At 46.1% G+C, this 57,671-nt stretch carries 51 protein-coding genes (1 of these 51 running past the window's edge); 25 read left to right on the plus strand and 26 right to left on the minus strand.

All coding sequences use genetic code 11. From position 1 onward, the window contains the following. Positions 1–175 precede the first annotated feature (175 nt). Positions 176–406 carry a hypothetical protein gene (locus QUB68_RS28785; protein ID WP_332998327.1) on the plus strand — a complete coding sequence of 77 codons (231 nt, stop codon included), beginning with the start codon at positions 176–178 and terminating at the stop codon, positions 404–406. Positions 407–433: 27 nt separating this feature from the next. After that, a complete protein-coding gene (locus tag QUB68_RS28790) occupies positions 434–958 on the plus strand; it encodes a hypothetical protein (protein WP_332998328.1) in 525 nt (174 codons plus the stop codon). A 13-nt stretch (positions 959–971) separates the two neighbouring features. Here QUB68_RS28790 and QUB68_RS28795 read toward each other — a convergent pair whose 3' ends face one another. Next, complete coding sequence (locus tag QUB68_RS28795; protein WP_332998329.1) at positions 972–1,577, minus strand: DUF3318 domain-containing protein; 606 nt, start codon at positions 1,575–1,577, stop codon at positions 972–974. 173 nt (positions 1,578–1,750) lie between these two features. Then, positions 1,751–3,325: a NupC/NupG family nucleoside CNT transporter gene (locus QUB68_RS28800; protein WP_332998330.1), complete on the minus strand. Its 1,575-nt coding sequence runs from the start codon at positions 3,323–3,325 to the stop codon at positions 1,751–1,753. A 209-nt stretch (positions 3,326–3,534) separates the two neighbouring features. On the opposite strand from QUB68_RS28800, the gene QUB68_RS28805 reads away from it, so the two are divergent. Further along, complete coding sequence (locus QUB68_RS28805; protein ID WP_332998331.1) at positions 3,535–3,813, plus strand: hypothetical protein; 279 nt, start codon at positions 3,535–3,537, stop codon at positions 3,811–3,813. Between the two features lie 229 nt (positions 3,814–4,042). On the opposite strand, the gene QUB68_RS28810 is transcribed toward QUB68_RS28805, so the two are convergent. After that, a complete protein-coding gene (locus tag QUB68_RS28810) occupies positions 4,043–4,237 on the minus strand; it encodes a hypothetical protein (RefSeq protein ID WP_332998332.1) in 195 nt (64 codons plus the stop codon). A gap of 600 nt (positions 4,238–4,837) precedes the next feature. On the opposite strand from QUB68_RS28810, the gene QUB68_RS28815 reads away from it, so the two are divergent. Further along, the gene (locus tag QUB68_RS28815; protein ID WP_332998333.1) at positions 4,838–9,709 is read left to right on the plus strand and encodes a CHAT domain-containing protein; all 4,872 of its coding nucleotides are present in this window, start codon (positions 4,838–4,840) and stop codon (positions 9,707–9,709) included. A 390-nt stretch (positions 9,710–10,099) separates the two neighbouring features. On the opposite strand, the gene QUB68_RS28820 is transcribed toward QUB68_RS28815, so the two are convergent. The 3 genes from QUB68_RS28820 to QUB68_RS28830 all read right to left on the minus strand — a co-directional run bounded on the left by QUB68_RS28820 (position 10,100) and on the right by QUB68_RS28830 (position 12,530). Next, positions 10,100–10,873 carry a hypothetical protein gene (locus tag QUB68_RS28820; protein WP_332998334.1) on the minus strand — a complete coding sequence of 258 codons (774 nt, stop codon included), beginning with the start codon at positions 10,871–10,873 and terminating at the stop codon, positions 10,100–10,102. A gap of 45 nt (positions 10,874–10,918) precedes the next feature. Beyond that, positions 10,919–12,298 carry a sensor histidine kinase gene (locus QUB68_RS28825; RefSeq protein ID WP_332998335.1) on the minus strand — a complete coding sequence of 460 codons (1,380 nt, stop codon included), beginning with the start codon at positions 12,296–12,298 and terminating at the stop codon, positions 10,919–10,921. Positions 12,299–12,371: 73 nt separating this feature from the next. After that, positions 12,372–12,530: a hypothetical protein gene (locus QUB68_RS28830; protein WP_332998336.1), complete on the minus strand. Its 159-nt coding sequence runs from the start codon at positions 12,528–12,530 to the stop codon at positions 12,372–12,374. 156 nt (positions 12,531–12,686) lie between these two features. Between QUB68_RS28830 and QUB68_RS28835 the strand changes: the two genes are divergently transcribed. After that, on the plus strand, positions 12,687–13,010 hold the full coding sequence (locus QUB68_RS28835; RefSeq protein WP_332998337.1) for a DUF3155 domain-containing protein: 324 nt from the start codon (positions 12,687–12,689) through the stop codon (positions 13,008–13,010). Between the two features lie 116 nt (positions 13,011–13,126). Here the strand turns inward: QUB68_RS28835 and QUB68_RS28840 are convergent, their stop codons facing one another. From QUB68_RS28840 to QUB68_RS28855, 4 genes are all read right to left on the minus strand, one after another. Next, positions 13,127–13,258, minus strand: a complete 132-nt coding sequence (locus tag QUB68_RS28840; RefSeq protein ID WP_332998338.1) for a hypothetical protein — start codon at positions 13,256–13,258, stop codon at positions 13,127–13,129. A 217-nt stretch (positions 13,259–13,475) separates the two neighbouring features. After that, a complete protein-coding gene (locus tag QUB68_RS28845) occupies positions 13,476–14,012 on the minus strand; it encodes a cofactor assembly of complex C subunit B (RefSeq protein ID WP_332998339.1) in 537 nt (178 codons plus the stop codon). 311 nt (positions 14,013–14,323) lie between these two features. Next, positions 14,324–14,716 (minus strand): PadR family transcriptional regulator, encoded by a 393-nt coding sequence (locus tag QUB68_RS28850; RefSeq protein ID WP_293254500.1) that lies wholly within the window; start codon positions 14,714–14,716, stop codon positions 14,324–14,326. 406 nt (positions 14,717–15,122) lie between these two features. Further along, on the minus strand, positions 15,123–15,326 hold the full coding sequence (locus QUB68_RS28855; RefSeq protein ID WP_332998340.1) for a DUF751 family protein: 204 nt from the start codon (positions 15,324–15,326) through the stop codon (positions 15,123–15,125). A gap of 70 nt (positions 15,327–15,396) precedes the next feature. On the opposite strand from QUB68_RS28855, the gene QUB68_RS28860 reads away from it, so the two are divergent. Continuing rightward, positions 15,397–15,537: a hypothetical protein gene (locus QUB68_RS28860; RefSeq protein ID WP_332998341.1), complete on the plus strand. Its 141-nt coding sequence runs from the start codon at positions 15,397–15,399 to the stop codon at positions 15,535–15,537. A gap of 176 nt (positions 15,538–15,713) precedes the next feature. Here the strand turns inward: QUB68_RS28860 and QUB68_RS28865 are convergent, their stop codons facing one another. The 3 genes from QUB68_RS28865 to QUB68_RS28875 form a co-directional block, all read right to left on the minus strand. Then, a complete protein-coding gene (locus tag QUB68_RS28865; RefSeq protein ID WP_332998342.1) occupies positions 15,714–17,009 on the minus strand; it encodes a type II restriction enzyme in 1,296 nt (431 codons plus the stop codon). A 2-nt stretch (positions 17,010–17,011) separates the two neighbouring features. Further along, positions 17,012–17,899: a DNA adenine methylase gene (locus QUB68_RS28870; protein WP_332998343.1), complete on the minus strand. Its 888-nt coding sequence runs from the start codon at positions 17,897–17,899 to the stop codon at positions 17,012–17,014. Between the two features lie 171 nt (positions 17,900–18,070). Further along, complete coding sequence (locus QUB68_RS28875; RefSeq protein WP_332998344.1) at positions 18,071–19,006, minus strand: metallophosphoesterase family protein; 936 nt, start codon at positions 19,004–19,006, stop codon at positions 18,071–18,073. A 102-nt stretch (positions 19,007–19,108) separates the two neighbouring features. Here QUB68_RS28875 and QUB68_RS28880 point away from each other — a divergent pair, with 102 nt between their 5' ends. Together QUB68_RS28880 and QUB68_RS28885 are read left to right on the plus strand one after the other, a co-directional pair. After that, the gene (locus QUB68_RS28880; protein WP_332998345.1) at positions 19,109–20,149 is read left to right on the plus strand and encodes a hypothetical protein; all 1,041 of its coding nucleotides are present in this window, start codon (positions 19,109–19,111) and stop codon (positions 20,147–20,149) included. 182 nt (positions 20,150–20,331) lie between these two features. After that, positions 20,332–21,114 carry a Uma2 family endonuclease gene (locus tag QUB68_RS28885; protein WP_332998346.1) on the plus strand — a complete coding sequence of 261 codons (783 nt, stop codon included), beginning with the start codon at positions 20,332–20,334 and terminating at the stop codon, positions 21,112–21,114. An 82-nt stretch (positions 21,115–21,196) separates the two neighbouring features. On the opposite strand, the gene mrdA is transcribed toward QUB68_RS28885, so the two are convergent. From mrdA to QUB68_RS28905, 4 genes are all read right to left on the minus strand, one after another. Continuing rightward, positions 21,197–23,011 (minus strand): penicillin-binding protein 2, encoded by a 1,815-nt coding sequence (gene mrdA / locus QUB68_RS28890; RefSeq protein ID WP_332998347.1) that lies wholly within the window; start codon positions 23,009–23,011, stop codon positions 21,197–21,199. A gap of 250 nt (positions 23,012–23,261) precedes the next feature. Next, positions 23,262–23,936: an N-acetylmannosamine-6-phosphate 2-epimerase gene (locus QUB68_RS28895; RefSeq protein WP_332998348.1), complete on the minus strand. Its 675-nt coding sequence runs from the start codon at positions 23,934–23,936 to the stop codon at positions 23,262–23,264. A gap of 122 nt (positions 23,937–24,058) precedes the next feature. Then, positions 24,059–24,424 (minus strand): four helix bundle protein, encoded by a 366-nt coding sequence (locus tag QUB68_RS28900; RefSeq protein ID WP_332998349.1) that lies wholly within the window; start codon positions 24,422–24,424, stop codon positions 24,059–24,061. A 136-nt stretch (positions 24,425–24,560) separates the two neighbouring features. Continuing rightward, positions 24,561–27,113 (minus strand): hybrid sensor histidine kinase/response regulator, encoded by a 2,553-nt coding sequence (locus QUB68_RS28905; protein ID WP_332998350.1) that lies wholly within the window; start codon positions 27,111–27,113, stop codon positions 24,561–24,563. 250 nt (positions 27,114–27,363) lie between these two features. Between QUB68_RS28905 and QUB68_RS28910 the strand changes: the two genes are divergently transcribed. From QUB68_RS28910 to QUB68_RS28930, 5 genes are all read left to right on the plus strand, one after another. Next, the gene (locus QUB68_RS28910; protein WP_332998351.1) at positions 27,364–28,650 is read left to right on the plus strand and encodes a chemotaxis protein; all 1,287 of its coding nucleotides are present in this window, start codon (positions 27,364–27,366) and stop codon (positions 28,648–28,650) included. Positions 28,651–28,973: 323 nt separating this feature from the next. Next, a complete protein-coding gene (locus QUB68_RS28915) occupies positions 28,974–30,887 on the plus strand; it encodes a response regulator (protein WP_332998352.1) in 1,914 nt (637 codons plus the stop codon). Positions 30,888–31,291: 404 nt separating this feature from the next. Then, complete coding sequence (locus QUB68_RS28920; RefSeq protein WP_332998353.1) at positions 31,292–34,720, plus strand: PAS domain S-box protein; 3,429 nt, start codon at positions 31,292–31,294, stop codon at positions 34,718–34,720. 570 nt (positions 34,721–35,290) lie between these two features. Continuing rightward, positions 35,291–35,680 carry a response regulator gene (locus QUB68_RS28925; protein ID WP_332998354.1) on the plus strand — a complete coding sequence of 130 codons (390 nt, stop codon included), beginning with the start codon at positions 35,291–35,293 and terminating at the stop codon, positions 35,678–35,680. Positions 35,681–35,758: 78 nt separating this feature from the next. Beyond that, positions 35,759–35,977, plus strand: coding sequence for a hypothetical protein (locus QUB68_RS28930; RefSeq protein ID WP_332998355.1), 219 nt, complete (start codon positions 35,759–35,761; stop codon positions 35,975–35,977). A gap of 140 nt (positions 35,978–36,117) precedes the next feature. Here QUB68_RS28930 and QUB68_RS28935 read toward each other — a convergent pair whose 3' ends face one another. Then, positions 36,118–36,345: a hypothetical protein gene (locus QUB68_RS28935; protein WP_332998356.1), complete on the minus strand. Its 228-nt coding sequence runs from the start codon at positions 36,343–36,345 to the stop codon at positions 36,118–36,120. Positions 36,346–36,761: 416 nt separating this feature from the next. On the opposite strand from QUB68_RS28935, the gene QUB68_RS28940 reads away from it, so the two are divergent. Continuing rightward, complete coding sequence (locus QUB68_RS28940; RefSeq protein WP_332998357.1) at positions 36,762–37,070, plus strand: DUF1830 domain-containing protein; 309 nt, start codon at positions 36,762–36,764, stop codon at positions 37,068–37,070. Positions 37,071–37,144: 74 nt separating this feature from the next. Then, the gene (locus tag QUB68_RS28945; protein ID WP_332998358.1) at positions 37,145–37,498 is read left to right on the plus strand and encodes a late competence development ComFB family protein; all 354 of its coding nucleotides are present in this window, start codon (positions 37,145–37,147) and stop codon (positions 37,496–37,498) included. Positions 37,499–37,654: 156 nt separating this feature from the next. On the opposite strand, the gene QUB68_RS28950 is transcribed toward QUB68_RS28945, so the two are convergent. The 3 genes from QUB68_RS28950 to QUB68_RS28960 all read right to left on the minus strand — a co-directional run bounded on the left by QUB68_RS28950 (position 37,655) and on the right by QUB68_RS28960 (position 42,546). Further along, on the minus strand, positions 37,655–38,386 hold the full coding sequence (locus QUB68_RS28950) for a sucrose-phosphate phosphatase (RefSeq protein WP_332998359.1): 732 nt from the start codon (positions 38,384–38,386) through the stop codon (positions 37,655–37,657). A gap of 539 nt (positions 38,387–38,925) precedes the next feature. Beyond that, complete coding sequence (locus QUB68_RS28955) at positions 38,926–41,493, minus strand: PAS domain-containing sensor histidine kinase (RefSeq protein ID WP_332998360.1); 2,568 nt, start codon at positions 41,491–41,493, stop codon at positions 38,926–38,928. A 393-nt stretch (positions 41,494–41,886) separates the two neighbouring features. Then, the gene (locus tag QUB68_RS28960) at positions 41,887–42,546 is read right to left on the minus strand and encodes an HAD family hydrolase (protein WP_332998361.1); all 660 of its coding nucleotides are present in this window, start codon (positions 42,544–42,546) and stop codon (positions 41,887–41,889) included. Between the two features lie 111 nt (positions 42,547–42,657). On the opposite strand from QUB68_RS28960, the gene QUB68_RS28965 reads away from it, so the two are divergent. The 3 genes from QUB68_RS28965 (at position 42,658) to QUB68_RS28975 (ending at position 46,178) form a co-directional block, all read left to right on the plus strand. Beyond that, positions 42,658–43,443: a Uma2 family endonuclease gene (locus tag QUB68_RS28965; RefSeq protein WP_332998362.1), complete on the plus strand. Its 786-nt coding sequence runs from the start codon at positions 42,658–42,660 to the stop codon at positions 43,441–43,443. Between the two features lie 316 nt (positions 43,444–43,759). Next, a complete protein-coding gene (locus QUB68_RS28970; RefSeq protein WP_332998363.1) occupies positions 43,760–45,568 on the plus strand; it encodes an aspartate kinase in 1,809 nt (602 codons plus the stop codon). A 199-nt stretch (positions 45,569–45,767) separates the two neighbouring features. Continuing rightward, positions 45,768–46,178 (plus strand): hypothetical protein, encoded by a 411-nt coding sequence (locus QUB68_RS28975; protein ID WP_332998364.1) that lies wholly within the window; start codon positions 45,768–45,770, stop codon positions 46,176–46,178. A gap of 63 nt (positions 46,179–46,241) precedes the next feature. Here QUB68_RS28975 and QUB68_RS28980 read toward each other — a convergent pair whose 3' ends face one another. Then, complete coding sequence (locus tag QUB68_RS28980; RefSeq protein WP_332998365.1) at positions 46,242–47,345, minus strand: hypothetical protein; 1,104 nt, start codon at positions 47,343–47,345, stop codon at positions 46,242–46,244. Beyond that, positions 47,290–48,327, minus strand: a complete 1,038-nt coding sequence (dcm, locus tag QUB68_RS28985; RefSeq protein ID WP_332998366.1) for a DNA (cytosine-5-)-methyltransferase — start codon at positions 48,325–48,327, stop codon at positions 47,290–47,292. Before dcm ends, QUB68_RS28980 begins: the two co-directional genes overlap by 56 nt. A gap of 261 nt (positions 48,328–48,588) precedes the next feature. Here dcm and QUB68_RS28990 point away from each other — a divergent pair, with 261 nt between their 5' ends. Further along, entirely contained in the window at positions 48,589–48,972 is a 384-nt protein-coding gene (locus QUB68_RS28990; RefSeq protein WP_332998367.1) for a DUF4346 domain-containing protein, read from the plus strand. 59 nt (positions 48,973–49,031) lie between these two features. Here QUB68_RS28990 and psb32 read toward each other — a convergent pair whose 3' ends face one another. After that, on the minus strand, positions 49,032–49,751 hold the full coding sequence (gene psb32, locus QUB68_RS28995) for a photosystem II repair protein Psb32 (protein ID WP_332998368.1): 720 nt from the start codon (positions 49,749–49,751) through the stop codon (positions 49,032–49,034). A 133-nt stretch (positions 49,752–49,884) separates the two neighbouring features. On the opposite strand from psb32, the gene QUB68_RS29000 reads away from it, so the two are divergent. The 5 genes from QUB68_RS29000 to QUB68_RS29020 all read left to right on the plus strand — a co-directional run bounded on the left by QUB68_RS29000 (position 49,885) and on the right by QUB68_RS29020 (position 53,767). Then, positions 49,885–50,115 carry a hypothetical protein gene (locus tag QUB68_RS29000; protein WP_332998369.1) on the plus strand — a complete coding sequence of 77 codons (231 nt, stop codon included), beginning with the start codon at positions 49,885–49,887 and terminating at the stop codon, positions 50,113–50,115. A gap of 629 nt (positions 50,116–50,744) precedes the next feature. Beyond that, positions 50,745–51,326: a hypothetical protein gene (locus tag QUB68_RS29005; RefSeq protein ID WP_332998370.1), complete on the plus strand. Its 582-nt coding sequence runs from the start codon at positions 50,745–50,747 to the stop codon at positions 51,324–51,326. 65 nt (positions 51,327–51,391) lie between these two features. Next, a complete protein-coding gene (locus tag QUB68_RS29010; RefSeq protein ID WP_332998372.1) occupies positions 51,392–51,943 on the plus strand; it encodes a mechanosensitive ion channel family protein in 552 nt (183 codons plus the stop codon). Positions 51,944–51,982: 39 nt separating this feature from the next. After that, on the plus strand, positions 51,983–52,633 hold the full coding sequence (locus QUB68_RS29015; RefSeq protein WP_332998373.1) for a Crp/Fnr family transcriptional regulator: 651 nt from the start codon (positions 51,983–51,985) through the stop codon (positions 52,631–52,633). 3 nt (positions 52,634–52,636) lie between these two features. Further along, positions 52,637–53,767, plus strand: a complete 1,131-nt coding sequence (locus QUB68_RS29020) for a substrate-binding domain-containing protein (protein ID WP_332998374.1) — start codon at positions 52,637–52,639, stop codon at positions 53,765–53,767. A gap of 215 nt (positions 53,768–53,982) precedes the next feature. On the opposite strand, the gene QUB68_RS29025 is transcribed toward QUB68_RS29020, so the two are convergent. Beyond that, positions 53,983–54,528 (minus strand): NADPH-dependent FMN reductase, encoded by a 546-nt coding sequence (locus QUB68_RS29025; RefSeq protein ID WP_332998375.1) that lies wholly within the window; start codon positions 54,526–54,528, stop codon positions 53,983–53,985. A 576-nt stretch (positions 54,529–55,104) separates the two neighbouring features. On the opposite strand from QUB68_RS29025, the gene ftsH reads away from it, so the two are divergent. After that, on the plus strand, positions 55,105–57,042 hold the full coding sequence (ftsH, locus tag QUB68_RS29030; RefSeq protein WP_332998376.1) for an ATP-dependent zinc metalloprotease FtsH: 1,938 nt from the start codon (positions 55,105–55,107) through the stop codon (positions 57,040–57,042). Between the two features lie 165 nt (positions 57,043–57,207). Here ftsH and QUB68_RS29035 read toward each other — a convergent pair whose 3' ends face one another. Beyond that, positions 57,208–57,671, minus strand: the 3' portion of a protein-coding gene (locus tag QUB68_RS29035) for a M23 family metallopeptidase (RefSeq protein WP_442923139.1). It continues 91 nt past the right edge of the window; 464 of the gene's 555 nt are visible here — the last part of the coding sequence; its start codon lies off the right edge, out of view; the stop codon is at positions 57,208–57,210.

The raw sequence follows: 57,671 nt of genomic DNA on the forward strand, positions 1-57,671 counted from the left end.
ATTAATTATTAAATGGGGGCGAAAAATAAAAAACAAAGGAAATGCAGTTAATGCAATTTAAATGTTAAACAGCTTACCAGAGCGATGGTTTGGGATACTGAAAGGCTGTTGCAAAAAATCTCACTGATTTTTAATGATGGTAACGTTCAAGTTTTAACTAGGGAGGAATTGGACAATGGAGAATCTTTTCAATAGTTTTAAGGAAAGAATCGAGCTGGGAATCAAAAATAATATTCCTGTTGAAGCTAGGTTGATTGTGCTTGGGGAACTTATTTATGCAGCGGAACGGAAAGATTTAACTCCGAAGCAAGCACGAGAATTAGAATCTTTGCTGAGGTTGTCGGAGATTTTGAAAAATTATCAGGCTATTCGAGAACAAGCAATTTTTGGTGAGTTACTGGTTTAAATTGCGACAAGTATCAAGAGTAAGTCATTGTCGATCGCACTTTCGATTAAAATAAGTACGTTACCGAAGCTGATTAAGACGATGAAAGTGCAAGTTTTGTCTGTTCAACCTTCTATCGCCCTTAACTCCCACGAGGTTGTGCTGTCAGTCGGTGGAGATAGACACAAATTTATGTTTACCACGGAAGTCGATCGCCTGGGAGAGCATTTACTGCAAACTACTCACGGATCTCGCACTTTTGCAGATTTTTTTCGATTTAATCAGCGGGTGGCGATGAATGTGACCAATCTGGTGGTAAAATGTCACAATCATCAAGCTGTTGAATTTCCAGCAGATGTCGGCATTTTTGTTACTCCAGAAGCAGCTTTATCGAAGCAAAAAGCATTTGAAAGTGGCACTTTTGTAGAAACCGACTCGCAGCAACCAGAAGCAATTAATCTAGAAACTCGTCAAAGGGCGATCGCGATTGTTGAGAAATTACCAGAAGCTATGCTGGATGAAGCAGTTAAGTTTCTGGAATCTTCGTCTGTTAAGGCTAATTTGGTTGAGTAGCGATGTTTTTATTTCAATCTTGCCTAACACTATCGGGCACGCCCACGGCCGAAATACCCGATATCGCTCTTAAATTCTGACACCGAATCAACCCATTAAAATCCAAACTGCGCCCTTCAATTTGCGCCACAGACTCGATCGCCCCCAGGAGATGTCCCGCAGCCTCAGCTTCACTGTAACCACGCCTTAGAGCGACTCTAATCGCCGTTTCATCGGCATCTAGCTCTACTTGCGAACTGCGGTTGTCGCGCCAAATTCGAGTCATCGCCAGTCCAGTCAACCCACCGGCGATCGCAATTCCGATCGCATCTCCCTGCAACAACTCTACAACAGTCCCGACAATTCCCGCCACAGCCGCACCTTGATAAATATCCGGCTTAAACCACTTAAAATTACCCAGAAAACTAACAGTCCGCAATAGCAGTAAATCCCGCTGTGGCTTAGATAGCAGCCGCCACAAGTCAAAATTAATGTAAATCGGGCGAGATTGATGCCAAGGCAAAGGAAAATCGCAGTCAATTACCGTTGATTGTTGGGGCTTATTAATAATTTTACACGTCATGCGGCCCGAGGCGGGCATCACATCTAACAGGCGGCGAATTTCAGGTTCGGGATTCATAGTTGAAGGAAGTTCGGCAACGGATTTTGTAACGGATGTAACGGATAGAAGGATATGTTTATTGCGTAAATTTTTGATTGATAGGGAAACCGCAGATTAACGCAAATTAACGCAGATAATTTCAAGATTGGTGTAGGGACACGGCAATGCCGTGTCCTTTGCTCGTACCTTGTTTAAGGCGTTTTCTTGGATTCAGATTTAGGAGATTCTTGAGCTTTTGGAGTTGCTTTTTCACCCTTCGGCGAAGGCTTCGGGCTAGCAATTGCTGGAGCAACTGACGGCTTGGGACTTGCGGCTGGGGATGCTTCCGGTTTCGGGGAAGCAGGCGCTGTTAGTGGGGCAGCAGGGGCTGTCTTAGCTCCTAAAATGCTGGCGTCTCCGGTGTCAAATAACCCGGCGATGCAGGCAATCATCATTGTGGCTAAGGTTCCGACAAATAAGGCTTTCCAACCGAGTTCGGAAATGTCTTTGCGGCGGGATGGAATTAGGGCGATTGTACCGCCGACAAATATGCCGACGGAGGCTAAGTGGGCGAAACCGGAAAGCGCGTAGCTGACAATTAATACTGTGCGATCGCTAATCAGTCCTTTTGCCGCCGCTTCTGCTAAACTTTGATAGGGCGGAATCGCCGTTTCTAACAGCCGCCGGCCGATGATGACTGATGCTATCCAAGAATCTTCCAAGGGAACTCCGGTTAACAAGGTTAGCGGGTAAAATAAGGCTCCTTGAATGTTTTGTAGGGTGATAAAACTAAAGATTGTGCCAATTGGAGCCGGCAACACAGCCAGCCAGCCAAAGAATTGATTGATTAAGGAAACTAAGCCTAAGATTAAAATCAAAACAGCGGCGATGGCGACTGCCATTTTTACACCGTCCAATGCGCCAATAATCGCAGCATCCAAAGGGCTGACTCGTTCGATTGGTTCTCCGCCAACTGTCTCTTGTTTGCGAATCTCACCATCATTGTCTCCAATTTCATCGCCGATGAACTCGTGGCTTTGGGGCTTCGGATTTTCCTTGGGAATGCCGCCCATTGTTACCGGCACTCCCGTCTCCGGTACTAAGATTTTGGAGAGGACAAAGCAAGCGGGAATGGCGATAATTGAGGCTGAAACTAAATGTCCTAAAATATTAGGAAAAACAGGCTTGAGAAAACTGACGTAAATTGCTAAAGTTGAAGAAGCGGCAGTCCCAAAACAGCAAGACAGGATTGCACAAAGTTCGGAACGAGTCATTTGTGGCAAATAAGGCTTGACGACAATTGCTGCTTCTATTCCTACGAAAATATTAGCCGCGCCGCTGAGTGCTTCCGCGCCGCTCAACCGCATTGTCATGTAAAATATTTTGGCAAAAACTTCGGTGATAATTTGAATTACGCCGATGTTATAAAGCAAGGCCATGAGGCCGGAAAAAAAGACTACTGTCGGTAAAGCCCGAAAGGCGAAAATATATCCTAAATTAACTGGCGGGTCTTGACCGGGTATTGGTACAATGTTTCTGCCGAATACAAATCTCGCTCCGGCGTCAGCAGCGGTGAATACTCCATCGAGCAAGCCTGTAAACCACTCTAGGGCGATGCGAGTTGGGGGGAACAGGAATACTAAAAATCCTAAGACTAATTGCAGCCCAATGCCCCAGATGATGACGCGCCAAGGTATATACCTAACTTGGCGGTTTTCTGAGAAAATCCAGGCGATCGCACATAACCCAAAAATGCCCAGAAATGAGATAAAGTTGTAGATAGACATGAGCCTAGTCCTTGAAATAGCTGAGAATGCCGATCGACGGCTGACACCACATCAGTTATACTATTCATCGGACGGCAAATGCCAAAAAAAATAACTGGCAGATGAATTACGTACTCAACAGTGTACTTATGTCATTGCGAGCGGGAGCGGATCTTTAGCAACTCTTGATTTGCCGTAATTACCAGCAGTTTAAATAGAAACTCTAACACATGGAAGCTTTTGCTCCACATCCTCCCGAATGGACTGCGGCGGCGGTTCACGCTACTGAGTTTTGCTGTCCCAAGTGCGGTGCTAGCTGCACGGATGCTGATGAGGTCTGGATAAATCGCCGATCGCCAGTATACACCGAGTCCAACCGCCGCAAGTGGCAAGAATTTTACCGCTGCTCGTGTAGCGCGGTGTGGTGGGCCTGGAGTAGCGACAGACCCCCTTCTGAGCTTGTACGTCAGGATGAGAACTCGGATGAGGGTTCTGATGATGATTTTTAGAACGGTGAGTCGATTTTCGATTTTATCGGAAATTAGGTTGACAGTTGACAGTTGACTGTTGACAGTTGACTGTTTAGGGCGACCTCTACCTGGAAGTCCGAGGATTCGAGTAATGAATAGTCTTGTTTTAATTTCTCGCCTTTAAGGAAGAGGCTTTAAACCAATTCTTTCTGGTAAGATGCGCGATCAGGTGCACCCTATATTTAGATCAAGGAGCGCCAGTTTTAAACTAATTCAGCACGTCAAGTATGCCCTTGACTACGCCTTCCATGACTCTTTCAACTAAGCTCAATTCATGTTCGCCGATCGACTCATTTAAGAGCATTGACTGAATTCGCTGTCTGTCATCGCGAGTCAGTTCGCCTGAGGCAAAGATCCGCTCAACTATTTGTTCGGTTAGAAATGGGAAAGTTTGAGTTTGCATGGGTCGTCTCTCAAAGCATCAATATTTTGTTTTTAACTTGATTAGAGGAGCTAGTTATTTTGTGGGTTGACCAAGAATTTCTTGATGGTACAAGCCCCCGGATTTATCCGTGGAATCAATCCAAAATCTCAAATCTCAAATCCTCAAGCCCCCGCATTGATCCGTGGGGTAAATCTAAAATCTAAAATCTAAAATCTAAAATCGATTGACTGCTGTTTTATTCAATCACTGCTGCAATCATAGGACGAAAGCGGGCATTTTGTCAAGATACCCGCTACAGATAAATATCACCTCTGCACGGTAGTTTCGAGATGGTGGGAAGGCGTGCTTTTCAAGTGCGATCGACCAAAAGAGACAGATGCGCACCCGGGGAGCAAATCCCCGGCCCCGAAAGCTCGATCGACCTTTTTAAGTTTAGTGGCACTTTCGCGGAACATTACAGCTCAAAAAAAATCTCAAGTACCAGAGACTAGAATTGGCAATAGGGAATCAGCTTTTCTGACTTCCCTCAGACTAATGACCAATGACCAATGACCAATGACTAATGACTAATGACCAATGACCAATGACCAATGACAAATGACCAATGACAAATGACTAATGACTTATTTTTTTCGCTCTGCTCTAATTTTGACATTAGGTTTTTGGCTGCTACCGCTAGCAGTGCGATCGCAAACTGTAGTTCCGGCGAAGGACGGCACGAATACTACTGTCAATTCCGACAAAAATCGCACAGAGATTAGCGGCGGACAACTGTCGGGAAACGGCGCAAATCTGTTTCACAGTTTCAGCCAATTTAATCTCAGCGAAGGTCAAATTGCGAATTTTATAACTAATCCAAATATTCAAAATATTTTCGGGCGGATTTCTGGCGGCAATGTTTCCGTCATTAACGGTATAATTTCCGTGAGCGGTGGCAACTCTAATTTATTCTTAATGAATCCGGCAGGAATTGTCTTCGGTCAAAATGCTAGATTAAACGTGCCTGGTTCTTTTTTCGCGACCACTGCGACAAATATTGGTTTCGGCGATCGCTGGTTCAGTTCTGCCGGAATTAATGATTACAAAGCTTTAGTGGGAAATCCCAATCAATTTAATTTTAATAACTCACAAGTCGGTGCAATTGTCAATGCGGGAAACTTAGCAGTTGGCAGCGGTCAAAATTTAACTTTGCTGGGTGGCACAGTGATTAATACCGGGCAATTGTCAGCCCCGGCAGGTCAAATTACAGTGGCTGCGGTTGCCGGAAAAAATGCAGTTCGCATCAGTCAAACGGGTAACTTATTGAGTTTAGAAATTACTCCGTCTTTGTCAGGGGGAAAATCTGCGATCGCCCCAGTTGCTTTGCCTCAGTTGCTGACGGGGCCAGGCGTAGCCTCAGCCACAGGTTTAACTACCAACGAACAAGGTCAATTGGTACTAATTGGCGGCCAAACAGTGTCGGTAAATGCCGGCAGCGCGATCGTCTCCGGTACTGTAAATGTCTTTGCCCCTTCTGGCACAACAGGCGGCACAGTCAATATTTTAGGGTCAAAAGTCGGACTGTTCGGCGCAAATATTAATGCTTCGGGGACAGACGGCGGAGGAGTTGTGCGCGTCGGTGGCGGTTGGCGGGGGATGGAACCAGTGCCAAATGCTCAGGTAACTTATGTTAGTCCTGATTCTACGATCGCAGTAAACGCGATCGACCGCGGCAACGGCGGCACAGCGGTAATTTGGGCAGACAATACCACTCGCTTCTTCGGCAATATTACTGCTCGCGGCGGCACAGCAGGCGGTAACGGCGGCAGAGTCGAAGTTTCGGGCAAAAATGCTCTAACTTTCCAAGGAGAGGTCGATACCCGCGCGACTAACGGGGCGATCGGCACTTTGTGGCTCGATCCGGCAAATATTACGATCGTCAGCGGTAGCGGCGACACCAGCGCGCGATCGACCGCCGAGACACTCGCACCGGCAGAAGCCACTGAAACATTTCTCTCAGAGGTGCAGTTGGAACAGATGGCCGCCGGCAGCAACCTGATTCTAGAGACTCCGGGCGACATCACCCTCCAAGACTTGCCCGATCACAAACTCGGGCTGCAAGCGAGAACCGGAGACAGCGTAACATTTACCGCAGGCGGAGTGTTTGTTGTCAATGACGCCAACGATGTCATCGAGACTCAAGGCGGCAACATCAACATTTTTGCCAGCAGCATCTCTCTGGGCGGAGTCAATGCTAACGGCGGCAATATCGCTCTCACCGCTAACGGCATTGACTTCAGGGGCGGCAGCAATTCCGTCAGCAGCGCGGGGGGAGCAATTCGCTTGCAACCCAACGACAGCCGAGGAATTCGGGTCGGCGGTAGCGGTGATATTTTAGGGATTTTGGACTTGACAGCAGAGGATTTAAGCTCCCTCGCCGGGGGTTTTGGCTCGATCGCGATCGGGCGTCCAAACAGCAGCTCGATCGCGATCGTCGCACCGATTACCTTCAACAGCCCGCTGACACTTCAAGGCCGCTCGATCGCGATCGACAATCCCCTGAGAACCAGCGGCAGCGCTTCCTTGACTCTCGACGCGCCCCAAAGTGCGATCGGCGCCAACATTGCCACATCCGGCGCAGATCTCACTTTCACCGGCAACCTGTCCCTGACTGCTGATGCAGCTTTGAGCACTCAAGCTAGTGGCAACATTCTGTTTTCCGGCAGCCTAAACGGAGCTCGCGCCCTGAAACTTGACGCTCAGCGAGTGCGGTTCGGCGGTACAGTCGGTCAAACTGCACCGCTGGCGAGTTTGAGTGTCAACGGCCGCAGTACCGAGGTTTCGGGCAATATTGCCACATCTGGCGACATCCTTTTCAACAGTGGTGTCATAGTTGATCGCAGCAGCACGATTTCGGCCAGTACCGGCAACATCGCTTTTGCCAGTACCCTCGACAGCAACCCTGGCCGGGCTAATAGTTTGACCCTGCGCGCTGGTAGCAACATTACTTTTGGGGGCGCCGTCGGTCAAACTCAGAGCTTGGGCCAGCTCTCGGCTGACGCTGCTAGCGTGACGGCGAATTCGAGAATTACCGCGCGCAGTTTGACCGTGAACGCGCGAGATTCTGTTACCCTTCGGGGGGATACCACGGCAGCTTTGGCAGCCAATATCAAGGCAGGAAATGTCCTCTTAGAGGGTAATTTAAGGACGGATGGCGGCAGCGTGAACCTGCAAGCAACTCGCGAGGTTCGGACTGGCAATATTACCTCCAACGGCGGGAGCATTCGGGTTGAGGGGAATACTGTTGCTGCGGGTGCGATCGACTCCTCATCAGCAGCGGGAACCGGCGGCGCGATCGCACTCAAAAGCAATGCTGGCAATTTAACTACCGGATCTTTGAACGCTTCGGGGGCAGTTGGCGGCAATATTGCTCTGACTTCGCCAGCGGGAATTTCCGCTCTCGATCTCAACTCCAGCGGCACTCAGGGAAACGGCGGCGCAGTTTCCCTGAGCGCGACTGGTAACATTCAGTTGGGTTTTATCAACGCTAGAGGCGGCACGGGCGGCACAGGCGGCAGCGTGGATGTGACAACCCTCGGTTTGTTCCGATCTAACAATGTTTTTACCGACGATCGATCGGGCAATCTTGCCAGTATTTCTACTGCCGGAGGTGCGGGGGCGGGGGCGATCGCCATTCAACACGGCGGCGGTAGCGATCGACCTTTTGTAGTTGGCGGAGCGATCGACAACGGCACCCAAGGAAGCATTAATGCTGGCACTGGAAACGCCATTTTGCCCAGTTTTGCTTTTGGGCAAACTTACACCCAAGGAAATTTACCAAATCAGATTTCCCTAATTACACCAAGTGCGCCGCCTCCTCCTGTACCAATTCCCCAGCCAATTCCCCAGCCAATTCCCCAACCAATTCCCCAACCAATTCCCCAACCAATTCCCCAACCAATTCCCGCACCGCCTCTAGTACCCGTAAATCCTGCTCCGGCGCAGTCATTTCCGGCATCTTTGAAAGTAGAATTGCAACCGCAAAATCAAGACAAAAACTTCCCAATTAGCCCTAGTCTTTTCGCTCCTTCTCGCAGATTCGATTCGGCAGGCTCTGGTATTTTAGCCTTTGAGAAAAACTTCACTCGCGAATACGAAAAATATCTGGACTTGCCCGCCAGAACCCCGATTACTAATATGTCGGTAATTTACAAAACTCTGCGCCAAAACGAACAAACAACCGGGATAAAATCTGCAATAATTTATATGAACTGGGTCAGCGGAGCGGACGCCGCCGCCAAAGAAAATGGAGGAGTGCTGGTAGCAAGTCGGGATTTATCTAATCGATTGCCAGTGAGAAAAAACCTCATCCCCCAGCCCGATCGCCTAGACGGAGATAAGTTGGGGGAGAGGTTGCCACCTGCCGACAAAGAAGTTTCCGATGTTCCTAACGGGGGGTATTTAGAATTAGTGTTAGTCACAGCTAACGCTCAACCGATGCGCGTTTTAGTTCCGGCGACAACGCGCTGGCAGGTGCTACAATTGGCTGACGCGTTTCAAACCGAAATCACTAATCCCAGAAGAAGAAGCAGCAGCAGTTATTTGGATTCCGCTCAAAAACTTTATCGGTGGTTAATTGCGCCAATGGCCGCAGAATTGACTGCTTTAAAGATTGACAATTTAATTGTAATTCCGGCAGCAGGTTTGCGAAGTGTGCCGTTTGCTGCGCTTCATGACGGCAAAGAATTTTTAATTGAAAAATACAGCATTAGTGTGATGCCGAGTCTGAGTTTGACTGATATCCGCTACGACAATATTGCTGACGATGAAGTTTTGGCGATGGGGGCGTCGGTATTTGAAGATAAAGCGCCATTACCTGCGGTACCGCTGGAGTTAGAGTCGATCGCGCCGCCGACGCACGGAAAATCATTTTTGAATCAAGATTTTACTCTCGCAAATTTGCAAGCTCAGCGGGCACAACGTCCGTTTGGGATCATTCACTTAGCAACTCACAGCGAATTCCAGCCAGGGGAACCGAAAAATTCTTACATTCAGTTGTGGGATACTAAATTGCGGATCGATCAAATGCGACAGTTGCGCTGGAATGAACCGCCTGTGAATTTGTTAGTTTTAAGCGCTTGCAGTACCGCTTTGGGCGATGAAGAGGCGGAGTTGGGGTTTGCGGGTTTGGCGGTAGCTAGCGGTGCGCGATCGGCTTTGGCGAGTTTGTGGGAAGTCAGCGATGAGGGAACTTTGGGGCTGATGACGGAGTTTTACCGGCAGTTGCGAGCTCCTAGGGGCGAGGGGAATCTGAGGATTAAAGCCGAGGCTTTGCGGCGGGCGCAATTGCAGATGCTGCGGGGGCGGGTGCGGATTCAAGACGGGCTGCTGCGAGTCGAAGGGCTTTCTGTGACTCTAATTTTGCCTCCTGAAATTGCCGCGCGGGGCGATCGACTGCTTTCGCATCCTTATTATTGGGCCGCCTTCACCATGATTGGCAATCCTTGGTAATTGGTAATTAGTCATTAGTCATTAGTCAGTAGTCATTAGTCATTAGTCATTAGTCATTAGTCATTAGTCATTAGTCATTAGTCATTAGTCATTGCATTTTTACAAAATTTTGCTCCCAAAAAAGTGTTCGGTTTGTTTACACGCTCCCTATATGCCAATACGGTTCACTTAACGTTTTTTTATCATTGCGAACGTCCACGTGAAGCAATCGCAGTATATATTTTTCACATGGTTTTATAGACTGAACAGTTTTAAGTGAACCGTATTGCCCTATATGCAGAGGTGCGTCGCTATGAGATTGTGGGTATGCAAGTTAGGATTTTTCATGGCGACACACCCTACGACTAACTAATGACTAATGACTCATGACTAATGACTCATGACTAATGACTAACTCTGCAAATGCCGCCCAACCTCCTGATGACATAAGTACCAAAAATACAAAGCTAAATTCAGAAGAGCTAATAACTTAGTGCCATCTTCTAACATCGCGTGTATTCCTAGACTTGGGGAGTTGAAAATATCCTCAAACCGCGAGATAGCGAATAAAATAAATGCTGCGACTAATGGCAAGTAAGGAGTAGTTTTGATGTATTGCCAAAACTTAACTCCGTAAACGAAAACAGCACTCCCGTAACACAAATAAATTAATTTTGTAGATATTCCCAACCGAGAAAGAATCAAAGTCATCCGAAACCTGTCATCCAGGAAAAAGACTCCCAGCAGTAAAGCGCTAAAAAACAAGAATATTGCCGATCGACTGCGCGGCTCTTTTTGGCGCAGCACTCCGAAAGTAAATGCACAAATTGCGACTGGGATGCACCAGAGGACTTCGGAAACTCCGGTGAGAAGGCCTTCGTAAGGGAACCACGAATTAAAAGGATCGCTAAACAAACGTTCAACTCCGTCTCCCTGGTTGTTGAGTTTTGCGTATAGGCTCAGCCCGCCTAAAATCAGGACAGTCAGAGTGTTGAAAGCAGCTAAAAACGGTACAGTAAAAAAGTGTTTTTTTAGAAGTCCTAAAAAAATTGAAAACTTGGGAATTTTATCGAATAAATGCAGATGCTTCATGAAGATCGTCTCCAAGCAATAGAGTTCGTTACTAGAAAAAATTGGTTGAAAGCCGGAACCCTTGTAGGGAGAAATTAAAATCAGACTATTCATTACTCCAATCCTCGGACTTCCATGTCAACTGTCAACTGTCAACTGTCAACTGAATGAATTATTCACCCGCAGCCAAACCACAAATGTCGTGCCGCGATCTGTTGGATATAAATCAGCTTCTCCAGATGGTAGCCATTCAGGATTTATTGGGGAAAATACTTCGATTTCTCCTTGCATTTGGCGGACTAAATCGCGGGCTATAGCCAAACCCAATCCTGTGCCGGGAATTTCTGTCTGCGCTTTTTCTCCCCGGTAGTGCCGCTCAAATAAATGCTCTAAATCCTGGGGGGGAATTCCTGAACCGGTGTCGCTGACTGCAACTGCTACGGCAGGTAACGGGCGGTGTGCTGCCTCGTAGTTTACTTTAATGTAAATTTGGCGGCCGGCAGGGGTATATTTCAAAGCATTGTCAATTAAATTGCTCAAAACTTCGCGCAAAGCTCGATCGTTCGCCCAGACTGGCGGCAAATCGGGCGGTATGTCTGCTAGTAATGACAGGTTGCTTTCCGATGCGATCGCCTCGGCGGAAATTAACAGCGGTTTTAAGACGAATCCTACACAACAGGATTCTTCCACATTATTCGCCGCAGGTGACAGCGACAGAGGAGAATGCCTAGTTAATTGCACATGGGAGGTTGCTGTTTCGGAAGTGCCAGATGGGAGTGTGAGATTTGCTTCGCCGGTGTCAACGGTGCGATCGAACTGGCCCAGCAATTCAGAGAGCCGATCGCTCTCTCGGACAATACTAAAAGCTACATTGCGATTTTTGTCTTCTGGTACCAAGCGCCGCGCTAACAATTTGCCAAAAGTTCGCAACGCTGTCAGCGGACTTTTAAACTGGTGCAGCAAATTGTGCATCGTGTCGTACACCTGAGCCTGGATTTGCCGAGAAGAACCCAATTCCTGCTGCATCCACTGGGAGCGCTGGTCTAAAATGCAAGCCAGGGCCAAGGTGCGAGCAATTTGTTGCATCTGAGCCTCCTCTCGATCGTTCCAAGCCCTGTCTTGCCGACCGCTGACCAGGAGTCCCATTACAGCTCCCTCGTGTATCAGAGGCGTCACAATTTGCCGGCGCTGCTGCCACAGATTCTGCGGGCCTTGGCACTGATTGGAACTGTTTTCAAAACCCGGAAGTGGCTCGGGTGCGATCGCCCCCACCGTTGATGCTTCTACCGCCAGAGCCGGCGCCGCCAGCCGCCGCGGCACCGGTGTCACTGTCGAGCTTGCCGTCGGTTCCAGCCTCAACTTCTGATTTTCTTCCTCTTCGACTGAGGTTTCTGGGTAAACCGCGATCGGCACCAATTTTGCCTCGCTCCCGGATACCAGCTCTTGTGTCAGGTATACCGCGCTGAATGTCGCGCCCAAACTGACGGCGATCGCCACCTGCGATCGGCAAATCTTGACAAATTCTGAACTGGCTGGCATTAACATGAGCGCCACATTAAGATCTCTAACGAAATTCTAAGTAAATTACAATTGATCTGTCGCCGATTACAGGTTAGAGACTTGGAGATTTCAGGTGTCTTCCTGTGGTGGTTGAAGGCAGCCGGAGTTCAATGCCTGCGGGAACCCGACCAACAACAATTGCCTCAAACCCTCTCCCCTGGGCTTCCACAGCTTTCTTTTCTGGGCTTTTGCCCTCTCTTTTTCGGGTCACAATACCACAACCTCTGCAATTTTCTCGATCGGCACGAATATTAAGATTATGTCGATATATTAAAAACACTTGAAGTTTTGAGCTAGAAGGGATATACTGGCCTCGGATTTGGTAGCTATCATTACAACCTGTCTGCTCACAGAGGAGGTAAAGAAATTGGCCAGGAGACGCAAACGCAAAAGTCGCCGCCGACAAGAAGGACGCAGAATTTTAGAGTGTGTGCCTCAATATAGCATCGAGAGCGGCGAAGATAAACCCGTAACAGCGGCTCGCAAGTTTATCCATGCCGAAGGCATTGCTCCCCCAGCTTTGCTGTTAGTCAAGCGTAACGAGCATACCACTGACAGATACTTCTGGGCTGAAAAAGGTTTATTCGGAGCCCAATACGTAGAAGAGAACCATTTCTTGTTTCCCAGCTTAAAGGTAATGCTGGAAGCAACCACAGAAAAAATTCCTGTGGTGTCTGTCAGTCGCGCCTAGAGCAAAATGTTTAGCTCAAAACATTGACAGCAATGTTTTTCTAACTCTTTTAACAAAAGCGCGATCGTTCTCATTGTCTGGAGAGTGCCAACTGAAATTTATGCGAAAAGTCCTGATTAAACTAGGGTATAAGGAGCCATCGCAGCAGGATAGATCGCCTTACGGGGGCGATCGCCACAGGGGGCACTCTCACGATAATGGTTTTTTTTGAGCTTGTCCAAAAACGGATACAAGCCTTCGACACTCATCGCGAGCTCCCCAAAATTTCAGACAAAAATTCAAGCTCCCAGATTCATCTGTGGAATAAATCTCAAATCTCAAATCTCAAATCTCAAATCGACTGACTGTGCCGGTCGATCGAACTTTCGGGCCAACGACAGAGCCACAAGCATTCATCGGTTTGTCTGCTCGAAGTCTAATCACGGCATCTAGCATATCAAAAAACGTTCCGCACCAAACAAAATTTTAATCTTCTAGCGGTTTCAAATCTAAAGCTTGCTGCATAGCTTCTAGTTCATCGCGGTGAGCTCTGACAGTAACAAAGCTCTTGGTTGGGCTTCCCGAGTCAGCGACTGATTCGAGTTTGAGCGAGACTTGCTCCGAGCGTCCAGCTTTTTTCCAATAAAATATGCCCGCCAGCGGCGACAGCAGTACCAAAGCTAGGAAAATTTGACCTGAAGAAGGAACTAGCATTCCCAAAACCAGTCCCAAGCACAGAGTGCCACCTGCACTTAGCATGGTTAGAAAAATAGCTAAAAACCAACTAGGCCGCACAAAACCTTCAAAAGTGACTTTATAGTTGGGAGCATCGACGGCTACAACTCGGTAAGCCCTAGAAGCAAAATACTCTTGTAGCTGGGTTAACAGTGACTCTTGGGCGCTCTCCGAAGCCAGCTTGATTTGTTCGATTCGAGCTTTGACTGAGGCCTTGATGAAGAAAAACAAGCCTACAGCCATCAGCAGCGTGATCACAAACGTTGAAGAAAGAACAGTAGTATCCATCGGTAGAAGTTTGTGTAATTGAAATTCTCTACTATTACTTTACATAAATTTACAGACGAAAGCGATCGAGGACTTACGCAGGCACTTTTTAAACCAAATTCGCAGAAAGCTTTGTAGCAAGACATTTTTCTCCCCATCACCAAATTCCCATATCTCCCCATCACCAAATTGTTAAGTGACCATGCGTAAGTCCTGACGTAGTGTAGCTGCTTTAATCGCTGTGGGCGGTGCTGGCAAAGCGAAGACAGGGAAGGCATTTCGCTTTGCAGCGACAGCATTTCAAGGGTTTAGGCATCCGATTCCAGCGCCTGCTAACCCGTGTGACCAGTTTCTAAGGCGCGGGGCCGACGCCCAGACGCGCCGTTTCCCTGACCGATGTAGTCGTGCCAGAGACGGGCCAGGTCTTGAGCTTGGTGCCGCCACTCCGGGAGGATTTGATACATCCGGCGGGGGCGGCCGCGTCCTTCTACTTTTTTCCAGTAACCGGTGATTACCGCTTCATCTTCGAGGAATTTCAGAGCGCTGTAGAGTACGGTATCAGAAAGTCGGTAGATGGGGAATTCCCTCTCTAGTTGTCCGATGAGTTCTGTACCGTAGGAATCTCCGCGCAACAACACGGAGAGAATGTAGCACACTGCTAGTTCCTTGTTTAGATAAACAGGAGGGGGGTCTTGAAAAAATTGATAGATGTGTTCAAATTTCATCTGTGTTATCCGCTGGAAACTCTCGTGATACCGTCAGGTTAACGAGAGAGGAAAGCGGGGCGGGGTGTGCCGCTTCCTAAGGATTAACTGGGAATGGGGGGAAACAGAGGTGCAGTATTTCCCCAGCGAATGTTGATAGCCTCAAACGCTTGTCCTGCACTTGGGTAATCTTTGCTTGCACCAAGGTTGAGGAGCGCTGACGTAACTAGCTTACTCAGTTCCTCTTCCAATCTATCGCAGCGACTATTGCTAAGTGTGCGATCGCCCCAGAGTTAGCAGTTTCTTCGGGAGTTGGTGTTTCAACTTTTAACTCAAAATTCGCAACTTCTCCGAAGCCTTTGTCTGCTTCCTCTCTGCGCTCTAGCTTGTCTGAATTCGCCGTTGCTATTGGCGCTTTTTGTCCTCTTTAAACCGGACTCAGGCCTAACATGGCGCGCAGTGTAAAAGTTAGAAACACAAAAGTCGCTACAATCGAAGTAATCAGGGCGATCGCAGTTGCCGGCCGTTCGAGCAGGGGTTTGAGTCGCTCGAACAGGAAAAAGAAAATCCCCAGACAAATCGTAATGAAAAATCGCGGGTAGCGAGAGACGTTATTGATGAAATCTTGCATGAGCACAGGTGGGGTAAAGTGTTACAGCTCGATCTTTGACTGGTAACACTTGTGAGCGAGTTAAACAATTTTGGCACAGCCAGAGCTAAATCTGCCGATCGGGCGATCGGGCCTTTTTCCCGGCGATGCTGACATATATAATTCTAACGAAAATTTTTGGTCGATCGATCCAGCGCTGTCTGTTGAATGCCGCAACGCAACCAGGGAGTGACAAATGAGAGAAGTATTTATATTCAGTTGTAGTTGTGATAAATATTATAGGGCCGTTACTTCTAGATAAATGTCTGCTTCCGCACCTTCTTGGGTATTGCCGCGTCCGTTTCTGAAATGGGTGGGAGGCAAAACTAGGTTGACGCTATTACAATTTTTTTGAATAAAAATATCATTTTAGTCTTTGATTTGCGACCAAATCCAAAAAATCCACCTTCGGACAGTAGAGTAACGCCTTCCTTTAGTTGTATCATTAATATCTAAACGAGTTTTTGACATTATTTTACATATTTCATCTTTTGACGGAAGTTCTCCCAGGCTTATCGCTAATTCAAAGACTAAATAAAAAACTTCATGCTCTAAAATTTTATTAATCAAATTTAGATATTTTAATTTAGATCTTTTATGTAAAATTAACCTACCTTCACTTGTAAGTCGAAAAGTTGCCTTGTTTGTGATATAATTTTGATACTTTTCTATCAGTCCAATATATAGACCAGCATTAGTATAATAGTCAGTTTGCCTGCGGTCAAATTCATAGTTTTCTGTAATATCATCTTTGGTTAAATCTCTTTCTAATAACAATGATAATAAATCTACTACTCTCTCAAATCGATCGGCTTGTGGAAATGGAACATCTGCTGGCTCTGCAATTATTTTAATACTATTGAATACTTGTTCGACATCACTGAGTTGTATTTCTTCGGGAGAAATCATATAATTCTTTTGTTTGATCAAGTTCAAAGAGTTATAATTTTCCTCGTCCCTAAATTCATAAATAAAAAAGCTAAAAATGTCGTTAGAGTATGTCATCAATACTGGAATGACTTTCTTACTCATTTTTTTTGACCACAATCTGTAAGGATAGTAAAGTTGTCTAATTAAGAAATCCTCGATCGCATATTTCTTGGCTTCTATCAATATAAAATATTTGTCACTTTCAAATCCTGCATCTATCTCACACTGAGAATTTTCAACCTTAATTGGATATGGCTTCTTATTCGGGATGGAATTGATAATATTAAAGTCAAAAGACTCTGTAGACATTCTACCCGAAACAGTATAAAATGTTTCTTCTTCAACTAAATCATTTATGATGCCGATATTAAAGGCACAGTGCAATGCCGAACTTTCAGAATATAAATTTTTGTAATCTATACTTTCTAACTGGGGAGGAGCAACAGAAATCGCTTCTAGTTGACTATCATATCGAACTTTTAAGTGTGTCTCAAACTTACCTATAACATATTTAGATCGAGAAATTGGCAAAATTGATAACTTGTTTTCTCGAAATATTTTTGGCAAATTTACAGAGTGATCGAACTTTGCCATCAGCCGACTTTCTCGTTGTTTATTAATTTGCTTTGATTCTATTTCAAAAAAGCCATTTTTATCTAGTTGTTCTAATATTTCATGCGTATCAAATAGTATTTTCCATGCTTTATCGTTTGCAGTCTCGTTACCTTTACTCATGTTTACTTATCCTGAATTTCGTAATTTAAAACTAATACTTCATCAACCATGCTTCTTTTCAAGGCATTTGAGTTTATGCTTCTCGTTGCCCTAACTTTTTTGATTTTATCATGATAATCCTTGTACAAATCCATAATAAAATCTGTACAAGAATTACTCACTATCACCTGGCAACCTCTTTCAGTTAGATCGTCAAAAACTTTTTTAACTCTTTGTTGTTCGTCTTTATTAAAGCCATTCACATCATACCCAGTAAAAGAAGCTGTTTCCGAAACAGGATCGTAAGGAGGATCTAAATAAATAAAATCTCCTTTCTTTGCATCTTGAACAGCTTTTTCAAAGTCATGATTCAACATTATTATAGTCTCGCTGCTCAAGTATTTATTCACAGCTCTTAAAACAGCGTCATCTAAAAGATTTGGATTTTTATATCTACCAAATGGAACATTAAACTGACCTTGGGAATTAACCCTGAATAAACCATTATAGCAGGTTTTATTTAGATAAATAATTCGTGCAGCTTTTTCTACTTCCGACAATTTTGCATATTTTTTTGAACGATCTAATTCTCTCATGTCATAATAAGACGTTTCGTTATTGATATATTTACCATTCCTTAATTCCTCCATCAGGTCATCTAATGATTCTTTTACCACTCGATAGCAGTTAATCAGTTCTTTGTTGCTATCATTGATGACAGCTTTTTGGGGTTGTAACTGAAATAAGAGTGCGCCTCCACCTATGAAAGGTTCATAGTATGTATTTTTACTTGTCAGCTTAGGACAATACTTAAGAATTTCTGGCAATAACTGCCTTTTACCACCTGCCCACTTCAAGAAAGGTCTTACTAACGGATTAATTTTCCGTCTTGCTAACGTATCAGTTTTCACTCAGATGCCTCTAACACTCTCAAACAAGAATACATTGTAAGTTGAATTTTAGTTCAAGTCAAGAGGCAATAATAATATTTATTCAAGGCGTAAGTCGCCGTTAAATATATCGACAAAAGCACCTTGACATAACTCTCTTCATCTGATATGTCGGAAGCTCAACATTGTTAATTAAGCCGATCGCACTTTTAGCACTCCCCGGTCAAAAACCCGGTTGTCAGTACCGATAGAACTGACAAACATCCGGTCTTCATAGACATCAAACGTCACAAAACTCAGGCGGCTAGCAGAATGCTCAGTCCACTCAGAACGTCCCACCGGACGAGTGCCCGCGCCGGCCCCACAAACGAGATAAGTCGTACCATTAATCGAGCGAGTGCGTTCGTAACTGTGCTCGTGTCCGTTGATATAAAGCTGCACGCCGTACTTTTGAAACAAAGGCGTAAAAGTCTTAATAAAAGATTGATTGGAGCCGTAAACGCCAGAAGAATAAATTGGGTGGTGGCCGAAGACAACCTTCCAAGGTGCCGTGCTTTGACTCAACTCTTTCTCCAGCCAAACAAGCTGATTTTTCCAATCCGCATTGTGATTGGTATCTAAGGCAAAAAACTGTATCGGATCGCGCCGAAAAGTATAGTAGCGACCTTGCATATTAAAACCCGCATATTTAAGTTGCGGGTCGCCGTTAGCAGTGCGGATGTCGTGATTTCCCAAACAAGCATAAAATTTAACATTTTGCTGCAATAACTGCTGATAAGGCTGCTCAAAAACAGCATTAATTTTTTCTATTTCGCCGTTATTGTAGATATTATCACCGGCGAGAACAGCCAGATTAAAAGGATTTTCCCGGTGATATTGCGCCATCGCCCCAGCTACAGCATACTGACCTTCAGCCCCGGTGCCGGTGTCTGCCACCGAAATAAAGCGTAAAATAGGCGGTGAGGCCGGCAATGGGACGATCGCCCTTGGGGCCTCAAGATTAGAAGGCACAGCAGCAGTGGCGTCTGTACCCCAGGAAGTCCGAAGCTGAAGCATTTTCCATATTCCGGTCAAACCTAAGGTGCCCAGACTGCTTAAAATTAGAAAGTGACGGCGTTTGATGCTCATTTTGATTCAGTTACAACTAATGAAATGATAAATTAAGGCTGGGATGGCTCAACTAAAATTTATCGCGTTTACATATATTTGCAACGCTCCAAGGCAAAGAAAATGTCAGAAGAACCACTAAATCAACCAACTCCAGAACCGTCTCAATCTCCGAAACCGGAGGTTGAGTCGCCGAAAAAGTCGGCCGCGACTCGCAGCCAAGCTCAAAATGCCAGCAGCGCTGTTTCCACAAATCAGAAAATCAAAGCTTTGATTGTCTCGATTGGGAATTTGGGAAAAAAGGGGAAAAAATTAACAGCAGAACCTCCGTTGCAGGCCCAAAAGCCGATCGCGCCCACGCTAGCTGACTCAACAACAACAACTCCTCCGGCGGTTGCTGCGGAAGTTAAGAGCGTTCCCCCGCCAAAAGTTGGTATAAAATTCGATCAAAAGTCTGTATCAAAACCCACAGGCGGCAGTTTTTTCCAGAAATTCGGCGTACTTTGGCAAAGTATTGTGCGCCTAGTGCGATCGCTCCTACCTGCATCTACGAATGCCAAGCTGTCCGATCCAATTTTAAACGCGGGATTAGCTGCAATTTTGATTGTTGCGATCGGTTTAACTTTCAACAGTTTCTCGGCAAAACCGCCCCAGAAACTAGCAACAGCGCCTATCCCAGCAGCAAACCAGTCTCTGCCAACGTTTGACGATTTTGTGGGGACGGGAACGCCGAACTCGTCTGATGCGATCGCAAATTCTCAGCCTATACCCGCTAATTTTAAAAGTAACTTGCCCGATTTAGCGGCGCCGAAAAAACCGGAACCTGTAGAAATTATCCCGCCGCCGCCGCTGACGCCGGAACAGTCGCTGATTGCTGCGATTCAAAATCAAGTTGCTGAAATTACCGATCGACTTGGCGGCGGTTTAGTTAAGTCTGTTGAAGCTGATTTCTCGATCGGTCTTTTGAGTGTCAAAGTCGCTGAAGATTGGTACAAACTCAGCGAAAGCGAGCAAAATCAGCTCGCCAGTCAAATGTGGAAAGAGGCTAATTTGCTCGATTTCAGCAAGTTACAAATTGCCAATTTGGAAGGAAAGTTAATAGCTAGAAGTCCGGTTGTTGGTTCGGAAATGATTATTTTAGAGAGAGGGATTGATAAAGTTTAAATCGGATGTATTTGCCAACACTCAGATTAGCCGAAAAGTTCAAGACGCAGCATCAAATTAGCTAGGTTTGTAGTGAGGACTTCAGTCCTCTCTCATTTGATGAGGACTGAAGTCCTCACTACGAACCTGAAAAAGCTGATTTACCAGAGATTAAATTAATTAACTTTGAGGGAAATTGAAAAATGACAATTTTAACTCAAGTCGAACAAGTAGAAATTAAATATCCCAGCAGCGACGGAGAGCCGATGGCTGAAAGCGACATCACGCGCGATTACATGATTTACACGGTAGAAGCTGCCAACCTTTACTTTCAAGGGCGTTCTGATGTTTATGTGTCAGCGAATTCTTTCATTTATTATGAACAAGGGAACAACCAAGCAGTTGTTGCTCCAGATTTTTATGTGGTGTTTGGAGTGGCAAAACGCAAAAGGGATAATTATAAAGTTTGGGAAGAAGGGGGAATTACTCCCGATTTTGTGTTAGAAATAACTTCGGAAACAACTCAGACGAAAGACCAAGAAACCAAACCGGAAATTTATCGGGCTTTGGGAGTGACGGAATATTTTCAGTACGATCCGTCGGGAGATTATCTGAATCCAATTTTACAGGGAGTGCGTTTAGTAAATAATCAGTATGAGCCGATTCCAGCTAACAATATCGCTTTCGATACGCTGTGGTTGTTCAGTGAGGTGCTGGGACTGGAATTGCATATAATTTCAGGAGAATTGAGGTTTAGAGTTCCTGAAACTGGTGAGTTTCTGAAGACTCACAAGGAAGAAAATCTGGGACGGCTGGCAGCGGAGTCAGCCTTTCAAGAATCGGAGCAGGCACGGCTGGCAGCGGAGTCAACATTGCGATCGCTCTTAACTCAACTCTTAAATTCTGGGATGAATCTGGAACAGGTGGCACAAATGATGAATTTATCGACCTTGGAAGTGAGACGATTGGTTGGGGAAAACTTTTGATCGCACATACAGCAAAAAGGTGCGCCCCGCGCACCCTATACAACAAAATATGAACAGTCAACAGTCAACAATTAACTCATGACTAGAAAGGCTTATTAGTAGGTTTAAAACCCTGCTTTTGAAAATAGGTTTTAAATACCTCGTGAGCAATTGGTGCGGCCGAGACAGCACCATATCCGCCGCCTTCGACTATAACTGCGATCGCAATTTCCGGTTTATCAGCGGGAGCAAAACCCACAAACATCGAATTGTCAGGATGACCGGGCATTTCCACAGTCCCAGTCTTACCAGCACTTAAAGGAATAGTACCGTCATTCAGACCACGACCTGTACCTTTTTTCACCACGTCAATCAATCCTTCTTTAACGACCTTTAAAGTAGAAGGTTTAATACCAGTTGGGATTTTTTTTGTGAGCGGTGTATTGGTTTGAGAAGCCAACAAATGCGGCTGCACTCGCGAACCACCGTTGGCAATAGTTGATACCATCACTGCCAATTCTAGGGGAGTACAAAGTACCAAACCTTGACCGATCGCCATTGTTACCGTATCGCCCACATACCAATCTTCCTTGTACATTTTATTTTTCTCTGCCGGTGTCGGAACTTGACCGTGATTAGCCGCGTCCAACCCCAAAAGGTCTAAATTAATCGTGCCACCAATACCCATTTTCTTAGCCCATTTCGACATTTGTTCGGGGCCTGCGGCCATCCCTACTTGATAGAAAAACGTATTGCTGCTGTAGGCTAAAGCATCGCGGAAACCGATAACGCCTTTACCCGCACCGTGTTCGTTGAAAGAAATTCCGCCGATCGTAATTGAAGAAGATGATTCTAAAGTCGAGTCAGGAGCAAACTTGCCCGATTCCATCCCGGCTACAGAGGTGACAATCTTAAAAGTGCTGCCGACTGGATAGCCTTGAACTGCCCGATTTAAAAACGGTTTTTCTGGCCCTTGCAGTCGATCCCATTCTTTTTGAGTCACCTTGCGGGTGAAAATGTTGGGGTCAAATGTCGGCCAACTACCCATTGTTAAAAGCGCTCCGGTTTTCACGTCGATCGCCACCACCGCACCCAGGCGATCGCCCAAAGCTTTTTCCGCAGTTTTCTGCATATCTAAATCTAAGGTTAGCTGCACCGGTTTGCCGGGAATAGGGTCTTTTACGCCTAAATCTTGGATTTCCTCGCCCTTAGCATTCACCTCGATCAAACGGTTTCCCCAAACGCCTTCTAAAGTGGGATTAACTAATTTTTCAACTCCCATCTGACCGACGATCATGCCCATCGGATAGGCAGGATTGGCTTTTAATTGATCTAAACTAGCTTCGCCGACGTATCCCAAAAGGTGGGCGGCTAATTGCTGGTTGGGATTGTCGCGACTCGATTCGGCGCGAATTTCAACTCCCTGCAAAGTATTAGCTTGTTCTCCCAAAGCGACGAAAGTACCGACATCGATATTTTTACTAATTCGCACTGGTAGGGCTGATTTGTAGCCTGCTTCATTGATTTTTTTGACAATTTCGGCCGCGGGAACTTTGACGATCGGGCTAAGTGTAGTGGCGACTTCTTGCCACTCTTTGGGCGATCGCTCTTTTGGCCACAAATACACCGATCGCGATACGCGGTTGGCCGCAAAAATTTTGCCGTTGCGGTCTAAAATTTGACCACGAGTCGCTGCGACTGACACAGGGCGAATGCGGTTGTTTTCCGCCCGCTGGCGGTTGTAAGCTCCCTGTACGAGTTGCAATTCGGCTAAACGAAAGATCGGCATCGCCACCATGGTAGTGACTATCAGCATAAAAACCATCACTTGGAGCGATCGACTGCGTTGCCCTCCAGGATTGTCCGAGGTATTTTTGTTTAATCGGACTTTAGAGTTAAAAGAAAAATCGCTAGCCATATGAATTAATCTGCTCTTTTATGCAATTAACAGCCATATCTGATTCCCATCCGGATTATTTAGCGGAGGATGCAGCCACTATAAATTGTCACTGTTTAGTGACATAGATAAATTCTGCCGATTGGCAGACAAATCAGCCGGATAGTTCAATTAATCTATATCTTAAATATGAATTTTTTATGAAAATTCAGCCGAGAAGCGATTAAAATCCCCAGCCAAATATTTCTTCTGCCTTGTGCCTTCTGCCTTCTTACTTCCCAATCACTGACGTATAGGCTGTCACCTTAATATCAATCCCAGTGATATCAGTGCCGACAACCACAGCCGCCGCTCCTAAATCCAATGCTTTTTTGGCCATGGATGGCCCAGCAATTCCGCCTTCGCAGATAACCGGAATCTCAAGCTTTTGTACCATTTGGGCGAGCAAATCAAATCCGGGCGGCGAGAAATTTTCCGTGTGGGGAGTGTAGCCAAAAAGAGTAGTACCGACAGTATCTGCACCAGCTTCAACCGCCGCGATCGCAGCTTCGATTGTATCGACATCAGCCATCACTAATTTGCCCAATTCGCTGTGAATTCGCGCGATTAACGTCTTTAGGTCTTCGCCAGGAGGACGGTTTCTCTCAGTAGCGTCAATGGCGATGATATCTGCTCCTGCAAGTGCGATCGCCCGCGCGTCTTCAAACCGAGGAGTAATGTAAATCTCACATCCCGGCAATTGCTGCTTCCAAATCCCAATTATGGGAGCGGATATCTGTTTTCGCACCGCCGCAATGTGAGCCGGAGTGTCAATCCGCACCCCCGAGGCTCCTCGATTGACGGCGGTGCGAGCCATTGCTGCAATGACGATCGGATCGTGCAGCGGCGAATCAGCAGGTGCTTGACAAGAAACAATTAATCCTGTAGGAATTTGACAATTAATCATGGGGAATTGGGAATGGGGAATTGGGCATCGGGCATCGGGCATTGGGCATCGGGCATCGGGCATCGGGCATCGGGCATCGGGCATCGGGCATCGGGCATCGGGCATCCGGTTTTTTTTGTAATTTATTCCCTGTGCCCTATTGAACTCAAATAAGCGTTAAGTTTTGGTAGTAATTTATCGACAATTGGTTTAAATTTGCTTACTTCTTCGCTTGTGATAAGTTGTCTAACATAGGCTAATCTTAACCAGTTTACTGTTTCGTACAAAGAGCCTCTCGCAATTTTTACAAAACGCCGATTATCTTGGTCATTATAACGACCTCTTCCTTCAGCAATATTAGCACAGACACTATCAGCAGACCGAACGATCTGTTTGCCCATCGTATCTTTTGTGAAGTAATCCCATTTTTTAACAATCTCCCAAATCTGATTCGCCAAACTTTCCGCCAACTTATAAACCTCTAATTCCTCAAAATCAGGTCTTCCCATAATTACCTCAAAAACTCAATTATATTAAATGCTCTTCGGCCCAATGCTCTTCGGCCCAATGCCCAATCCCCAATGCCCCATGCCCAATGCCCCATGCCCCATGCCCCATGCCCAATGCCCAATGCCCCATGCCCAATTATCCATTACCAATCCCGGCCATTAAAGAAAGAATTTTGTCAAGCAATTGCTGAGGGTTAATCGGTTTAGCCAAACAATCGTTAGCTCCCGCCGTCACGAAAGATATCCGATCTGCGGGAATTTCCTTAGAGCTTAAAGCGAGAATTTTGATATTTTCGGTAGCGGATTTTTGGCGCAGTTGCTGAATTATTTCGCAGCCATTCATCCCAGGCAAACGCATATCGACAATCACAGCATTGGGCTGCAAAAGTTCAATTTGTTCTACCGCCGCCGAACCTTCAATCATCCACACAACTTGCAGTCCTGCTGCTGTCAGGATATCGCAAATTAGCATGGCAGTTTCTTCATCTTCTTCGACGAGGACGAGGCTTCCTCGTAGGGAGGAAGAGTGCAGCGGTAAAGATGAATTTGATTTTTCATATTTGAATTTTGTGGATTCATCTTTGCTTTGAGTTTGGATTGGTATGAAAACAGTAAAAGTTGAGCCGACATCAACTGTAGAATTGACTTCGATCGCGCCGCCATGAAGCTCTACTAATTGTTTGGTTAATGCCAATCCCAAACCGGTGCCGCCGTATTCGCGGCGGTAGGGGGAATCTAACTGTTGGAATTTTTGAAACAACAGCGATCGCTGATCTTCGGGAATGCCAATGCCGGTATCTTTGATTTGAAAAACAGCGGTGCTACCTGCGGGTGCAGTACCCGGCTGCCGCACTGCCGGCTTTCGATTTTTATCTTCTGTTACCCAAACTCGCAGGACAACTCGCCCGCCTTCGGGAGTGAATTTAATCGCATTTCCTAACAGATTGAAGAGAATTTGTCTCAGGCGGCGCGGATCGGCGGTGAAGCGATCGCACTCTTGGTTAATTCGCGGTTCTTGCATTAGTTCCACCCCTTTAGCCATAGCTTTTTCTTTGAGGGCGTGCAGGCTCTGGGAAGCTAATTTAGAAAGTGAAAATTCACTGATTTTTAATACTGCTTTTCCCGCTTCTACTTGCGATAAATCTAAAATATCGTTAATTAATTCTAATAAGTGGTCGCCGCTGTCTCGGATTGTTTGCAGGTACTGCCGCTGTTTTTGGATCGGCACTTCTTTGGTGCCAACTTTGCCGTAAGACCACCGCAGCAGTGTGTCGGAAATGCCGATGACGCAGGTGAGGGGAGTCCGCAATTCGTGGCTCATAGCTGCTAAGAATTCGCTCTTGGCGAGGCTGGCGGACTGGGCGGCGGCGAGGGCATCGCGCAGTTCTCGGGTGCGCTCTATGACGCGCTGTTCTGAGGTACATTTTTGTTGTTGAACTTCTGCATAAAGTTCGGCTTGGTAAATGGCGATCGCCAAATGCTCTGCTATTTGCCGCAAAAATGTGATTTTGGTTTCTTCCCACTCCCGCACAGTACACTGGTGGGCAATTAGCAGCCCCCACAAATCATCTTGAACTACGATCGGCACTAGCAACTTCGCCCGCACCTTCGCCCGCCGCATCAACTCTAAAAAACAAGGCTGCGAAGAGTAAGTTGTTTCCACATCAGTGACGCACAAAGCCAAACCTTTGTGATATTTCTCTCTGTCGATAACTCCATCGGGGAAACACTGGGCGCCTTCAGTAAAATTCAGTACAGACGAGATAGCATCGCTGGCTAAAGCTTCGTAGGTGACGCGACCTAAATACAAGTAAGAACCGGAATTTTGGTTGACTGCACTAGACGCAGAAACTGCCCCAGGTATTTCTTTATTCAACTCGCCATTGTGCGGGGCTGGGACTTTTTCAAATTGATAAATTAACAAGCGATCGACATCCAAAAAATCTCGCACTCTCGAAACTGCTTTTGACAAAATTACAGGCAATTCCAAACTCTGGCGGATTTGAGTTGTCACCTGATTCAAAAGTCGCTCTTGTTGGAGCTGTTGTTGCAAAGCATCTTCCACTGGCTGACAAAATGGAATGCAGGAACTGGGAATTTCTACGTGATTGACGGCTTCGGAAATCTGGATGTTTAGCGTTTCGGGAGCTATCAGTTTGGGCGCGCAATTTTCCTCTATTTCTGTTTGGGTGTGTAGGGGCTGGTGACTGTTTTTGCTGGTATCTGAAGCGAGAATATCCAGCAAATTTAGGGTGAATTCGCTTTGCAGAACGGCGGAGTTGGGCTGTAGATTTTTAATTGCTTGTTTGAGGGCGCGAATGTCAATTTGTCGCGAGGTTGCGGGCGTTGTTTCTGCGAGTTTGTCTGCGAGGGGAGAGAGGAAATTGCCGATCGCCCCAGGCTCGAAAGTCAACTCCACATTTAATTGCGAATTGAGATATTTTTCGCTGTGTTTGTGTCCGTTTGTTGTCAAATCATCTAATAGTTGGCCCCGCAGCAGCGCGCTAAACCGATCTGATAGCACTGCTGCAAACCTTTGGGACGAGTTTGGCCCGCGATTTTCAGCATCCGCGAGATCGTCGTCGGCGAGCCAAATCGCCCCGGGGAGTTCAGCCATTTGCTGTAACAACTGGTAAGCAGCCTCAAAGGTTGCGATCGGCAAAGTCCGATGTAAGGTTTTTGGTTTCAATCTAGGTATTTTCCCGGTTGTTTGCAAGAACAAAATTTGAATGCCCCTGTTTGGGGGACAGAACCCGGGGCGCTGCGGGGGCGATCTCTCCAAGAAACATGAGACGAAAGTAGTCACAAGGCAAGCTGTCGTCAGGCCCAGGAGCCAGAGAGCTGATTTCTCCCTATACTTGTGATTACTTTAAACAATCTTATTCCAGTATAATATCAATATATAATTTGTTAACTTCTACTTAACACTATCCGGGTAAATGAGCAATCCAACTCAACTCACCCCCGATTTCACGATCGGACATCTAGCGTGTCACCACTTCCCAGTGAGTGCTGCAACTCCAGCACAGGTAGTGGCGGAAAGATTCGAGCAAGAACCCGAGCTGCCGGGAGTGATTATCACTCACGAAGCACAGCTACTGGGCATGATTTCTCGCGTCAAGTTTCGAGAGCAAATAAGTCATCCCGAGCGCGTAGAACTTTACGGACAGCACCCAATTCGTTGCTTGTTAGATTATATTAGAATTCCGCCTTTGCTGCTAGCGGAAAACTGGAAAGTTGAGGATGCCGTGCAAGCCGCTCTCAACAGGCAAAAAGACTTGATTTATGAACCAATTATTGTGGTTATGGAAAACCAGAGCCTCCGCATATTAGACGTTCAGACTCTGGTGGTTGCCCAGTCTCAACTTTTAGCACAAGCTCACAAAAATCTTAAAAAATACCGCCTAGAAAGACACAAATATTTGGGAATTATTCAACAAGAACAGGCAAAGTTTCACGAATGCAACGAGCTGTTGAAATCCCACCAAAGGCAAGCAAAACAAACTCAGAATGCTCCCAATTTGCAGCAAATTGTTCTGGCAAAAAAAGCTGAAGAAATTGCTGAAATAAATCAGCAATTCGTGAGGATTGCCAAGCTGATTTCCTCGGAAGGGCGCCAAGCATTTCAAGCTACTTTTCAAGGTGCTAATTCTATTTGCAACAATACCGATAAAATTTTGGGCGTTGGTAAAGCAATAGCTAATGATTTAGAAACGGTTAACCGCACTTCCCGAACCATCCGAGAGGCGATCGAACAAGTCAGGCATTTAGCAGTACAGGTGGCTGTAGTTACCAATCAAATGGGCAATCAGCCCAACGGTCTGAGTCAAGTGAGTCTGGAAATTGGCAGGCTGGCAAGTAAAACTTTTGAATTGGGGACTCAAATGGAGCAAATTGCCAGCAGATTTAAACTTCGGGTTCACGAACTCACCGAAGCAGCAAGAGCTGGTGCTAATGTGGCAAAATCCGTGACTATCAAGATCGATCGCGCGGAAATGGCGCTGTTAGAGTTGGAGGAATTAATCTCGCAAAAAAACATAAATTCGCTGACCGCTACGACCGAACATTTGGAAGTCATAAAAAGTGTTACCGCTGATTCTTTAGTTAAAGAGATAGAACACGCAGAAGTCGCGGCTTCGGAGTTGGAAGACATGGTTAAGCAGCAAGATTCATCGCAATATCTGATCCAAAAAATTCAGCAGGCGCTGAAGTCAAAAAAGCCATAAATTCTTGGATATGATACGTATTTACCGCAGTCAAAAACTCACAATAATTTATATTTTCAGGAGCGCGCAAATAAGATACTATCGTTGCCAGGAGGGAGAAGTTGAAAATAATTGGTAAACATATAGCCTTTCTCAGAAAGATCAGGTACGCGAACGGCTATGGGCTATGGGCTATGGGCTATGGGCTATGGGCTATGGGCTATGGGCTATGGGCTATGGGCTATGGGCTATCCTCACCACGCTTGAGAACCGCTATATTTGTTGGATAGCATAAATAAATTAGACACCCAAAACAACACAATTAGTTTAATTTAAAGGTGATTATGAAAATTTTACTGGTAGAAGATGACTCGATTACAACCAATTTGCTGACCAGAGCGCTGAACTCTCACAATTATAATGTGAATACGGCAACCGACGGTCAAACTGCCTTGCAGTTGGCGCAGGCCTACGATTACGATCTGATTGTTTTGGATGTGCTGATTCCTAAACTCGACGGCATTAGTTTGTGTCGGGAATTGCGATCGTCTGGCTGCCAAATGCCGATTTTATTACTGACAGCCCTAGACAGCAGGAGCAATCTAGTCGAAGGTTTAGAAGCCGGTGCAGACGATTATATGGTCAAACCCTTTAATATCGAAGAATTGATTGCTAGAATTCGGGCTTTGCTGCGCCGGGGCAAGGCAGCTTTGTCGAGTACAATTTTGAGCTGGGAAAAATTGCAAGTCAACCCGGACTCTACGGAAGTAAATTATGCGGAAAAAGTGCTGCACTTGACTCCCAAAGAGTACAATCTGCTGGCACTTTTCCTGAGAAATCCCCGGCGCATTTTCAGCCGCAGCGCCATCCTCGATCGCATTTGGTCGGCCGGCGAATTTCCCCAGGAAGAAGCCGTTACCGCTCATATCAAGGGGCTGCGGCACAAGCTGAAAGCAGCCGGGATGTCTGTAGAATTAATCGAAACTGTGTACGGATTGGGCTATCGGCTCAAAAGTCTGCCGGAGGATCTTGAGAGTCCAAAAGTTGTCGGGGAGACGGCTAAAAGTCAAGAGAGTTTATCTGCTGAATCCAGCGGGCAGAGCCTGGTATTAAACAATGACGAGCGCCGCCTCAAAGTCCTGAGTGTGGTTGCGGAAATTAGGGGCAAGTTAAGAGCTAATTTTATCGAAAAGGTGGTGATATTCGATCGCGCGATCGCCCAACTGAAAACCGGAACCTTGGACAACGAACTGCGGCAGGAAGCCCAGGCGGAAGCTCATAAGTTAGTGGGTTCTTTGGGAACTTTGGGGCTGCCGAAAGGTTCGGTAGTTGCGCGCAAGATCGAAGATTTGTTCAAGGCCCAAAACGTCTTGAAACCGGGGACTGCTCAGCAGATTGAGGGATTTCTGCATTTGCTCAAACAGATATTCGATCGCCCGCAGCCGGAACCTGAAAGCGAGCTGGTGGCTCAGGTTTTGCAACGGCGCCGCATCTTGATCGTGGATGATGATAGTGTTCAGAGCGATCGACTAAAAATAGCAGCATCCGGTTTCGGCTTCCAGATAGAAGTCGCCAAATCTCCCCAAGCGGCAAGAATTGCGATTTATCGACAGCCTCCCGACGCGATTTTGCTGGATTTGACATTTTCCAGAGTTCAGGAAAACGGACTGACTCTCCTCGCCGAACTCCGCAGTGAAAAACCAGATATTCCGGTGATGATTTTTAGCGGGCACAATCAATTGAGCGATCGAATAGAAGTTGCTCGTTTGGGAGCTTCCGGCTTTTTACACAAATCTATCGCCCCAGCAGATATACTCAAAGCAGTCGCCCAACTTCTCGACCAGACAGGCCCTGCGGAAGCCAAAGTTATGGTGGTAGATGATGACGTGCATCTATTGGCTGCACTAACAATGATTCTACAACCTTGGGGATTGCAAGTAACAACATTGGATGAACCCGAAAGGTTCTGGGAGGTACTGGAAACCACTTGTCCCGATTTGCTAATTTTAGATGTGGAGATGCCCGGTTACAGCGGTATCGAGCTGTGTTTGGCGGTGCGGAACGATTTGCGCTGGAGCAAGCTGCCGGTGCTATTTTTGACCGCTCATTCTGAGTCGGAAACAGTGCGCCAAATGTTTGTCGCGGGTGCTGATGACTATGTGAATAAGCCGATCGTGGAACCGGAATTAATTGCTCGCCTCCTGAATCGTTTGGAGCGGGCTCAACTCCGGCACAGACTGGCTCAGACACAGCGTTAAGTCGAGTCTCGATCTCCCTGGCACACCCCGAAAGCAAGGGGGGGATAAGAGTCCGATCAAAGTCCCCCTTGCTTTCGGGGGATTTAGGGGGCTCGGGCCTCGACTGTAAACGAGAGATACAAAGGTTTTCAGGGGATTGATCTCCCTGGCACACCCCGAAAGCAAGGGGGGGACAGGAAGTGTTCAAAGTCCCCTTTAACAAAGGGAGGATAAGAGTCTTCTCAAAGTCCCCCTTTTTAAGGGGGATTTAGGGGGCTCGGGCCTCGACTGTAAACGAGAGAGACAAAGGTTTTTAGGGGATTATTGACACCTAATGATGCGGATGCGATCGCACGGATGGATGTTTGGGCGATCGTCAAAAACACCAGCTAATTTAGAAAATTATTTACAAACACTTAAAAGCAATGATCTTAACCTCAGACACAGGCGCTCTCGATCACAGCGACTGTGAACCAATTTATGACCCAGCTTCGATTCAACCTCACGGCATCCTGTTGGTGCTGGAATCTCCTGTGTTGAAAATTTTGCAAGTTAGCAACAATACTTTTGGGGCGATCGGCATTTACCCCCAAGAACTTGTGGGCAATTTTTTACATCAATTTGTCGTGACTGAGGAAATTGAGGCTATTGAAAAAGCTTTATTTCAAAACGACAATCAACATAACCGTATCAGCCTATCATTCAAAAGTCAAAAAGGCAATTATTTTTTTCAGGGGACTCTGCATCAATCTGGCTCAGCATTAATAGTTGAACTAGAGCAGGTTGTTGCCCCACAAGCTAGCGATTGTTTCAATTCTTATCATTTAGTCCAAGAGCCGATCGACAAAATCCACAAAACACAAAATCTGCGAGTGCTGTGTCAGACAGCAGTTGAAGAAGTGCGGAGGATGATTGGGTTCGATCGCGCGATCGTCTATCAATTTGATGCCACCGGTGCCGGGCAAGTAGTCGCCGAAGACAAAGTAGAAAGTTTGGCTCCTTTATTGGGGCTGCACTATCCGGCTACGGATATTCCCCCCCAGGCGAGAAACCAGTTCAGCATGAATTTAATTCGGTTTATTCCCGATATTAACTATCAGCCTGTAGAACTAATTCCTGACTGCAATCCGCTGACCGATCGCCCCCTGGATCTGGGATTATCTTTGTTGAGAACAGTTTCGCCTTGCCACGTTCAATATCTCAAGAATATGAACGTTGGCGCTAGCATGACGGTGACATTAATGAAAGATCGAAAAGTCTGGGGATTGCTCGCCTGTCACCACCCAACAGCAAAGTATGTCAACTACGAAACCAGAACGGCTTGCGAACTGATAGCAAAGTTTGTGAATCTAGAACTCAGCTACAAACAAGATAGCCAAGACAGGGACTATGCAATTTATCTCAAAGAAATTTGCCATAAATTTCTCACGGAAATTTCTCAATCAAACTGCTTTGTAGAAGGTTTACTTAAATCCCCAGATGAATTGCTGGCATTAATGGGTGCTAGCGGTGGAGTTGTGTGTGCCAATGAAAATTTAACAACCATCGGCAAAACCCCGGAATTGGGAGAAATAAAAAAGTTACTTGTTTGGATAAAAACTCAAATAAATAATGATGTTTTTTATACAGATTCTCTCTCAAAACTGTATCGACAATCCCATAAGTTTAGAGAAGTTGCTAGCGGTTTGCTGGTGCTTGCCATGTCCGAGATGGAAAATTATTATATTTTGTGGTTCCGTCCCGAAGCAATTAAAACTGTCAACTGGGCAGGTCAACCAGACTGGCACATTGAATTAAAACCGGATAGCAGCCCGCCGATGTCTCCTCGCACTTCCTTTGAGTTGTGGCAAGAAACTGTGAGGTCAAAATCTTTGCCTTGGCAGCCGTGCGAAATCGAAATAGCCCGAGAACTGCGAGTGGCGATTGCTAGCATTGAGTTACGGAAAATCAATCAGCAGTTCAAGTTAGCTTTGTCTGCTACTAAAATCGGATTTTGGGACTGGGACGTGCAGAAAAATCGCATTGTTTGGTCGAGGGAACATGAAGAGTTGTTTGGCTTGGCTCCGGGAACTTTTGACAGAACTTCTCAAAGTTTTGCAGCTTGCATTCACCCGGAAGATTTAAAAGGTGTGGAGAATGCGATCGATCGGGCGATCGCCCAGCGAGCAGATTACTGTCACGAATATCGCGTAATTTGGCCAGATGGCAGCATTCACTGGATTGAGGGCAAAGGTAAGTTTTTTTACAGCGAAACGGGCGAAGCAGTGCGGATGGTGGGGACTGTTACAGAAATTACCGATCGCAAAGCTCAAGAATTACAGTTGCGTTTGTTGGAATCAGCAATCACCACGACTAACGACGCGGTGTTAATTACCGAAGCTGAACCGATTGACGCACCGGGCCCGCGAATTCTGTATGCTAACCCAGCTTTTACGCGGATGAGTGGCTATACCCTAGAAGAAGTTGTCGGCAAAACGCCGCGCATCTTGCAAGGAGAAAAAACAGATAGGGCAAGTCTCGATCGCATTCGGACAGCTTTGGAAACCGGGCAGCCGGTGCGAGTTGACTTGATCAATTACCGCAAAGACGGGACGGAATTTTGGGTCGAATTGAGCATTGTACCCATAGCTAACGAAAGCGGTTGGTTTACCCATTGGGTATCAGTGCAGCGCGATATTAGCGATCGCAAACAAGCTGAAGCAGCCCTTCAACAGCTCAACGAACTGTTAGAAATGCGAGTTTGTCAGCGCACCCGAGAACTAGAATGCTCTCAAGCAGAACTGCGGGAAAGCGAAGCTTTATTTCGCTCTCTGAGCGAGAGTTCCCCAGTTGGCATTTTCAAAATCGATGCTGGGGGAAAATGTACCTATACAAATCCCAGGTGTCAAGCAATTGGTGGCTTCACAGCGGCAGAAGCTTTAGGAGACGGCTGGATGCGGTTTGTTCACCCCGAAGATATCAAACTAATTCTATCTAAATGGTCGGAATCGCGATCGCTAGATGGGGAATTTTCCTGCGAATTCCGCCACATCCAGCCCGACGGAACAATCCGGCTTGGTAGGGTTAAAATAGCTCCAATTTTGTCCGACGGAGGTCAACTAATCGGTTACGTCGGCACAGTCATAGATATCACAGAAAGTCGGGCAATTGCCAAAATGAAAAATGAGTTTATTTCGATTGTCAGCCACGAACTGCGAACGCCGCTGGCCTCAATTCGCGGTTCTTTAGGTTTGTTGGCGGCTGGGGTACTCAAAGACAAACCGGAAACTGCTAAACAGATGTTAGACATTGCATCGAGTGATACCGAAAGGTTAGTGCGTTTGGTCAACGATATTCTCGACTTAGAGCGGCTCGATTCGAGCCAAGTTACCATTGTTAAGCAGTGGTGCGATGCACAGGTTTTGATGCGGAAGTCTGCGGAAGCTGTGATGTCTGTGGCTGCTGAGAATCAGATTGATTTGGCGATTTTGCCCGCAACCGCACAAATTTGGGCCGATCCCGACAGCATTGTTCAAATGTTGGTAAATTTGTTGAGCAATGCGATTAAGTTTTCGGCTCCTGGGTGTACAGTAACTGTCAGGGTTGAAGATTTGGGCGGTCAGGTTTTATTTGAAGTCAAAGATCGAGGGCGGGGAATTCCTGCTGATAAACTAGAAACTATTTTTGGACGGTTTCAACAGGTCGATGCTTCTGACTCCCGCCAAAAAGGAGGTACGGGTTTGGGTTTGGCTATTTGTCGCAGCATCGCAGAGCAGCATGGTGGCAGAATTTGGGCCGAAAGTGTTGTCTCAGAAGGCACGAGTTTCTATTTCACATTGCCTGCACCGCTGGAAGGCGAAGGTTCATTCAGTTGACAGTTGACAGTTGACCTGGGACAGTTGACAGCTACCTCTACCTAGAAGGAAGAGGATTGGAGTAATGAATAGTCTGATTTTAATTTTTCCCTACAAGCGAGAGGCTTTAAACCAATTCTTTCTGGGAAAAAAGTTAGATTGGTTCGTTCCTTGCAATGCTTCGCGGTTTTGAGATTGCTTGGTTCGCGGTAATGTACAGGCTGTGTATGAGTTTTGGAGAGTTCATTGGTGTCAACTGAAAGTCAAATGTAGTACGGATCTACTGTTTGACGATTAGGTCTTGATCCCCCCTAGCCCCCCGAAAGCAAGGGGGGAACAAGAGCGTTCTCAAAGTCCCGAAAAAAAAGGGGGGGACTGGAGTCTTCTCAAAGTCCCCCTTGCTTTCGGGGGATTTAGGGGGATCTGGCCTCGGATGAAAGCGAGATTTATTAGTGGTTTTACTCTATAGTTGACACCAATGGGGAGGGTTATATTGAGATTTTTTAGTTTTCGGTTTAAGTAGGTGCATCTCCTGTGCGTAAGTCCTGTTTCGGTTTATGATGATTAATTTAAAATTTGAGTTCTTTAATTATGTCAGCAAAGCGCATTCTGGTAATCGATGACGAACAAAACCTTTGCAGCGTGATTCAGGCTTGTCTGGAACATTTAGGCGGCTGGAGGGTGGTAATTGCTCCCAAGGCCCAGCAAGGATTGCTGTTAGCTGAAACTGAAGTCCCTGACGCTATTCTGCTAGATGTGATGATGCCTGAGATGGACGGAGTTACTTTGTTTGGTTTGCTGCAAAAAAATGCTGCTACTCGGGGGATTCCGGTGATTTTTCTGACGGCTAAGGTGCAGGCGATGGACTTGAACGAGTTTGCTGATTTGGGGGTAGCGGGGGTGATTGCTAAGCCTTTCGATCCTTTGGGTTTGGCTAAGCAAGTTGCGGATATTCTGGGTTGGGAAGCGTCGGTCAGTTGACAGTTGACCTGGGACAGTTGACCTGGGACAGTTGACAGACGAGGGCGACCTCTACCTACAAGGAAGAGGATTGGAGTAATGAATAGTCTGATTTTAATTTCTCCCTACAAGGGTTCTGGCTTTAAACCAATTCTTTCCGGTAAAATGCGATGCAGAAAAATTCGGCGGTTGCAACCGCTAGTAGACAAACAAAGTCGGGCTGTGCCGACTGAAGAATCAAGGGGGCATTCAAACCGGATTGACGCCAATCCGGTTTATAGCTATTTGTCTCTTGCAAAAATCTCGAAATTATGTTAATGAGCCGGGTTTGTGCGTGCCGGAAAGTCCTGGTTTTGGCGGCTGTTTTCAGAATTTCCTCATTTTTTTGATTTAGCTTTGAGATCGATCGGTGATTGGTTACTGTAAACTCTGATTCCCTATAAGTTCCAAAGATGAACTCAGGGAGTCGGGGTTTTTTGTTTTGTGTAAAGCCGATCGGCAACCACCGTATTTACACGCAGAATAACTGCTCCTGAAGTTAACCACACTTGCCTCAAGAAACCGGGTTTTTCACCCAGACTCCGTAATACAGTCAAGTTTTTTGGTAAAAAACCCGGTTTCAGCCTCAGTGTTTTAATCGCTGCTGCGGCAAAAGTATATTGATTAAAAAAAATGATTTTCTTCATAATTTCCTCAGATTTTTTAGATAATGTTTATTGTAAGTTCTTGAGTTGAAAGCCGCACTATCAGCGGCATCGCCCTGCCAAAGAAGGAACCTGCTGTCAGGGGAGTTCGGGTGAGTGGCGGTACTTTCGATGCACTGCTGCGACAGCACAACCAATCTGAATCCGTCAGGAGTTAGGCACTGCATACCAAACAAACCGGGTTTTTTAACCGAAAAAATCTGGTTTCTGTGCAAGTCCTATAAGTGTTTGCAGGAAAACTCAATCAAAAATAAATTAATAAGTGTGGATGTGATTCGCGCTCTCGAATAACGCCAAAAATAAGTCGATCATTTTGTCCAGAGCCAAACAGGCACTTGCCACTAACAGGCTCGCGCCAAGTCTGAGTAAGTTTTTTAAAGATTGTGGAGAATTTTCAAATGTCATATCAGCTATCTTGTCAAGGTAACAGCCAAATTTTGTGCTATTACGCAAATGCTACCCACCAAATTCAGGTGGTTCGGATTGGGAACATTCCTAATTGGTGCTTTGAAAGAGTGGTGTTTCCGGGACAGCGACTGATGTTTGAAGCGGCGGCAGAAGCAGTATTAGAAATTCACACGGGTGTGGTGACGAGTGCTATTTTATCGGACAAGATTCCCTGCTACGTGCTGCGGGTTATAGAAGAGGTAAGTTCGGAGTTCGATCTGGTTATTCCCGAAGAAAAATGTGCGGTATTAGCCCCCTAAAATTCCGGAGAAATCAGACGAACTCGATATCGGCAACAAAGATATTTGTTAAGTAGTGTTTGGAGACAGGGAAAATGCAGAAAAATCTTGTCAATATTACCTTGGGCGTAGTTACAGAGGAAGTACAAATTATCTTGGAGTCTTATCCCAAGTATCCCTACCAACAGGCTTTTTCATACTCGGACTTGCGGCAGGATTTAATTGCTTACGTGCTGAGCCGAGTTCCTAATAAGTATATTGCGATCGACTCCGGCGAGTCGGTGTGGAACCAAACAGCGCAGGTTCGCTGTTCTTCTGAGCAGTTGCTGCACATAGAAAATTTGATTCATACTGGCATTCGCGACTTGGTGCACAGGTATCAGAAGGTAGATTACCGCGTTCCTGAACAAGTTAAATTCGATGCGAGAGTTGCTAGTTGGTTTAGGTAGTTTGCGGTAATTGAGGGAGATGCTGAGATTCTCGGCACTCTCGGTTGGGCGATCGAGCTAAAATTGTCTGTGCGCTCGATCGTTCAACACTTTTTGTCTTCAGGACTCTTTGATCCCAAGCGTATTGCGATCTAACCGAAACCGCATTTTATGCGCTCAAAATCGCCAAAAATATGTCATTCCTTCGATGATTCCCCCAGCGCAAGCAGCACCAGCTAAATAATGATTTTTAGTACCGCATTCGCGATGCCATGCCAAGAGTTCGGACATAGCATTAGCGACGATTACTCCGCGGACATCTTGTTCAAACATACTGATATCGTTGCCAGAATCGCCGCAAACTAAGGTGGCATCAGATGAAATTTGCAGGCGCTTTTGTAAATAAGTCAGGGCATTGCCTTTATTGCTAGTTTGTGGTAAGATATCAACATCGCGATTGCTGCTAAAAATGATTTGAGCTGCCAGTCCCGATGCAGTTAACTTTTGCTGCAATGCCTGGAGAATCGAGCTGTTTTCTGCTGCTGGTTCCAGACAATAACTGATTTTCCAAGGATTTTGTGCTTTGAGGGATTGGGGTTGAAGCTTCTTAAACTGCTGAGCTAACGAGGCGATCGCCATTTTATCCCAGTCTTGAGACAGATATTGGGCCCAATCTAAATCGAGGGTTGCGTCTTGGTAAATTTCGCTGCCTACACCTGCGATTAAATAGTCCGGTGCTAGCAGTTGTTTTTGGGCAATTAGTTCGCCAGCAGAAGTATAAGAACGCCCGGTAGCGTAAACTAAACAAATTTGCGATCGCTTTGATTGCAAGCGCTGGTTTAAAAGTTGAGTTGCTGCGTCGTCTCCGACTAATGTGTTGTCTAAATCTGTCACTAATAAGAAATTCATTTTTTTATTGGTAAGTGGGAATTGGTGATTGGTCATTGGTCATTGGTCAATTTCACAATAAAATTATCTTAGTCTTTGCTGTCTTTTGTGGGTTTGTGGTGCAACAGAGGGCGTAAAGCCGCCACAATGGATCAAATTCAGAATAACTCAAGCCCAGAAGTTGCGCTATGGAGGTGCTGCGCTAGTGAGGGAGTCTGTCAGATGAAAGGCTGGTGGGGTTTGAGGTTGAAGCGTCGCAGCTATCGGCGAGAAGGGATCGGGATTGATTGAAGGGTCGATCGAACTTTACCACAAGATACAACAACAGAGGCGATCGCAGCAACAGCCCCAAAAGTAACGGGGGCCATTCGTAAATTGCCCCCAAATGAGTTAGAAATTGCAAACTATTCTCAGTCTGAAAAAGCTACTGAAGTCGGTACAGTGCCCACACTAGCAGCCAGACTGACACCTCTGATAACCTCAGCATACAACAAGACGCGACACAAGTCATAGGATTTTAGATTTTCGATCAAAAATGGTATCGAGTGGGGGAGATGAGCTTATCTAATTGGAAGTTCGATAATAAATTCAGTGCCTTTACCGGGTGCTGATATGCACTGCAATTTACCGTTGTGTTTTTCAACGACAATTTGGTGCGAAATTGATAAACCCAAACCTGTGCCTTTACCTACGGGTTTTGTGGTAAAAAATGGATCAAACAGACGCACGAGATTATCTTCGGGAATGCCCGGGCCGTTGTCTTTAATCCGAATGCGAATGCTCTTGTTATCAATCGTTTCAGTTTTGATAGTAATTGTAGGAAAGGTAGAATCAGCGGTTTTGTTTGCTGGGATGCTGCTTTCTTCCAAGGCGTCCATCGCATTTGCTAATATATTCATAAATACCTGATTTAACTGTCCGGGATGACATGGTATTTTCGGCAGTTCTCCGTATTCTTTAATCACTTCAATGCCCTGCCAGTGGGCCTTGGCTTTCAGCCTGCTGTTCAACATTAACAAGGTACTGTCTAGACCTTCGTGAATATCGGCAGGCTTGAATTTCGCTTCGTCCGTCCGCGAGAAATTGCGTAGAGTTTGAATGATCTCTACAATTCTATCGCATCCTGTGTGCATGGAATTGAGCAATTTGGGCAGGTCTTCGGCGAGAAATCCTAAGTCTATATCCTCGGCTTGTTTCTGAATTTTTGCTGGGGGATTTGGGTACTCTTCTCGATACACCTGCACGATTTCTAACAAATCGAGAACGTAGCCGCGGACGTGGCAGAGGTTGCCGGCGACAAAGCCAACTGGGTTGTTAATTTCGTGGGCAATTCCTGCTAGCACTTGTCCGAGGGAAGACATTTTTTCGGTTTGGACTAACTGCATTTGAGTTTGCTGCAAATCGCGCAAAGCTGTTTGCAATTCTCTTGATTTTTGCCGATCGCGCGCAGCAGAAGCGGCCCGTTCTTCTTCAACTCCGATCGCGCCGGCAATAATTCCGATCAGCTTGCAGTCGGCTTCTGTGGGCGCGATCGACTCGGTGTAGAGAACGCACACCGAACCCACGTAATTGTCGCCCAGCCGCACTGCTTGTCCCAGATAGCTTTGCAGTTGGTAGCGGATGACAGCGGGATCGATTTGGCCGTAGATCGTGTTCTGCAAGTTAGGAATCACCACAGCCCGATCGCTTCCTTTGTGGCATACGTCGGTGCAGACGTGGCCCTCGGCGCGATCGACCTCGGGGTAGTCCGGGGGCGTTTGCCAAGTCGCGATCGCGCGCAGCAGCCCGCTATCGACGCGGCTGTAGATGGCGCTGCTGCCGCCCAAAAGCTCGCCAGCTAAGGCTGTCAGGCGCTGGATGTTGTCAGTCGCGTCGGTGGTGAATCCCAAAAAGCACTCGTTGATTTTGCTGAGGCGGTACTCTGCTTGTCTGCGCGCCGTCATGTCGCGGGAGTTGACCACAATTCCGTTCACAGCGGGGTCTGCTAGCAAGTTTATGCCGACTCCTTCGAGAAAACACCAAGAACCGTCAGCGCGCCGGAAGCGAGCTTCTAGGGCGATCGGATCTGCGGGATTTGCGATCAGTTTTTGGAGATCGGAGATCACCGAGGGCCGGTCGTCAGGGTGAATGAAATCGAGAACCATTCGACCGATGAGTTCCTCTGGTTCGTAGTCCAAGACTGTTTCTACAGAAGGACTTTCGTAAAAAATCCGGCCGCTGGCGTCGAGAATGGTAATGATGTCGGAACTGTTGAGAATTAGCGATCGCCACTTCGCCTCATTTTGCAGTAAAGCTGATTCGGCAAGTTTGCGATCGGCGATTTCGGCGACGCTTCCTTCGTAGTAAAGGAGTTCGCCGTTTTCGTTGCGGACTTCGCGCACGTTTTCCGAGATCCAGGTAGTGCTGCCGTCACAACGGAATATGCAGGACTCAAACTCTTTCAGGGAGCCGACACGGCTGATTTCGGCGCTCAAGTCAGCGCCGCGGGTGCGATCGGCATAAAGGTTTTTTGCCGAACATTTTGCGATCAGTTCAGACGGGGAATCGTACCCGTAGATGCGGGCGAGTGCTGGGTTGGCGCTGAGGTAGCGCCCGTCTGGGGCGGTTTGAAATATGCCTTCGGTGGCGTTTTCAAAGATGCTGCGGTATTTGGCTTCGGCTTGTTTGAGGGCGAATTCTGCTTGCTTGCGATCGGTGATATCAGATTGGACGCCGATGAAGTGGGTGACAGTCCCGCTGCTGTCGCGCACGGGCGAGATGGTGAGTTCGTTCCAGAAGGGGGTTCCGTCTTTGCGGTAGTTTTTGAGAACTACTTTGCAGTCGTGTTGTTCTTGCAGGGCTACGCGGATTTGAGCCAGGGCTGTGCGATCGGTATCCGGGCCTTGCAGGAAGCGGCAGTTGTGCCCGATGATTTCGCTGCGATCGTAGCCTGTAATCTGCTCGAAGGCTGGGTTGCAGTAGACTATCGGTCTGTCCGGCCGCGTCGCGTCTGCGATCACGATGCCGTTGCTGGTAGCTGCCAGAGCGCGATCGTACAGCCGAAATACTTCTTCTATTAAATTCGGTGGATTGCCGCCGGTGCGAGTCGGCGATAGGTTGTCAGAAGGAATGTTTATATCGATCGGCATAATTTTTGATAGATTGAGTTTATTATCGATCCGGACTGGCAGCATATTTGCAAGTTTAACAAATTTGTCCTGTTTTCCGAAGGCAGAAGTGAGACGGCGATTATGCTGAATTTTGGGAGTAAATCATACCCAGAAAAAATCTGGTATCCCTCGTTTTTCTTGGCTGCTGCCTTGTGCCTTGTGCCTGGCACCTTCAAAGGACTGTTATTTGTTAATTTATAATAGTTATTGCCACGCCCTCTCTATCTCTGGTATGGTTTACTTGGCAGGGATCGCGCAATTATTTTTTTAATCCAACCCCAAAAATAGAGCGTCCGGATCAATTGAAATATTTTTTGTTAAATACTTTTTCTTAAATTGATGCAAACTCTGCTGAAAAAAACCTACTCAAGATTAATTTTGAACGATCGCAGCCAGTTCTGAAATATTGTCGATCGCGAAAGTCGGTTCCAGGGCGAGACACTCAGCGCGATCGCCATATCCGTAAGCCGCCCAACAAACATCTATCCCAGCATTTTTAGCAAACAGCAAATCCACCGGTGTATCGCCAACCATTAAAACTTGACTGTTATCCAACTCCGGGAACAGCGGTTTAATAATCGAGTAAAAAACACTCGGGTTTGGCTTCTGAATAATTTGTCCGTCATCACCTACAATTAAATCAAAAAAACTGTGAATTCTCAACTTTTTCAGGAACAAATTAACAAAACTAACGTGTTTGTTGCTAAAAACTCCCAGGCTCAATCCCGACTTGCTCGCCAACCTTAATAATTCCTTGGTTCCCGGAAATAAATCTAACTGCTTTTCACCTTCTGTCCGATAATAAGAGCGGTAAGTTTCCACCCATTCGGGAACTGCGATTTCCTCGATCGCCGGATGCAGCATTTTGAAAGTATTTGGTAAATTAATGCCGATCGTCGCTTGAATTGTCTCGGCAGCAGGCGGTGCAATATTAAAACTTTCAAAAGTTTTGGTAATGCAAGATACAATCGCTTTGTGAGTAATTGCCAAAGTGCCGTCGAAGTCGAAAATAATTAACTTGTACTGACTCATCTTACTGAAAAGTTCCTATATAGCAACAGCAGGTTTCCCATGATATAATAGCATAATCAATTTCTAACCCACCAATAATAAGTATAATATTTCAACATTCAAGAGGTCAAGATGAATGTCACCGAAAAACCAGAATTTCTAGCAACAGACTTTCCAGATCACACTCAATTACCAGACTCCGACGGTACTTTTGTGAAAAACTTTCAAGAACACCCTCAAAGCATCCTATTAACAACATCAATTCGACCGATTTTAGACCAAGTTCATCCCGACGGACAATACTGCATCGGTCAAGATTCCGGTATTTATTGGCGAGTAGCCCAACCCCCGGAACCACTCGAAAGAGGAGCCGAAGCACCCGATTGGTTTTACGTGCCCGACGTGCCGCCAACTCTTGACGCAGATCTGCGCCGTTCCTATGTCATGTGGCGGGAATTAATGCCACCTCTGATTGTACTAGAATTTGTGTCCGGCGATGGCAGCGAAGAAAGAGATAAGACTCCTCGAAAAGGCAAATTCTGGATTTACGAGCGGATAATTCGCCCTGCTTTTTACGCGATTTATGAAGTTAAAAAAGCCCAAGTTGAAGTCTATCATTTGGTCGAAGACCGCTTCGAGTTAGCCGCACCAAATAATCGCGGACATTACCCGATCGCCCAAATAGGAGTAGAATTAGGCATTTGGGAAGGAGTTTATCAGGGCGTAGAACTGCCTTGGTTGCGCTGGTGGGATGCCTCCGGGACTTTGCTGCCGGCGGCGGAGGAACGAGCAGAACAAGCCGAATTGGCGGCAGAAAAAGCGCAGTCAGAAGCAGAACGAGAACGGCAAATGCGCATAGAAGCTGAGTTGCGAATTCAAGCTTTGGAAGCGCGTTTGCGAGAGTTAGAAGGAGAATAAGCCGCAGATTCCTGTAGTGGCCATCACCTTTGTTTTTCAACCAAAATACTCGCTTAAAACTCTCACTCTCTTAAAAAACCCGGTTTCTTTGGACTGACGCACAGGTGGCCATCACCTTTGTTTTTCAACCAAAATACTCGCTTAAAACTCTCACTCTCTTAAAAAACCCGGTTTCTTGATTGGGAGTGCACAAATCCTACTGCTGCAAAAAGCCCGATCGACTACCAGCCCCCTCAAAAACGATACAAACATCGGCGATCGTCCAGAATTTGCGTATATTAACTGGTAAGTATTGCATCACTTTTGTATAAATCCTATGGCGCTAATTGTTCAGAAATATGGTGGGACATCGGTTGGTACAGTCGATCGCATTTTAGAAGTAGCCCGACGAGTAGTCAAAACAGTACAGCTGGGAAACTCCCTCGTCGTCGTACTTTCAGCAATGGGCAAAACGACCGACGGTTTAGTGAAACTCGCGAAGGAAATTTCCGCAAATCCCAACAAACGGGAAATGGATATGTTGCTCTCCACTGGGGAACAAGTGTCGATCGCACTTTTAAGCATGGCATTGCAGGAAATGGGACAGCCCGCAATATCCCTCACCGGCGCCCAAGTCGGGATTGTCACCGAAGCAGCCCACACCCGCGCCCGGATTTTGCGGATCGATCCGGCACGGCTTGAAAGCCAGTTAAAAAGGGGTAAAGTCGTGGTAGTTGCAGGTTTCCAAGGCATCGCCGATGCCGAAGAATTGGAAATTACCACTTTGGGGCGCGGCGGTTCCGACACCACAGCAGTAGCCCTCGCCGCAGCCTTGCGCGCCGACAGATGCGAAATTTATACCGACGTGCCCGGAATTCTGACTACAGATCCGCGCTTGGTAGCCGACGCGCAACTGATGGATGAGATCACCTGCGACGAAATGCTGGAATTGGCAAGTTTGGGTGCAAAAGTCCTGCACCCGCGCGCCGTAGAAATTGCCAAGAATTACGGCGTGCCGCTGATTGTGCTTTCTAGCTGGAGTGAAGCCCCCGGGACGCGGGTAGTCTCTCCCCCCCCGCAACCCCGACCTTTGGAGGGCTTGGAGCTCGCAAAAGCGGTCGATGCGGTGGAGTTTGACTTGGATCAGGCAGGGGTGTCGCTGTTGCGTTTGCCCGATCGCCCTGGAGTAGCAGCGCGGTTGTTTGGGGCGATCGCGCAGCAAAATCTCGATGTAGACTTAATTATCCAGTCAATTCACGAAGGAAATACTAACGATATCGCCTTCACAGTCAGGCGAAATTCCTTGAATCAAGCTGTCGCGGTTGCAGATGCGATCGTGCCCGCCCTCGGCAAGAATTCTCGCCCAGAATTGGGGGAACCGGAAGTGAAAGCAGAGGAACGACCCATAGCTAAAGTTAGCATTGCGGGTGCGGGAATGATCGGGCGGCCGAGGGTAGCGGCGGAGATGTTTAAGACTTTGGCGGATGCGGGAATTAACATTCAAATGATTTCCACTTCTGAGGTGAAGGTTAGTTGTACGATCGATGCTGCGGAGTGCGATCGGGCAGTTGCCGAACTCTGCAAAGCATTTGATGTCGCCAATTCGCCGATCGGGCTGCATTCATCATCGAACAAACCGCCCGCAGTCCGCGCCGTAGCGTTGGATCTCAATCAAGCGCGTCTCGCAATTCGTCAATTGCCCGATCGTCCCGGAGTAGCAGCAAAACTGTTCGGACTTTTAGCCGAGGAAAATATCAGCGTAGACACAATCATTCAGTCGCAACGCTGCCGCAATATCGATGGCATATTAACACGCGACATTGCATTTACCGTAGCACAAATTGACGCAGAAGCTGCTAAAATAGTCCTCGAAAAATCAGCCGTTGAATTCGGCTGGGGCGAAGTAGCAGTTGATACAGAAATTGCCAAAGTCAGCGTAGTTGGTTCTGGAATGGTAGCGCATCCGGGAGTTGCAGCAAAGATGTTTGAAGCGCTTTCGCAGCACAAAATCAACATTCAAATGATTGCGACTTCTGAGATTAAGATTAGCTGCGTTGTGGATGAAGCACAAGGTGTCATAGCTTTGAAGGCAATTCACGCCGCCTTTGAGCTTTCGGGGAGTGAAAGAATCCAAGTTCCAGCTTAAGACTTGTTTGCTTAATTAGTCATGGATGTGCGGATGGTCAGAAACCGGGTTTTTTACGAAAATCCTTCGGAATAACCCGTAGATTGGATAAAAAACCTGGTTTTTTTGGTAGTCCATGCGTTTGTGAGTGTTAATATCCTGTCCGAATCAGCCTGTGTTAAGATGAAATTGGCGATCGGCATCGAGGAACTTACATCTTATGACTGTAGCTAACGAACAGATTACTGATAGCAGTAGCATTAAGGGATTATCAAACTTCCGGGTAACAGTTGAACGTATTCTGGAACTTTTAGATTTAGAAGAAGAAGACGAATATGGAATTTTAAGACCGACTGAGTATGCTTTTAACACAGCCATGAAATTGATTGTAGAAGCCTATGATGTTTTGGGCGATCGTTTCCCTAAAGCATCGGCTGGTACAGACGATGCAGGTAGTATCAGACTTGCTTGGCAAAATACAAATGCTGATTGTAGAGTAAGGTTATTCTGCCCATCTAATGCTGACGATCGAGCTTACGTTTATCATCAGAAGAATGAGGAATATAAATCGGAAGATATCATTTCCTCATCAACGTTAGTTCATTGGCTAGACTGGTTTAACAAGGTATGACTGATACATTTTCTCGGAGTGAATCAGAGTTATAAAAATCACCTTTTCATACTATAGCAACATCTACTCAACACCCAGTTTTTCAATTAATTCATTCCACTTGATCTTGTGAATAGGCTGCAATTCTGTATCCATACTGACCAGATTAGAGTAATTATTCACAAAAATTTCTAAGGAAATCAATCTTAAGTAATATTGAATCGTAGGAACTACTCCATTAATTATTATTTGACAGCCATGCTCTTCTCTCACTTGGGATATTATGTTATTTATTTCCTGAATTTCATAAATTTTAATATTTTTACACGAAAGTATATAGTATCTTTTGGGATTAAACCTGATGATTTTTTCATAAGCTATTCGCACAATTGTTAAGTCAATTTCCCGATCAAGCTTTACTTCAATAGCTTCACAGATGTGCCCTTGTTCGTCAAATACTTCTATGTCGCCTGAACTTCTTGAAGTCAAGTCAGATGCTGTGTGACTGCCTAAAGGTGCTAAAGTACACTTTTCATATCTTTTTACTTCATCCAAGAGAGACTTGTACGTTGCATAGATAGCCAGAACCGGCAACTTTGAGCCACCGCGAACTTTATATTTAGTAGAAAAATGCTCCTCCAGACAAGAAACTATACTCAGTATGTTCAGAGTGTCAGGATTAACTAATTTAGCTACGTTTACAATATTTTTAGATTGTACTTCAATAACTTTATTCAATATCAACCGCAGCACATTATCTGCCTGTTCAGGTCTGCTTTGAACATAATCAATTATAGTTAAAAATGCTTTTTTTACTGCCTTGTTGCTGATTTTGCCCTGGTAGTCTAAATTGTACGGGTACGGTTGTTCTAAAGACCTGGTGAGCCAACCGCTTTCAGCCATAGATGGAAGTCCCAGTTCTTTTAATGTAGGTGTAATAGATAGAGTGTCAATAGTTCTTCCCGAAAAACCACCCGGCATACTACTCTGATGTTTTCTGATGTCCTGTTCAGAGAATAAAGACTTGTGAGTTAAAAGAGTTATCAAAACGGTGTATACTCCCTTTTGTTTGTATGCTTGTTCACCAATCAGTAAAATATATTCAAGGCATTGTTGAGGAATATCCTTGATATCAGCAATTGAAAAGGACAAGCTGTATATATTCTTCAGTTTTTCTTTGTGGTTCATTGGGTTCATTTGACAATAAATTTTGACTTAATATTTCTTTCGCAATCGCGTCCACCACCGGTACACAAACAGAATTCCCAATTTGCTTGTAACTTTCCCCCGCACTAGGATAACTTTTGAACTCTTCAGGAAAACCCATAAGACGGTAACATTCCTTCAGCGTCAACTTTCTCACCATATCTTGCTCAGGAATGTAGATAAAAAACCTGCCAGATGTTTCTTGCGAAGGAATTGTCGGATGCACTCCATCTACCGAATAAATGCGATTAGGCTGTCTGTGAACCCTCGATAAATGTTCTGTATTGGGCCTGACGCCAGTTTTCCAAGTACCTTTATTTCTGTAACCTACAAACAAAAGTCCCGAATCTTGCTTTCTCGGAGACTCAATTAAAGTATACTCGGATTTGTCCAATATTTCAAAATCCCCTGTCTCGTCTAGAAATTCCCTGAGTTTTGGAGGAAACTTGGTTTTAAGTCGAGAAAAATTGAATTCTTTACCTTTAGTTGCAATAATAAATATTCTTTCACGATGTTGAGGAATTCCAAAGTCTTTAGCATTTAGCATTTTGTAATTCACGCTGTATCCTAAATCTTCCAGACTCGCAATAATTACTTTTAAGGTATTTCCCTTGTCATGATGGATTAAGTGCTTGACATTTTCCAGAACAACAACTTGAGGTTGTTTGATTTTGATGATTTTACATATCTCGAAAAATAATGTACCTCTAGTATCTTCAAAGCCTAGCTTTTTACCGCAGATGCTAAAAGGTTGACAGGGAAACCCGGCGACTAAAACATCAAAGTCTGCTAAATCGGCGGGCTTGATGTTACTGATGTCTGCAAAAGGCACTTCGCCGAAATTTTCTGTGTAAACTTCTCGGCATTTGGCGTTGATTTCGCAGGAAAAAACGCATTGAAAGCCATTTTTTTCAAAACCTTGTCTGAAACCTCCTATTCCTGAAAACAAATCTATAAATTTCATTTATAATTTAATGCAAAATGTTACTCCGCCAATAATAACATATTTTGTTTCTCTCTCTTCTTTCACTCTGCGTTCTCTGCGCTCTCTGCGGTTAATAATACTAATTTAAACAAAAACCCCGCGCCGGACAGGGCATTGCCGTGTCTACAGATATCGCCTAGAATATCGATCGCCCAGAAAACTCCCAAACTTGTCCCGCAGCCGACTAAACTAGAAATAGCAAAAAAAACAACAGCGATTATTTACTGCCTTTCACCAACCATGAGTCAAACCTTGGAAAACCTCACCGCCATCGATGACAACCTCTCCAAACGCCACATCGACCTCGATCCGGGCGGCTACTTCATCATTTACATCGATCGCACAACCAGCCTAATTTGCGCCAAACACTTCACCAACATTATCGACGAGCGCGGCCTGGCTGTCGATCCCGAAACCGGCAAACCCATCCCCGCCCGCGGCAAAGTAGAACGCACTCAGTCCACAATCTTTAGCGCCAGAACCGCCAAAGAACTTTGCGTCAAAATCCTAGAAGAAACCCGCCCCAGCCCGGTGACGATGTTCGATCACGCGGCTTATCTGGGACGGGAATTTGTGCGGGCAGAAATTGCATTGTTGAGCGATCGAGAATACGTTCAAGATTAGTGCAGTCGTACCCTAATTTCTTGACAAAACGTCAACTTATTGCATCTGACAGCAACCGATCACGAAAAACCTTGATACCAGAAATAAGTCACCATCGGAATCACTGTCGCCAACACCAACAGCACAACCACAATCACTGTGGCATTACCTTGGTCTGTTTCTTCAGCTTTTTTAAACGTGCCTTCAACTTGGATATTGTCAACAACTTCAGGCGCACCCGGATCGGGTTCGCCCGACATCACAGTCGCAATCCGCGAACCGGCTGCGGTAAATGCCTCGTTGTATTTATTGCCTTCCCGCAGCGGCACTTGCACGGTTTCCCCAGCTACACTCTGGGCAATTTCATCGGTTAGCAGGGACTTCACCCCTTCCCCGGTGCGAATTGCCGCGCTGTTGGTAACAGTGTCGAGAACGAGTAAAATTTGATTAGTCTGGTCTTCTTTTTCGGGAAACCACTGTTCAAACAGTTGGTCGGTGAAAGTGGCAGTCGTTTCGCCGTAGTCTAAGCGGCGGATGGTGACAAAGCGAACTTGTTTTCCTGTTTTCTGTTCCAGGGTGTCGAGCACGCTGCTGATGTTGCTTTCGCTGCTGCGGCTGAGCACGTCGCCTTTGTCGAACACCCAAGTTCGATCGCCCGCCGACAACACCGGCATTTCGTACACGCCAGTCGCCAATGCCGGCAATACCGCCATCTGGGACGCGATCAGAACGATCGCGATCGCCGCCGCCGCTTGTTGGAGATAATTTCTCCAGTTAAATAATTGCTTGAGTCTAGTCATTGAGGTTAACCGTAAAACTGACTTTTTTCCAAAAATACTATAGAAACCCCCGTAAAATTCATTTTATACAGGGCAATATTTACAATTAGCCCGCCAGTTCAACTTCCCGCCTGATAATTTTAGGATTTTAACTATGGAACCAGCAGATACTTATAAAGGTTGGATTATGCAATCCCAGAAAGTCTTCTACGTCGAGGTTTGGGATAGCCGCGGCAACCGCCACGTCGCCGTCCAAAATGCCAAAACTGAGGAGGAAGCTTTGGAATTGGCCAAAAATTGGATTGACAAATACGAGTCAAAACCCGGAAGAATGCCGATCGACGTACCCCATCCTTTCGGAGACATGATCGATATGCCATTTTGATTGTGTACCCAGACGGCTCGATGCTCACGAAAAAGCAGGCACATTTACGCCATGCTTTGTCAGATAAGATAGCGGTTGAAACCAGGTGTGTATCAACGAACTCCACTCCAAGCGGTGTCAAGAAGATAATCTAATTTTAACCGTCCAGTCTTCAACCCGCTTGGAGTGGGTTTTGTTTTTTGTATAAACCTGGTTTTAACCACATACGGTTCAATTAAACTTGTCCGAAGAGAGGAACGAAGCAAACTGTGTCTGTTTTTAACATCATTTTATACCAATTGTAAAAAATATTGCTACTATCGAAATTAGAGGATCTCACCTGTAGGGAAACGGCACTGCCGTGTCCGGCGGGGAGTTAAGGCAATGACAGATAATTTCTCTACATTTAATAACCGTAGCAACAATTTTTCACGCTTGGTATTACTTTCAGAACGGTCTTAACTGAGCTGTATTGGGTTTTAACCGCCCCGTCTTCTTATTTTTAGCGATCGGGCGTACTTTGCTTATTTACACCTCTAACTCGCAGCCAACCAAAACCCAATTATGCAAAAAACACTATTCAAGCTCCGCAATCCATTTTCTAATAATTTAGCCCCAAAAATTGGACACTTCAATCCAAGCTGCAAGCTTTGCTGCTAGCAGTTAGCCTCGCTTCTGTAATAGTAGTTAGCGGAATTGGTTGGTATCAAACACAAGCTACCCTGCGAACCAAAATCGCCGACCAGCTCGTAGGTATACGCACCAGCAAAACCGATCAAACAGAGTTGTTCTTTGAAAACTTGTACAACCAGGTAGGGATGTTAGCAGGAGACAGCAACGTCATTAAAGCCATGGTGGAATTGAATGCAGGTTTCCGCAACTTGGAGCGCAACTTTGTTCCCTCGCAATCGGAGAAAGGTTTGGAAACTTACTACACCAAGCAATTTTTACCTCGGCTGAAAAAGAATCTATTCTCAGAAGACCCCAGTTTCGGCAAATATCGTCCCACCGGGCAAGCTGCTCGCTATCTTCAGTATTACTACATGGCTGACAATCCCAATCCAGTCGGCGAAAAAAACAAGCTGTTTGATGCAGGCGATCGCAGCGAATACACCAAAGCCCATGCCAAATATCACATATTCTTCCAAGATATTGTCGAAAAATTCGGTTATTACGATGTATTTTTGATTAACCACAAAACCGCAGATGTCGTTTATTCCTATTTTAAATAAACAGATTTTACCACCAATTTGCTACAGAGTCCCTACTCCCAGATCTGACTTGAGCGGCGGTGATTGTGGCGGGAATTTCTTTAATCAACGGGCTGTTGATTACAAAACAGCAACAGATTAAATGGCAACTTCAAGTACCTAACTTGTTTTTTCAGGTGGCCCGGGCTGCTGTGATCTTAGGCATTAGTTATCATATCCTCAATGGAGTTTGGAATGTAAGTTTGAGCGGTTTGGGCAGCAGTATAGGAATCGCCTCGGCAGTAATTGCTTTAGCGCTGCAAGATACCCTCAGCAACATGGTGTCAGGATTGCTGCTGCTATTTGCTAAACCCTTCAAAACCGGTGACTGGATTGAGTTAGAAGGAAAGCAAGGGCGGGTACTAGAGCAAAATTGGTGGTCGGTCACAATTGCGAATAATTTATTTAATTTAAACATTCCCAATGGGGTACTGTCGAAGGCAACAATTATCAATTACGGTTCGGGATCAGTTTGGAAAACTATTTCTGCCAGCTTTTCTTACGACGACCATCCCAATCGGGTGATTCCCGCCCTAAATAGTTTGGTGGAAGGCATAGCTAGCATCGAATCTGAAGGTATTGCTGAGGTTATTGCCTAGGGAGTTTCTAGTATTAATTACGAGCTTTCTTACAAAATAATGCCGGAACAAGATAAGCGAGTTTCTGCGCAACTGAGATCTCGACTTTATTATCTGACCAAGCGTTATGGTTTTACTATCCCCTATCCGATTGAAGTGCAGTATGATATCGATGCGAAGCAGGGGATTCCGAGCCAAATTCCCCAAGTGTTGGTGAACCGCCAAGAGGAATTGAGCGCTTATTTGCGATCGCTGCCTTATTTCATGATGCTTGACGATAATGGCATGGAGAGACTGGCCGCTGCTACTGAATTTCAAGCTTATGGCAAGGGTGAGTTAATTATTCGCGAAGGTAAGCCTGACGAGGGGATTTATATTGTCTGCAAGGGCACTGGACACGCTTTCATCACTGATGAAGAAGGTAGTTGCAAGATTGTCGAGATCCTTGAAGTTAACGGGGCTTTTGGTGAAATGGCTATTTTTTCTGGAGAAGTAAGTCCGGTTACGGTGGTTGCTGATGAGGATATTGAGCTGGTGGTGATTCCAGCGGACGAGATTATTGAAGCGATTCACTCTAACGCCCAATTTGCTACAGAAATTCTTCAGTATATTGAGGAACGCAAAAAAATGTTACGCATCGCTAAAGGAATTAAAAATGATGCTAGTCCGCAGATTACCGAGCGGGGCCGCCGGATGCAATTGAGAGGATAATAGATGTTGTCGATCGCGATCGGGATAACGAAAACACAGATTTACTGGAGAAGTTGGAGTGCGATCGCAGCGGTTTTACTGTTAACAGCTTGCGCTCTACATTCAGTAACACAAAAGGAGAAGATTGTCAATCAAGTTTCCCCTGTCAGTGCAGACAATAGTTCAAAAAAAAACTTGGGCATTCAGCGAGTCGATCGCAAATTAGTTAAACCACCTTCGGGCCCAGATCCCGCCACACAGGGAATTGTGCTACCAGCCCTAAAACCTCTGGAAATGGAGGGATCGATCGCGATATCGGGAAGTCAGGTAATTTTGCCACTGAGTCAGGCTATTGCTCAACGCTATATCGAAAACGGCTACCCCAGCAAGATCGATCTAGCGGGTATTGATACCCAAGTTGGCTTTAAGCTGTTTTGCGATCGCAAAAAGGTAGATATTGTCAATGCAGTGCGCCCGATTAGCAGTCAGGAAGCACAAGCTTGTGCCAAATCGGGTGTGGAGCCGATCGGCTTTCAAATAGCTACCGATGCTGTTACCATTGTTGTCAGTTCTCAGAATAATTTCCTCCCTACCAATCTGACGCGGGAGCAACTGGCAAAAATATTTACCTTCGAGAAGTGGTATGATGTGAATCCCAAATGGCCCTCGGAGGTGATCAAACGTATTGTGCCAGCGGGCGCGGGTACTGGAGGAGCAGTGGATCTGGTAGTAAAAGCTATCCTCAAGGGGGACTGCAAGCAATTTCTCAATTCCCCGTATACAGTATTTTATGACTTTGTAGAGCAGCTACACTCAGAAGCTTTGACTAATCCCTATATGGTTGGTTTTTTAGAGTATGCGTCTTACAAACAAAACCAAGATCAGCTAAAGGCGATCGCCATTGATGGAGTAGTCGCATCTAGCCCACAATATCCGATCACCCGTCCGCTGTATATTTATGCAGATGCCAAAGCAATTCGGACTCGACCGGAAATTGAAGGGTTTATCAACTATTATTTGACTAATGTCAGGGAAGAAAGTCAGAATTTGGGCTACCTCCCGGTCAAACAACAAGTATTGGAGGACTCAAAGGCTAAGTTTTTACAAGTGCAGGGTAATAAAGGGTTATCCCTGGAACCGAGCAATAATAATTAGTTGGTTTGTCCGCGATTAACAGTTATTTTTAGCTTGCCTGATTAATGACACGCCCTAGACTAATATAGCAACCGCCACATCGGTGAGGACATAAATAACTTCATGAATAGAGCCGATACCCGTACTGCATCAATGGTTTGATTCGGGTTATGCAACTGTCAACTGTCCACTGTCCCAGGTCAACTGCTATAACTGGTAACTTGCGGTACGCTTTCCTAAGAAATTCCTCCCAATTTCTGCGTTTTTTCTACTAAACTCCGAGCAAATGTGTCGAACCTTTCAGACAGTTTTTCATCCAACAATTTACCGTCTGGACTAAAAGCTTTCCAAGCTTGTCCGATCGCAATTTGTTCGGGAATCACCCAAGCGTGCACCCATCTCAAAATAATTCGCAAATCGTTAAGGGCGTTGCTGTTGACTTGTCCTCCCAACACGCTAATCGCACCCGCAACTTTCCCGTCCAAATGCTCGAAACTCATCAAATCCAGGGCATTCTTGAGAACACCGCTAACGCTACCGTGATACTCCGGCGTTGCCAAAATCAAACCGTCAGCTTGGCGTACCGCATTCCGCAGCTTTTCCACATCTGGGTAATCGCGATAATCATTCTCGCCGTCACAGAAGGGCAGGTCGAGCGATCGCAAATCCAATATTTCAACTTCCGCACCCAAGGCCTGCGCCCGTTCTGCCGCTATTCTCAATGCCATCTGGCTGTAGGAGCCAGCCCGCAAACTTCCACCAATGCCGACAATCTTCACCATAAAACCTTTAGCAGTCTAAAGCGTACTCATTACGACTATGATTAATCTAGCAAGTTCGATCGGCAACTGTCAATCGATTTGAGATTTTGGATTTGAGATTTGAGATTTATGGACGTGGCCGAGAAACCGGGTTTTTGCTAAAATTATTGATTAAAGCCACAGATTTTGGCAAAAACCCGGTTTCTGAGTCGCAGTCCGTAAGTTCAGTAGACGTGACCGAGAAACCGGGTTTTTTGAGCAAAATCCTGGGTTAGAGCCCACAGATTGGTTCATTCAGTTGACCGCTCGACAGTTGACCTGGGACAGCACTTGACAAAAGAAGTCCGAGGATTGAAGCAATGAATAGTCTGATTTTAATTTCTCGCCTTTAGGGCTTGGGGCTTTCAACCAATTCTTTGGAGTAAAAAACCCGGTTTCTGAGTCGCAGCGGGTTCAACAACCCGCCATCTTGAGCGGCCTGTTTGAGATGCAGGCGAGAGATAAACCCATTCAACACCCGGCATCTTGTTAAAATAAACAAACATAGCAAACCAAAAGCGGTCAATCTTGGCAGTCTTCAACAAGCGGCACAGCAATATGAAAAATTCTTGGAAACACGCATGGCTGGGGCATCTAGCTGTAAACAAAGACAAATCGAGCCAGCAGAATCCTAAAAAATCAATTCCAGGACGGAATCTTTGGCGCATCCTGGGCAGTTTGGTGATTTCTCAAGGAATATTGCTCTCGACCCCGGTGTTTGCCGACAGCGCGCCAAATACCATGAGTTACAGCCAACTGATCGACAAAATAGACAAAGGGCAAGTCAGTAAAATCGAAATAGACGAAATTCAAAGAACTGCCAGAGTTAAGCTAAAAGATCAAAAAACCGATCAAGCCCAAATTGTTACCCTGTTCGACTACAACAACCGAGAACTTTACTCGCAAATTCGCGCCAAAAAGATTGACTTTGAAGTCAAACAAACAGCCGACAACACCGCCGCAGTCAGTTTAGTAGTAAACTTGCTAGTGATTTTTGCAGTGTTGGCAGTGTTGATGGCTATCCTGCGTCGATCGACCCAATCGCAAGGAAATGCCATGAACTTCGGCAAATCCCGAGCCCGTTTCCAAATGGAAGCCAAAACCGGCGTGATGTTCGACGACGTAGCAGGGATCGAAGAAGCGAAAGAAGAACTGCAAGAAGTAGTCACTTTTCTGAAAAAACCCGAACGCTTCAACGCCATCGGCGCAAAAATTCCCAGGGGAGTTCTGTTAATCGGGCCTCCGGGAACAGGCAAAACCATGTTGGCAAAAGCGATCGCAGGCGAAGCAGGCGTTCCCTTCTTCAGCATCTCCGGTTCCGAATTTGTGGAAATGTTCGTCGGAGTCGGCGCCTCCCGCGTCCGCGATTTGTTCCGCAAAGCTAAAGAAAGTTCTCCCTGCATCGTCTTCATCGATGAAATAGACGCCGTAGGACGGCAGCGCGGCGCTGGTATTGGTGGCGGAAATGACGAACGCGAACAAACTCTCAACCAGTTGCTGACAGAAATGGACGGCTTTGAAGGCAACAGTGGCGTGATTGTGATTGCAGCTACTAACCGCCCCGACGTGCTCGATACTGCCCTGCTGCGGCCCGGTAGGTTCGATCGCCAAGTAACTGTAGATTTGCCCAGCTACAAAGGGCGTTTGGGGATTTTGGAAGTGCACGCGCGCAACAAAAAACTCGACGCCGAAGTTGCCCTAGACATGATTGCACGCCGCACTCCTGGCTTTTCCGGCGCTGACTTGGCAAACTTGCTCAACGAAGCAGCAATTCTCACCGCGAGGCGACGCAAAGACACGATCGGTAACTTAGAAGTTAACGATGCGATCGACCGAATCACGATCGGGCTGACTCTGAATCCGCTGCTGGACAGCAAGAAAAAGTGGCTCATAGCCTACCACGAAGTCGGACACGCCCTAGTCGCGACTATGCTCAAGAATGCCGATGTGCTGGAAAAAGTAACGATTATTCCCCGTTCCGGTGGCATTGGAGGGTTTGCCAACTTTGTGATTGATGACGAAATGATCGACAGCGAAGGTTTGATCAGTCGGGCTTTGCTGTTAAGCCGGATTACAGTAGCTTTGGGGGGACGGGCGGCGGAGGCAGAAATTTACGGCGATGCCGAAGTAACCAAGGGCGCCAGCAGCGATATCACACAAGTCAGCACCCTAGCTAGAAAGATGGTAACGCTTTACGGAATGTCGGATTTGGGGCCTGTGGCTTTGGAAAGTCCGAACAGTGAAGTATTTTTGGGCCAAAGCTGGAATTCGCGATCGGAGTATTCTGAAGAAATGGCAATTAAGATCGATCGGCAAGTCCGAGAAATCGCCATTCACTGCTACGAAGCAGCCCGCCGGATTATCCGCGAAAACCGCGCTTTGGTAGACAAACTGGTGGAAGTGCTGTTGGATGAAGAAACGATCGACGGTGATGAATTCCGCAAAATAGTCGATCGATACTCCGAGTTGACAAAAAAAGAGTCATTGGTCAGTTGACAGTTGACAGTTGATAGTTGACAGTTGACAGTTGTCATTAGTAAGGGTCGGGATTGCGTAATACTTCTTCCCTCTGATTACTAACTAATGACCAATGACCAATGACCAATGACAACTATCAACTGACAACTGACAACTGACAACTATCAACTGACTACTGACTAATTAAGACTGATTGGAATACATTTCGCGAAGTACCAAAGCCGGATCTACCCAGCGGCCGCCGTACTTCAATCCCCAATGCAGGTGAGGCCCACTGGTGCGGCCAGTCATTCCCACTCTGGCAATTCTCGCACCGGCCGGCACAGTTTGACCCTGCCAAATTTGCAGGCCGCCTTCGCGATCGATATAATAACGTCCGCCGTTAGCTGTTTGCACCCTACCTTTGAGGTGACAGTAGATGTGTTCCCATTCTCCCGATCGCACTACCATACCAGTACCACATCGGCCATCTTCCCAAACTTCCACAATTTGCCCGCCCCACCAATTGCGGATATAGCTGCCTTCCGGGGCCGCCAGGTCTAAACCGTAATGAAAATCCCCGCCGCGAGGGCCAAAGGGGGAACTGTAGGCTTCAAAACTTTCGACGGGAAAAGAAGCTTCTTGCCACAAATTACCCGTGGCTACCT

Source organism: Microcoleus sp. A006_D1 (genome assembly GCF_036702805.1).
Lineage (GTDB): Bacteria > Cyanobacteriota > Cyanobacteriia > Cyanobacteriales > Microcoleaceae > Microcoleus.

Coding starts and splice junctions, on each gene's coding strand:
- QUB68_RS28785 (WP_332998327.1), top strand. CDS start 176: ATGGAGAATCTTTTCAATAGTTTTAAGGAAAGAATCGAGCTGGGAATC.
- QUB68_RS28795 (WP_332998329.1), bottom strand. CDS start 1,577: ATGAATCCCGAACCTGAAATTCGCCGCCTGTTAGATGTGATGCCCGCC.
- QUB68_RS28800 (WP_332998330.1), bottom strand. CDS start 3,325: ATGTCTATCTACAACTTTATCTCATTTCTGGGCATTTTTGGGTTATGT.
- QUB68_RS28805 (WP_332998331.1), top strand. CDS start 3,535: ATGGAAGCTTTTGCTCCACATCCTCCCGAATGGACTGCGGCGGCGGTT.
- QUB68_RS28810 (WP_332998332.1), bottom strand. CDS start 4,237: ATGCAAACTCAAACTTTCCCATTTCTAACCGAACAAATAGTTGAGCGG.
- QUB68_RS28815 (WP_332998333.1), top strand. CDS start 4,838: ATGACTTATTTTTTTCGCTCTGCTCTAATTTTGACATTAGGTTTTTGG.
- QUB68_RS28820 (WP_332998334.1), bottom strand. CDS start 10,873: ATGAATAGTCTGATTTTAATTTCTCCCTACAAGGGTTCCGGCTTTCAA.
- QUB68_RS28825 (WP_332998335.1), bottom strand. CDS start 12,298: ATGCCAGCCAGTTCAGAATTTGTCAAGATTTGCCGATCGCAGGTGGCG.
- QUB68_RS28840 (WP_332998338.1), bottom strand. CDS start 13,258: ATGAGTGTCGAAGGCTTGTATCCGTTTTTGGACAAGCTCAAAAAAAAC.
- QUB68_RS28845 (WP_332998339.1), bottom strand. CDS start 14,012: ATGGATACTACTGTTCTTTCTTCAACGTTTGTGATCACGCTGCTGATG.
- QUB68_RS28850 (WP_293254500.1), bottom strand. CDS start 14,716: ATGAAATTTGAACACATCTATCAATTTTTTCAAGACCCCCCTCCTGTT.
- QUB68_RS28855 (WP_332998340.1), bottom strand. CDS start 15,326: ATGCAAGATTTCATCAATAACGTCTCTCGCTACCCGCGATTTTTCATT.
- QUB68_RS28865 (WP_332998342.1), bottom strand. CDS start 17,009: ATGAGTAAAGGTAACGAGACTGCAAACGATAAAGCATGGAAAATACTA.
- QUB68_RS28875 (WP_332998344.1), bottom strand. CDS start 19,006: ATGAGCATCAAACGCCGTCACTTTCTAATTTTAAGCAGTCTGGGCACC.
- QUB68_RS28880 (WP_332998345.1), top strand. CDS start 19,109: ATGTCAGAAGAACCACTAAATCAACCAACTCCAGAACCGTCTCAATCT.
- QUB68_RS28885 (WP_332998346.1), top strand. CDS start 20,332: ATGACAATTTTAACTCAAGTCGAACAAGTAGAAATTAAATATCCCAGC.
- mrdA (WP_332998347.1), bottom strand. CDS start 23,011: ATGGCTAGCGATTTTTCTTTTAACTCTAAAGTCCGATTAAACAAAAAT.
- QUB68_RS28895 (WP_332998348.1), bottom strand. CDS start 23,936: ATGATTAATTGTCAAATTCCTACAGGATTAATTGTTTCTTGTCAAGCA.
- QUB68_RS28900 (WP_332998349.1), bottom strand. CDS start 24,424: ATGGGAAGACCTGATTTTGAGGAATTAGAGGTTTATAAGTTGGCGGAA.
- QUB68_RS28910 (WP_332998351.1), top strand. CDS start 27,364: ATGAGCAATCCAACTCAACTCACCCCCGATTTCACGATCGGACATCTA.
- QUB68_RS28915 (WP_332998352.1), top strand. CDS start 28,974: ATGAAAATTTTACTGGTAGAAGATGACTCGATTACAACCAATTTGCTG.
- QUB68_RS28920 (WP_332998353.1), top strand. CDS start 31,292: ATGATCTTAACCTCAGACACAGGCGCTCTCGATCACAGCGACTGTGAA.
- QUB68_RS28925 (WP_332998354.1), top strand. CDS start 35,291: ATGTCAGCAAAGCGCATTCTGGTAATCGATGACGAACAAAACCTTTGC.
- QUB68_RS28930 (WP_332998355.1), top strand. CDS start 35,759: ATGAATAGTCTGATTTTAATTTCTCCCTACAAGGGTTCTGGCTTTAAA.
- QUB68_RS28935 (WP_332998356.1), bottom strand. CDS start 36,345: ATGAAGAAAATCATTTTTTTTAATCAATATACTTTTGCCGCAGCAGCG.
- QUB68_RS28940 (WP_332998357.1), top strand. CDS start 36,762: ATGTCATATCAGCTATCTTGTCAAGGTAACAGCCAAATTTTGTGCTAT.
- QUB68_RS28945 (WP_332998358.1), top strand. CDS start 37,145: ATGCAGAAAAATCTTGTCAATATTACCTTGGGCGTAGTTACAGAGGAA.
- QUB68_RS28950 (WP_332998359.1), bottom strand. CDS start 38,386: ATGAATTTCTTATTAGTGACAGATTTAGACAACACATTAGTCGGAGAC.
- QUB68_RS28955 (WP_332998360.1), bottom strand. CDS start 41,493: ATGCCGATCGATATAAACATTCCTTCTGACAACCTATCGCCGACTCGC.
- QUB68_RS28960 (WP_332998361.1), bottom strand. CDS start 42,546: ATGAGTCAGTACAAGTTAATTATTTTCGACTTCGACGGCACTTTGGCA.
- QUB68_RS28965 (WP_332998362.1), top strand. CDS start 42,658: ATGAATGTCACCGAAAAACCAGAATTTCTAGCAACAGACTTTCCAGAT.
- QUB68_RS28970 (WP_332998363.1), top strand. CDS start 43,760: ATGGCGCTAATTGTTCAGAAATATGGTGGGACATCGGTTGGTACAGTC.
- QUB68_RS28975 (WP_332998364.1), top strand. CDS start 45,768: ATGACTGTAGCTAACGAACAGATTACTGATAGCAGTAGCATTAAGGGA.
- QUB68_RS28980 (WP_332998365.1), bottom strand. CDS start 47,345: ATGAACCACAAAGAAAAACTGAAGAATATATACAGCTTGTCCTTTTCA.
- dcm (WP_332998366.1), bottom strand. CDS start 48,327: ATGAAATTTATAGATTTGTTTTCAGGAATAGGAGGTTTCAGACAAGGT.
- QUB68_RS28990 (WP_332998367.1), top strand. CDS start 48,589: ATGAGTCAAACCTTGGAAAACCTCACCGCCATCGATGACAACCTCTCC.
- psb32 (WP_332998368.1), bottom strand. CDS start 49,751: ATGACTAGACTCAAGCAATTATTTAACTGGAGAAATTATCTCCAACAA.
- QUB68_RS29000 (WP_332998369.1), top strand. CDS start 49,885: ATGGAACCAGCAGATACTTATAAAGGTTGGATTATGCAATCCCAGAAA.
- QUB68_RS29015 (WP_332998373.1), top strand. CDS start 51,983: ATGCCGGAACAAGATAAGCGAGTTTCTGCGCAACTGAGATCTCGACTT.
- QUB68_RS29020 (WP_332998374.1), top strand. CDS start 52,637: ATGTTGTCGATCGCGATCGGGATAACGAAAACACAGATTTACTGGAGA.
- QUB68_RS29025 (WP_332998375.1), bottom strand. CDS start 54,528: ATGGTGAAGATTGTCGGCATTGGTGGAAGTTTGCGGGCTGGCTCCTAC.
- ftsH (WP_332998376.1), top strand. CDS start 55,105: ATGAAAAATTCTTGGAAACACGCATGGCTGGGGCATCTAGCTGTAAAC.